Source organism: Mycobacterium sp. 852014-52144_SCH5372336 (assembly GCF_001665615.1).
Classification (GTDB): Bacteria; Actinomycetota; Actinomycetes; order Mycobacteriales; family Mycobacteriaceae; genus Mycobacterium; species Mycobacterium neumannii_A.
Genome location: NZ_LZSW01000033.1, coordinates 56763 through 111754 on the forward strand (window position 1 = coordinate 56763; position 54992 = coordinate 111754).

The 54992-nt window shown below is 66.7% G+C and carries 60 protein-coding genes and 2 pseudogenes (2 of these 62 cut by a window edge); 34 read left to right on the plus strand and 28 right to left on the minus strand.

The features are described from left to right. The 3 genes in view from A5759_RS06520 to A5759_RS06530 are tightly spaced (at most 10 nt apart) and all read left to right on the plus strand, a layout consistent with a single transcriptional unit that may run on beyond the window. Window positions 1-115, plus strand: the end of a protein-coding gene (locus A5759_RS06520) for a hypothetical protein (RefSeq protein WP_068195338.1). 173 nt of this gene lie to the left of the window's left edge; only the last 115 of its 288 coding nucleotides appear in the window; its start codon lies beyond the left edge, outside the window; its stop codon occupies window positions 113-115. Then, the gene (locus A5759_RS06525) at window positions 75-2111 is read left to right on the plus strand and encodes a thioredoxin domain-containing protein (RefSeq protein WP_369816170.1); all 2037 of its coding nucleotides are present in this window, start codon (window positions 75-77) and stop codon (window positions 2109-2111) included. Before A5759_RS06520 ends, A5759_RS06525 begins: the two co-directional genes overlap by 41 nt. 10 nt (window positions 2112-2121) lie before the next feature. Continuing rightward, the gene (locus A5759_RS06530) at window positions 2122-2493 is read left to right on the plus strand and encodes a nuclear transport factor 2 family protein (RefSeq protein ID WP_066847297.1); all 372 of its coding nucleotides are present in this window, start codon (window positions 2122-2124) and stop codon (window positions 2491-2493) included. Here A5759_RS06530 and A5759_RS06535 read toward each other — a convergent pair. Beyond that, on the minus strand, window positions 2490-3230 hold the full coding sequence (locus A5759_RS06535; protein WP_068195344.1) for a hemolysin III family protein: 741 nt from the start codon (window positions 3228-3230) through the stop codon (window positions 2490-2492). The two genes, A5759_RS06530 and A5759_RS06535, sit on opposite strands and share 4 nt — an antisense overlap. A gap of 55 nt (window positions 3231-3285) precedes the next feature. On the opposite strand from A5759_RS06535, the gene A5759_RS06540 reads away from it, so the two are divergent. The 4 genes from A5759_RS06540 to A5759_RS06555 all read left to right on the plus strand — a co-directional run bounded on the left by A5759_RS06540 (window position 3286) and on the right by A5759_RS06555 (window position 6499). Beyond that, window positions 3286-4077: a (2Z,6E)-farnesyl diphosphate synthase gene (locus A5759_RS06540; protein ID WP_068195347.1), complete on the plus strand. Its 792-nt coding sequence runs from the start codon at window positions 3286-3288 to the stop codon at window positions 4075-4077. 32 nt (window positions 4078-4109) lie between these two features. Next, window positions 4110-5462 (plus strand): hypothetical protein, encoded by a 1353-nt coding sequence (locus tag A5759_RS06545; RefSeq protein WP_068195350.1) that lies wholly within the window; start codon window positions 4110-4112, stop codon window positions 5460-5462. 114 nt (window positions 5463-5576) lie between these two features. Then, a complete protein-coding gene (locus A5759_RS06550) occupies window positions 5577-5999 on the plus strand; it encodes a hypothetical protein (protein ID WP_068195353.1) in 423 nt (140 codons plus the stop codon). A gap of 92 nt (window positions 6000-6091) precedes the next feature. Beyond that, window positions 6092-6499 carry a hypothetical protein gene (locus tag A5759_RS06555; protein ID WP_064420114.1) on the plus strand — a complete coding sequence of 136 codons (408 nt, stop codon included), beginning with the start codon at window positions 6092-6094 and terminating at the stop codon, window positions 6497-6499. Between the two features lie 4 nt (window positions 6500-6503). Here the strand turns inward: A5759_RS06555 and coaA are convergent, their stop codons facing one another. Beyond that, complete coding sequence (coaA, locus tag A5759_RS06560) at window positions 6504-7451, minus strand: type I pantothenate kinase (RefSeq protein WP_066847312.1); 948 nt, start codon at window positions 7449-7451, stop codon at window positions 6504-6506. A 30-nt stretch (window positions 7452-7481) separates the two neighbouring features. Between coaA and A5759_RS06565 the strand changes: the two genes are divergently transcribed. The 4 genes from A5759_RS06565 to A5759_RS06580 all read left to right on the plus strand — a co-directional run bounded on the left by A5759_RS06565 (window position 7482) and on the right by A5759_RS06580 (window position 12788). Beyond that, window positions 7482-8693: a DUF885 domain-containing protein gene (locus tag A5759_RS06565; RefSeq protein WP_068195356.1), complete on the plus strand. Its 1212-nt coding sequence runs from the start codon at window positions 7482-7484 to the stop codon at window positions 8691-8693. Between the two features lie 210 nt (window positions 8694-8903). Further along, on the plus strand, window positions 8904-10367 hold the full coding sequence (locus tag A5759_RS06570) for a glycine hydroxymethyltransferase (RefSeq protein WP_068195359.1): 1464 nt from the start codon (window positions 8904-8906) through the stop codon (window positions 10365-10367). Between the two features lie 59 nt (window positions 10368-10426). Continuing rightward, a complete protein-coding gene (locus A5759_RS06575; protein WP_068195362.1) occupies window positions 10427-11254 on the plus strand; it encodes an acyl-ACP desaturase in 828 nt (275 codons plus the stop codon). Window positions 11255-11474: 220 nt separating this feature from the next. After that, window positions 11475-12788 (plus strand): PhoH family protein, encoded by a 1314-nt coding sequence (locus tag A5759_RS06580; RefSeq protein WP_068195648.1) that lies wholly within the window; start codon window positions 11475-11477, stop codon window positions 12786-12788. A 6-nt stretch (window positions 12789-12794) separates the two neighbouring features. On the opposite strand, the gene A5759_RS06585 is transcribed toward A5759_RS06580, so the two are convergent. The 5 genes from A5759_RS06585 to glpX all read right to left on the minus strand — a co-directional run bounded on the left by A5759_RS06585 (window position 12795) and on the right by glpX (window position 21158). Beyond that, the gene (locus A5759_RS06585) at window positions 12795-13016 is read right to left on the minus strand and encodes a hypothetical protein (protein WP_068195364.1); all 222 of its coding nucleotides are present in this window, start codon (window positions 13014-13016) and stop codon (window positions 12795-12797) included. A gap of 77 nt (window positions 13017-13093) precedes the next feature. Beyond that, window positions 13094-15862, minus strand: coding sequence for a LuxR family transcriptional regulator (locus A5759_RS06590; protein ID WP_066807926.1), 2769 nt, complete (start codon window positions 15860-15862; stop codon window positions 13094-13096). 64 nt (window positions 15863-15926) lie between these two features. After that, window positions 15927-18659 (minus strand): AAA family ATPase, encoded by a 2733-nt coding sequence (locus tag A5759_RS06595; RefSeq protein WP_068195367.1) that lies wholly within the window; start codon window positions 18657-18659, stop codon window positions 15927-15929. A 22-nt stretch (window positions 18660-18681) separates the two neighbouring features. Beyond that, window positions 18682-20106, minus strand: a complete 1425-nt coding sequence (locus A5759_RS06600) for a class II fumarate hydratase (protein WP_064394969.1) — start codon at window positions 20104-20106, stop codon at window positions 18682-18684. A 23-nt stretch (window positions 20107-20129) separates the two neighbouring features. Then, on the minus strand, window positions 20130-21158 hold the full coding sequence (gene glpX, locus A5759_RS06605; RefSeq protein ID WP_064394970.1) for a class II fructose-bisphosphatase: 1029 nt from the start codon (window positions 21156-21158) through the stop codon (window positions 20130-20132). A gap of 54 nt (window positions 21159-21212) precedes the next feature. Between glpX and A5759_RS06610 the strand changes: the two genes are divergently transcribed. After that, window positions 21213-21854, plus strand: a complete 642-nt coding sequence (locus A5759_RS06610) for a DUF4245 domain-containing protein (protein ID WP_066807934.1) — start codon at window positions 21213-21215, stop codon at window positions 21852-21854. 105 nt (window positions 21855-21959) lie between these two features. After that, the gene (locus A5759_RS06615) at window positions 21960-22877 is read left to right on the plus strand and encodes a dienelactone hydrolase family protein (protein ID WP_082962019.1); all 918 of its coding nucleotides are present in this window, start codon (window positions 21960-21962) and stop codon (window positions 22875-22877) included. Here A5759_RS06615 and A5759_RS06620 read toward each other — a convergent pair. The 3 genes from A5759_RS06620 to A5759_RS06630 are packed head-to-tail and all read right to left on the minus strand — an operon-like array spanning window position 22858 to window position 25654. Then, the gene (locus A5759_RS06620; protein WP_064394973.1) at window positions 22858-24045 is read right to left on the minus strand and encodes an AI-2E family transporter; all 1188 of its coding nucleotides are present in this window, start codon (window positions 24043-24045) and stop codon (window positions 22858-22860) included. The genes A5759_RS06615 and A5759_RS06620 overlap by 20 nt on opposite strands. A gap of 11 nt (window positions 24046-24056) precedes the next feature. Then, window positions 24057-24881 (minus strand): SDR family oxidoreductase, encoded by an 825-nt coding sequence (locus A5759_RS06625; RefSeq protein WP_064395002.1) that lies wholly within the window; start codon window positions 24879-24881, stop codon window positions 24057-24059. Between the two features lie 2 nt (window positions 24882-24883). Then, complete coding sequence (locus A5759_RS06630) at window positions 24884-25654, minus strand: SDR family NAD(P)-dependent oxidoreductase (protein ID WP_068195369.1); 771 nt, start codon at window positions 25652-25654, stop codon at window positions 24884-24886. 76 nt (window positions 25655-25730) lie between these two features. On the opposite strand from A5759_RS06630, the gene A5759_RS06635 reads away from it, so the two are divergent. Continuing rightward, a complete protein-coding gene (locus A5759_RS06635; protein ID WP_197505979.1) occupies window positions 25731-26180 on the plus strand; it encodes an SRPBCC family protein in 450 nt (149 codons plus the stop codon). Window positions 26181-26271: 91 nt separating this feature from the next. Here the strand turns inward: A5759_RS06635 and A5759_RS06640 are convergent, their stop codons facing one another. The 4 genes from A5759_RS06640 to A5759_RS06655 all read right to left on the minus strand — a co-directional run bounded on the left by A5759_RS06640 (window position 26272) and on the right by A5759_RS06655 (window position 30478). After that, the gene (locus tag A5759_RS06640) at window positions 26272-27147 is read right to left on the minus strand and encodes a formylglycine-generating enzyme family protein (protein ID WP_064420126.1); all 876 of its coding nucleotides are present in this window, start codon (window positions 27145-27147) and stop codon (window positions 26272-26274) included. 76 nt (window positions 27148-27223) lie between these two features. Then, window positions 27224-28102 (minus strand): HAD family phosphatase, encoded by an 879-nt coding sequence (locus tag A5759_RS06645; protein ID WP_064420127.1) that lies wholly within the window; start codon window positions 28100-28102, stop codon window positions 27224-27226. Window positions 28103-28106: 4 nt separating this feature from the next. Further along, window positions 28107-29651 (minus strand): arylsulfatase, encoded by a 1545-nt coding sequence (locus A5759_RS06650; protein ID WP_064420128.1) that lies wholly within the window; start codon window positions 29649-29651, stop codon window positions 28107-28109. A 107-nt stretch (window positions 29652-29758) separates the two neighbouring features. Further along, complete coding sequence (locus A5759_RS06655) at window positions 29759-30478, minus strand: alpha/beta fold hydrolase (protein ID WP_068195650.1); 720 nt, start codon at window positions 30476-30478, stop codon at window positions 29759-29761. A 95-nt stretch (window positions 30479-30573) separates the two neighbouring features. Here A5759_RS06655 and A5759_RS06660 point away from each other — a divergent pair, with 95 nt between their 5' ends. Continuing rightward, on the plus strand, window positions 30574-30852 hold the full coding sequence (locus A5759_RS06660; RefSeq protein ID WP_064395004.1) for a dsRBD fold-containing protein: 279 nt from the start codon (window positions 30574-30576) through the stop codon (window positions 30850-30852). A gap of 15 nt (window positions 30853-30867) precedes the next feature. Here A5759_RS06660 and A5759_RS06665 read toward each other — a convergent pair whose 3' ends face one another. From A5759_RS06665 to A5759_RS06680, 4 genes are all read right to left on the minus strand, one after another. Further along, window positions 30868-31980, minus strand: coding sequence for an NAD-dependent epimerase/dehydratase family protein (locus tag A5759_RS06665; protein WP_068195375.1), 1113 nt, complete (start codon window positions 31978-31980; stop codon window positions 30868-30870). Window positions 31981-32043: 63 nt separating this feature from the next. After that, complete coding sequence (locus A5759_RS06670) at window positions 32044-32256, minus strand: exodeoxyribonuclease VII small subunit (protein WP_068195378.1); 213 nt, start codon at window positions 32254-32256, stop codon at window positions 32044-32046. Next, window positions 32243-33490, minus strand: coding sequence for an exodeoxyribonuclease VII large subunit (gene xseA, locus A5759_RS06675; RefSeq protein ID WP_068195382.1), 1248 nt, complete (start codon window positions 33488-33490; stop codon window positions 32243-32245). The genes A5759_RS06670 and xseA overlap by 14 nt, the downstream gene beginning before the upstream one ends. Window positions 33491-33512: 22 nt before the next feature. Beyond that, window positions 33513-34082, minus strand: a complete 570-nt coding sequence (locus A5759_RS06680; RefSeq protein ID WP_068195385.1) for a lipid droplet-associated protein — start codon at window positions 34080-34082, stop codon at window positions 33513-33515. Window positions 34083-34155: 73 nt separating this feature from the next. On the opposite strand from A5759_RS06680, the gene A5759_RS06685 reads away from it, so the two are divergent. After that, entirely contained in the window at window positions 34156-35157 is a 1002-nt protein-coding gene (locus tag A5759_RS06685) for a 4-hydroxy-3-methylbut-2-enyl diphosphate reductase (RefSeq protein WP_068195652.1), read from the plus strand. Window positions 35158-35179: 22 nt separating this feature from the next. Here A5759_RS06685 and A5759_RS06690 read toward each other — a convergent pair whose 3' ends face one another. Further along, window positions 35180-36307: a DUF6542 domain-containing protein gene (locus A5759_RS06690; RefSeq protein ID WP_068195388.1), complete on the minus strand. Its 1128-nt coding sequence runs from the start codon at window positions 36305-36307 to the stop codon at window positions 35180-35182. An 84-nt stretch (window positions 36308-36391) separates the two neighbouring features. Between A5759_RS06690 and ychF the strand changes: the two genes are divergently transcribed. The 4 genes from ychF (at window position 36392) to A5759_RS06710 (ending at window position 39073) form a co-directional block, all read left to right on the plus strand. Beyond that, a complete protein-coding gene (gene ychF / locus A5759_RS06695) occupies window positions 36392-37486 on the plus strand; it encodes a redox-regulated ATPase YchF (protein WP_068195391.1) in 1095 nt (364 codons plus the stop codon). A 68-nt stretch (window positions 37487-37554) separates the two neighbouring features. Next, the gene (locus A5759_RS06700) at window positions 37555-37944 is read left to right on the plus strand and encodes a nuclear transport factor 2 family protein (RefSeq protein WP_068195395.1); all 390 of its coding nucleotides are present in this window, start codon (window positions 37555-37557) and stop codon (window positions 37942-37944) included. A 136-nt stretch (window positions 37945-38080) separates the two neighbouring features. Next, complete coding sequence (locus A5759_RS06705) at window positions 38081-38446, plus strand: hypothetical protein (protein ID WP_068195399.1); 366 nt, start codon at window positions 38081-38083, stop codon at window positions 38444-38446. Between the two features lie 117 nt (window positions 38447-38563). Further along, entirely contained in the window at window positions 38564-39073 is a 510-nt protein-coding gene (locus A5759_RS06710; protein ID WP_068195402.1) for a nitroreductase family deazaflavin-dependent oxidoreductase, read from the plus strand. Window positions 39074-39159: 86 nt separating this feature from the next. Here the strand turns inward: A5759_RS06710 and A5759_RS06715 are convergent. The 5 genes and pseudogenes from A5759_RS06715 to A5759_RS06735 all read right to left on the minus strand — a co-directional run. After that, a pseudogene (locus A5759_RS06715) lies at window positions 39160-39594 on the minus strand (arsenate reductase ArsC); the annotation flags it as partial. Between the two features lie 55 nt (window positions 39595-39649). After that, window positions 39650-40706 (minus strand): annotated as a pseudogene (gene arsB / locus A5759_RS06720) (ACR3 family arsenite efflux transporter); the annotation flags it as partial. After that, a complete protein-coding gene (locus tag A5759_RS06725) occupies window positions 40703-41074 on the minus strand; it encodes a metalloregulator ArsR/SmtB family transcription factor (protein WP_068195407.1) in 372 nt (123 codons plus the stop codon). The gene A5759_RS06725 and the pseudogene arsB, both read right to left, overlap by 4 nt. Window positions 41075-41137: 63 nt before the next feature. Beyond that, window positions 41138-41680 carry a DinB family protein gene (locus A5759_RS06730; protein WP_068195412.1) on the minus strand — a complete coding sequence of 181 codons (543 nt, stop codon included), beginning with the start codon at window positions 41678-41680 and terminating at the stop codon, window positions 41138-41140. A gap of 61 nt (window positions 41681-41741) precedes the next feature. Next, a complete protein-coding gene (locus tag A5759_RS06735) occupies window positions 41742-42224 on the minus strand; it encodes an ArsI/CadI family heavy metal resistance metalloenzyme (protein WP_068195414.1) in 483 nt (160 codons plus the stop codon). A gap of 101 nt (window positions 42225-42325) precedes the next feature. On the opposite strand from A5759_RS06735, the gene A5759_RS06740 reads away from it, so the two are divergent. Genes A5759_RS06740 through A5759_RS06755 form a run of 4 tightly spaced genes read left to right on the plus strand, consistent with a single transcriptional unit; the run spans window position 42326 to window position 44199 of the window. Continuing rightward, a complete protein-coding gene (locus A5759_RS06740; protein WP_068195417.1) occupies window positions 42326-42685 on the plus strand; it encodes an Rv2640c family ArsR-like transcriptional regulator in 360 nt (119 codons plus the stop codon). Window positions 42686-42725: 40 nt separating this feature from the next. Beyond that, complete coding sequence (locus A5759_RS06745; protein ID WP_068195422.1) at window positions 42726-43091, plus strand: DUF1801 domain-containing protein; 366 nt, start codon at window positions 42726-42728, stop codon at window positions 43089-43091. After that, window positions 43088-43624: a GNAT family N-acetyltransferase gene (locus tag A5759_RS06750; protein ID WP_068195425.1), complete on the plus strand. Its 537-nt coding sequence runs from the start codon at window positions 43088-43090 to the stop codon at window positions 43622-43624. The genes A5759_RS06745 and A5759_RS06750 overlap by 4 nt, the downstream gene beginning before the upstream one ends. A gap of 23 nt (window positions 43625-43647) precedes the next feature. After that, window positions 43648-44199 (plus strand): VOC family protein, encoded by a 552-nt coding sequence (locus A5759_RS06755; RefSeq protein WP_068195428.1) that lies wholly within the window; start codon window positions 43648-43650, stop codon window positions 44197-44199. A 7-nt stretch (window positions 44200-44206) separates the two neighbouring features. On the opposite strand, the gene A5759_RS06760 is transcribed toward A5759_RS06755, so the two are convergent. Next, window positions 44207-44473, minus strand: coding sequence for a hypothetical protein (locus A5759_RS06760; RefSeq protein WP_068195431.1), 267 nt, complete (start codon window positions 44471-44473; stop codon window positions 44207-44209). A 124-nt stretch (window positions 44474-44597) separates the two neighbouring features. Between A5759_RS06760 and A5759_RS06765 the strand changes: the two genes are divergently transcribed. From A5759_RS06765 to A5759_RS06775, 3 genes are all read left to right on the plus strand, one after another. Next, window positions 44598-45083, plus strand: coding sequence for an SRPBCC family protein (locus A5759_RS06765; RefSeq protein ID WP_068195655.1), 486 nt, complete (start codon window positions 44598-44600; stop codon window positions 45081-45083). 155 nt (window positions 45084-45238) lie between these two features. Continuing rightward, window positions 45239-45514, plus strand: a complete 276-nt coding sequence (locus A5759_RS06770) for a WGxxGxxG family protein (RefSeq protein WP_066807980.1) — start codon at window positions 45239-45241, stop codon at window positions 45512-45514. An 80-nt stretch (window positions 45515-45594) separates the two neighbouring features. Next, window positions 45595-46635: a DUF2993 domain-containing protein gene (locus tag A5759_RS06775; RefSeq protein ID WP_231984571.1), complete on the plus strand. Its 1041-nt coding sequence runs from the start codon at window positions 45595-45597 to the stop codon at window positions 46633-46635. 196 nt (window positions 46636-46831) lie between these two features. Here A5759_RS06775 and A5759_RS06780 read toward each other — a convergent pair whose 3' ends face one another. Beyond that, entirely contained in the window at window positions 46832-47509 is a 678-nt protein-coding gene (locus A5759_RS06780; protein WP_068195658.1) for a guanylate cyclase, read from the minus strand. 42 nt (window positions 47510-47551) lie between these two features. Here A5759_RS06780 and A5759_RS25885 point away from each other — a divergent pair, with 42 nt between their 5' ends. Next, window positions 47552-47728 carry a hypothetical protein gene (locus A5759_RS25885; protein WP_094288903.1) on the plus strand — a complete coding sequence of 59 codons (177 nt, stop codon included), beginning with the start codon at window positions 47552-47554 and terminating at the stop codon, window positions 47726-47728. Here the strand turns inward: A5759_RS25885 and A5759_RS06785 are convergent. Further along, window positions 47710-48495, minus strand: coding sequence for an adenylate/guanylate cyclase domain-containing protein (locus A5759_RS06785; protein WP_068195437.1), 786 nt, complete (start codon window positions 48493-48495; stop codon window positions 47710-47712). The genes A5759_RS25885 and A5759_RS06785 overlap by 19 nt on opposite strands. A 25-nt stretch (window positions 48496-48520) precedes the next feature. On the opposite strand from A5759_RS06785, the gene A5759_RS06790 reads away from it, so the two are divergent. Further along, on the plus strand, window positions 48521-49477 hold the full coding sequence (locus tag A5759_RS06790; RefSeq protein WP_068195440.1) for a hypothetical protein: 957 nt from the start codon (window positions 48521-48523) through the stop codon (window positions 49475-49477). A gap of 94 nt (window positions 49478-49571) precedes the next feature. Here A5759_RS06790 and A5759_RS06795 read toward each other — a convergent pair whose 3' ends face one another. After that, window positions 49572-50429, minus strand: a complete 858-nt coding sequence (locus tag A5759_RS06795) for an alpha/beta fold hydrolase (protein WP_068195661.1) — start codon at window positions 50427-50429, stop codon at window positions 49572-49574. Between the two features lie 99 nt (window positions 50430-50528). Here A5759_RS06795 and A5759_RS06800 point away from each other — a divergent pair, with 99 nt between their 5' ends. The 5 genes from A5759_RS06800 to A5759_RS06820 form a co-directional block, all read left to right on the plus strand. Beyond that, complete coding sequence (locus tag A5759_RS06800; RefSeq protein ID WP_231984572.1) at window positions 50529-51143, plus strand: TetR/AcrR family transcriptional regulator; 615 nt, start codon at window positions 50529-50531, stop codon at window positions 51141-51143. Between the two features lie 257 nt (window positions 51144-51400). Continuing rightward, window positions 51401-52168 carry an ABC transporter permease gene (locus tag A5759_RS06805; protein WP_064397605.1) on the plus strand — a complete coding sequence of 256 codons (768 nt, stop codon included), beginning with the start codon at window positions 51401-51403 and terminating at the stop codon, window positions 52166-52168. Beyond that, window positions 52165-53019, plus strand: coding sequence for an ABC transporter permease (locus tag A5759_RS06810; protein ID WP_064397607.1), 855 nt, complete (start codon window positions 52165-52167; stop codon window positions 53017-53019). The genes A5759_RS06805 and A5759_RS06810 overlap by 4 nt, the downstream gene beginning before the upstream one ends. A 2-nt stretch (window positions 53020-53021) precedes the next feature. Beyond that, complete coding sequence (locus A5759_RS06815) at window positions 53022-54482, plus strand: MCE family protein (RefSeq protein WP_068195443.1); 1461 nt, start codon at window positions 53022-53024, stop codon at window positions 54480-54482. A gap of 37 nt (window positions 54483-54519) precedes the next feature. Continuing rightward, window positions 54520-54992 carry the 5' portion of a virulence factor Mce family protein gene (locus A5759_RS06820; RefSeq protein WP_066847593.1) on the plus strand. 559 nt of this gene lie beyond the right edge of the window, so 473 of the gene's 1032 nt are visible here — the first part of the coding sequence; the start codon lies at window positions 54520-54522; the stop codon falls past the right edge of the window.

Sequence of the window (54992 nt, forward strand, 5' to 3'; positions counted from 1 at the left end):
GTTCGACCCGCCGGATGCGGAAGCCGACCAGATCGCCGAGCCGCCCGACGAGCCCCAGGCGCCGATCGAGTCCGATGCGCCGCCCGACGGGACGAAACGTGAGCCCGGGGGCTAACACACTCTCGCGGGCCACCAGCCCGTATCTGCGTCAGCACGCCGCCAACCCGGTGCACTGGCGCGAATGGACGCCGGAGGCGCTGGCCGAGGCTGCCGACCGCGATGTGCCGATCCTGCTGTCGATCGGCTACGCGGCTTGCCACTGGTGTCATGTCATGGCCCACGAGTCGTTCGACGACGACGAGGTCGCCGCGGTGATGAACGACGGCTTCGTCTGCATCAAGGTCGACCGCGAGGAGCGTCCCGACCTCGATGCGGTGTACATGAACGCGACCGTTGCGCTCACGGGGCAGGGTGGCTGGCCGATGACCTGCTTCCTCACTCCCGACGGCAGGCCGTTCTTCTGCGGGACGTACTACCCGAAGCCGACCTTCCTCCAGCTGCTGGCCGCGGTCATCGACACCTGGCACAACCGCCGCGGCGAAGTCGAGCAGGCGTCCGAGAAGATCACCGAGGAACTGCGGACGATGGCGGCCGGGTTGCCTGGCGGGGGACCGCCGTTGCAGCCCGCGCTGTGCGACCACGCCGTTGCCGCGGTGCTGCAGGACGAGGACGTCGCTCGCGGTGGATTCGCCACCAATCCCGCTGGCGCACCGAAGTTTCCACCATCGGCGTTGCTCGAGGGTCTGCTGCGCAGCCACGAACGCACGGGCGACATCATGCCCATCGAAACCGTCGAGCGGACCTGCACGGCGATGGCGCGCGGCGGAATCTACGATCAGTTGGCGGGCGGCTTCGCCCGCTACAGCGTCGACGCGGCCTGGGTGGTTCCGCACTTCGAGAAGATGCTGTATGACAACGCCCTACTGTTGCGGGCGTACGCCCATTGGGCGCGACGTACCGGAAACCCGTTGGCGCACAAGGTTACCGTTGAGACGGCCGCATTCATCGTCGACGAACTCGGCGCCGACGGCATGTTCACGTCGTCGCTGGATGCCGACGCGGACGGGGTGGAAGGCCTGACGTACGTCTTCACCCCCGCGCAATTGCGCGAGTTCCTCGGTGACGACGACGGGCAGTGGGCGGCAGAGCTTTTCGCCGTGACCGAGGCGGGCACATTTGAGCAGGGCGCGTCGGTGCTGCAGTTGCCACGCGACTCCGACGACCAGGACCGGTTTGCCAGGGTGCGTGCAGCGCTGCTGGCGGCCCGGCTCGCCCGGCCGCAACCCGGCCGCGACGACAAGGTCGTCACAGCGTGGAACGGGATGGCCATCACCGCGCTCGCCGAAGCCGCCGTCGCGCTCGAGCAGCCCGAATTGCTCACCGCCGCAACGAATTGTGCGCGCGGCGTGTGGGATCTGCACGTCGTCGACGGCAGACTGCGGCGGGCGAGCCTGGGAGGTTCGGTGGGCACGAGCGCCGGGATCCTCGAAGACCACGGCGCGTTGGCCACCGGCCTGCTGACCGTTCACCAGATGACGGGTGACCCGGACTGGCTGGAAGCCGCGATGACGCTGCTCGACATCGCGCTCGAGCACTTCGCCGACCCGGACCGGCCCGGCCGGTGGTTCGACACCGCCGACGACGCCGAGGCATTGATGGTGCGGCCAGCCGATCCGCTCGACGGCGCGACGCCGTCGGGTGCGTCGCTGATCGCCGAGGCGCTGCTCACCGCAGCGCACCTCGCCCCCGCCGCGCGGGCGGATCGCTACGGCGCGGCGGCCGAGGCCACTCTGGCGGCAGCCACGCCGATCCTGACCCGGTTACCGCGCTCGGGCGGACACTGGCTCGCCGTCGCAGAGGCGGCGGTGCGCGGGCCGATCCAGATCGCGGTGGCGTGCGATCCCGCCCGGTCGGAGTTGCTGTCGGCGGCGCGGCGTCTCGCGCCGGGCGGAGCGGTCGTCGTCGGCGGCGCGGTGAATTCGTCCGAACCGCTGATCGACCGCGACCGCGTCGGCGGTGCCGACGCCGCCTATGTGTGCCGTGGCAGAACATGCGACCTGCCGGTCACCACGGCGCCGGAACTCGCTGCCGCCCTGGGCGCGTCCGTGTAGCGTTCGGCGCATGCCGACGCCGGAAGACAACGCCAAGACCGTCACCCGTTACCTCGAACTGGCTGCGCAGGGTAAGGCCGATGACATCGCCGAGTTGTACGCCGACGACGGCACCGTCGAGGATCCGGTTGGCGGCGAGGTGCACATCGGCCGCAAGGCGATCCGCGGTTTCTACGACGCGCTCCCCACGACGGGCGCCCAGGCCGACGTCGTCACGCTGCGGGCGTTGGGCAACGAGGCGGCGTTCTTCTGGGCGCTGACCATCGACCTCGGCGAGAACAAGATGCGCATCGAGATCATCAGCGTGATGACCTTCAACGAGGAGGGCAAGATCGCGTCGATGAAGGCCTACTGGACCCCCGAAAACGTCACCCAGCTCTAGAAGACCGCGAACCACATCGCGATGTAGTGGCAGATCGCCGCCACCGCGGTGCACGCGTGAAAGAACTCGTGATGGCCGAACACCGTCGGCCACGGGTTGGGCCACTTGAGCGCGTAGAGCACACCGCCGACGCTGTAGAGCGCGCCCCCGACGATCAGCAGCACGAGCGCGGCCACTCCCGCACCGTGCGTGATCGGTCCGACGAACCACGCCGCCACCCAGCCCAGCAGGATGTAGAGCGGCACGCCGACCCACCGCGGCGCCGACGGCCAGAAGCACTTGAGCAGCACGCCCGCGATCGCACCACCCCACACGATCCAGAACAGCACCATGCCGTCGGTCTGTGGCAACGCCAGCAAGGCGAACGGCGTATAGCTGCCCGCGATGAACACGAAGATCATCGAGTGGTCGAGTCGCTTCATCCACTTGCGTGCGGTCGGTGACTTCCAGTCGACCCGGTGGTACGCGCCGCTGACCGCGAACATCGCCACGATGGTGAGCGTGTAGATCAGCGTCGCGACGCCCGCGCGCGTGGACTGGATCGACCACGACACCGACACCAGCGTGGCGCCGCAGATGGCTGCGATCCCCGCCGCGTACACGTGTATCCAGCCCCGTGCGCGCGGCTTACCGATGAAATTGGCGAGACCGTCGACAACGGCTTCCGGAAAGTCCTCCGCAGGGTTCTGCGGGTCGCGGGACTTATCGGAATCGGTGCTGTCGATGGATCGGGTCATGTCACCTCCACTAATGCCATGGGGGTTTTCGAACCTCACAGTAGTCTGGATCTTCGTGGAGCTCATTCCCCCGCGACTCAAAGAGCCGGCCTATCGGCTGTATGAGATGCGGCTGCGCCAGGAGCTGGCACGGTCCAAATCCCAACTGCCGCGCCATATTGCCGTTCTGTGCGACGGCAACCGCCGATGGGCACGTGACCTTGGACACGACGACGTCAGCGTCGGCTACCGGATGGGCGCCAGAAAGATCGCCGACATGCTGCGCTGGTGTCAGGAAACCGGCATCGAGATGGCGACGGTCTATCTGCTGTCCACCGAGAACCTGCAGCGTGCGCCCGACGAACTGTCCCCGCTGATCGACATCATCACCGACGTCGTGGAGGAGATCTGCGCGCCCGCCAACCACTGGAGTGTGCGCACCGTCGGCGATCTGGAGCTGATCGGCGAGGAGCCCGCGCGCCGGCTGCGTGACGCCGTCGGGTCCACCGACGCCGGTCCGGGCTGCTTTCATGTCAACCTCGCCGTCGGTTACGGCGGGCGCCAGGAGATCGTCGACGCTGTACGACAACTGCTGAGCAAGGAGCTGGCCAACGGCAGCGCCGGTGAACAGCTGATCGAGGCCGTCACCATCGACGCGATCTCGGAAAACCTCTACACCTCCGGACAACCGGACCCCGACCTGGTGATCCGCACCTCGGGGGAGCAGCGGCTGTCGGGCTTTCTGCTGTGGCAGAGCGCGTACTCCGAGATGTGGTTCACCGACGCCTACTGGCCGGCGTTTCGGCGGGTCGACTTCCTGCGCGCGCTGCGCGACTACACCGTGCGCCATCGCCGGTACGGAATGTGATGTGACGCCGTAGTTGATGGAACACTGAAGTCATGGCTGCGCTGTCGGCGGTGGTCTTCGCGCTCAGCTGGTGGTTGGGGCTGTACCTGCTGGCCCGCGACCCGCGTAAGCCCGTGCTTGTGCTGGCCGCGATCGGGTTGACGAGCTTCGCGGCGGTGGTCGCGCTGGACGCCGTGCGGACCGTCAGCGGCGCCGACGTGCTCAGCCGCATCGAGGTCTACCTCGTCGCCGTGCCGGGCATCGCCTGGTTCGCGGTGCTCCTCGAGCTGTCCCGGCCCCGTGACACCTGGCGTGGCCGTGCCGGTGAGCTCGGCATGGTCGCCGCGGTGGCCGCGACCGCGTTCGTCGGCGCCGCGATGGCCGGAAGCGTCGACGGCCCGTTGCGCCTTGGCCACTGGGTGATGTTCGCGGCGGTCTCGGTGCCCTCGCTTGGCGCCATGGTGTACGCGGTGCTGCGCCAGTCGCAGCCGGTCCCGGTGGTCGGTTTCGTGGTGGTCGCGACGTTGTTCTTCGCGTTGGGCAACGCGATCCTGATCATCCCGCTGGGGCTGGTGCCCAGCTGGTTGGCGCTCGCTTCGACGGGTTTCGACGTGGCGCTGCTCGGTGTCGCGGTCGCGATCGGGGATGCGTTCGACGAGGGGCAGGCGTTGCGCGCCGACATGCTGCGCTCGTTCGCGGCGACGACGGTGGTGGCGGTGCTGTTCGGCGGTCAGGCGTTGATCGGTCTGGCGGTCACCGGTCACGACACCGCGCTGACGGTGCTGCTGTTCACCAGCCTGGCGGTCGCGATCGCGATCAACGTCCTGGCCGACCCGCTGGCAGGTGTGCTCGACCGGTTGGCGTTCTCGCGCTCGCCCGCCCTGCGCGCCGACCGCGCCGCCCTGCGCAGCACCGAGGCTGCGCTGCCGCTGCGCAAGGACAATCCGCTCGACGGCATCGACGAGCAGACGTTCGTCCGCCTCACCCGCCGCGCGCTCGGGCACTACGGCGACCTGTCCAAGCTGATCGCCAGCCCGCTGACCAACCTGCCGATCATCGACCAGCGGTTGGCCTCGCGCGGCGCCTCCGGCCAGCCGCTGGAGCGGGCGACCGAACTCAAGGCGCTGCTGGCCGAGCGCATCGCCCGGCTCAAACCCCGCGACGGCGGCGAGTTCGGCACCACCGAGGAGTGGCGGCACTACAACTCGCTGTACTTCCCGTATGTCGCCGGGGTGCGGGCCTATGCGCAGAACGCCACCGCGGCGGGACTCGACCCCGTGGCCCGCCAGGCCTGGCAGTGGTTCGTCACCGAAGTGCCCCAGCGGTCGCTGCACAACTGGCAGAACGCCGCCGCGCGGCTGATCGCTGCCGATCTGCGCGGCAACCTGGTGGCCGCTCAGGACTGACGCGCATCCGCATCGGCGCCAGCGTTGGGCCCGATACCCACGTGACCTGCGGTTGGCAGTAGCTGGCAGCGTTCTGCGTCGATCTGGCAGCGGCATCTGAGCACTGTCGGTGACATGACCACCGCAACCACCCACCCGGTAAACACCACCGGCGACCTCGATGCGACCGACTCGCTGCTGCGCGTTGCGCTGCGTGCTGACGCGACGCTGTGCGGGGGTCTCGGCCTGGTCATCGCTATGGCCGCCGACCCGCTGTCCCGACTGAGCGGTCTGTCGGCCACCAGCGAATGGATCGCCGGCGCCGCGCTCGTCGGCTACGGCGCCGCACTGTTCCTGGCGGCCGGGATGGCCGACGTCCGCCGCGTCGGTGTCGGCGTGCTGGTCGGCAACATCGTCTTCGCGCTTGTCGTGACCGCGGTGCTGGCGACCGGCGTGCTGCCGCTGACCGAAGCCGGCGTTGCGGGCATCGCCGGGTTCACCGCCGTCACCCTCGCCTTCGCCTACGCCCAGTACCTCGGGGTGCGTCGCCTGACGTGACCCCCCTCATGGCTGGTCCGGAGCCGCCGTCGTCAGAGGTTGCGGCGTCGGCTCCGGAACGGTCCCTCACCCCCACAAGAAAGGAAACCATCATGACCGCACTCTCAGAACGGCTGAACGAGTCGACGGACGCCCTACTGCGTTTCGCGATGCGTGCCGACGCGATCCTCACCGGCCTCGCCGGTATCGCGGCCCTTCCGCTCGCGGGCTGGCTGGCCGACACGTCGGGCACCACCGTCGCCTTCGAGTACGGAATGGCGGCGTTCTTCATCGCCTACGGGGCAGCGGTGCTGGGTTTGGCGGCGCTGCAGTCGCTGAAGGCGGCTGGCATGGCGGTGATTGTGGCCAACGTCCTCTACGCCGTTGCAGCGGTGGTGCTCGTGATCTCGAATGTGTTCCCGCTCACCACGATCGGCGTGGTCCTGACGCTGGCCACCGGCGTGTACACGCTGGCGTTCGCCGAACTGCAGTACCAGGGCTGGCGCCGGATCAACCGGTAGCCGGTTACAGCTTGCGCAAGCGCAGCCGGTTGATCGAGTGGTCGGCGTCCTTGCGCAAGACCAGCGTCGCCCGCGGCCGGGTCGGCAGGATGTTCTCGATCAGGTTCGGCCGGTTGATCGAATGCCAGATGTCGCTCGCGGCGAACACGGCCTGCTCGTCGGTGAGCGTGGCGTAGTGGTGAAAGTGCGAGGCCGGGTCGGCGAACGCCGTCGTGCGCAAGCCGAGGAACCGATCGATGTACCACTTCTCGATGTCGTCGATGCGAGCGTCGACGTAGACCGAGAAGTCGAACAGGTCGGACACCATCAACGTCGGCCCGGTCTGCAGCACGTTGAGGCCCTCGAGGATCAGAATGTCCGGATGCCGGACGATCTGCTTCTCACCGGGCACGATGTCATAGAGCAGATGCGAGTACACCGGCGCGCACGCGTACTCCGCGCCGGACTTGACCGTCGTCACGAACCGCATCAGCGCACGACGGTCGTAGCTTTCCGGGAAACCCTTGCGGCCCATCAGGTTTCGTCGTACCAGTTCGGCGTTGGGGTAGAGGAACCCGTCGGTGGTCACCAGGTCCACGCGCGGGTGGTGCTCCCATCGCGCCAGAAGTGCCTGCAGCACACGGGCCGTCGTGGACTTGCCGACCGCGACGCTGCCCGCGACGCCTATCACGAACGGCACCGGCCGGTCGGGCTGAGAGTCGCTGTCTGAGTCGCCGCCCAGGAACTCGGCGGTCGTCGCGAACAACCGCTGGCGCGCGGCGACCTGGAGGTGGATCAGCCGGGCCAGTGGCAGATAGACCTCTTCGACTTCGAGCAGGTCGATCTTCTCGCCGATACCGCGCAGCTTCTTCAGCTCGTCCTCGGTGAGTTTCAGCGGCGTCGACATACGCAGGTTCCGCCACTGACTCCGGTCGAACTCCACATATGGGCTGGGTTCACTCAGCCGCGCCATGCGCCCAGTCTTGCATTTACGGTTGAGATCATGGACGCCAGCACCTCAGATTCGTTGGTCCGCGAGTATCTGCTGCTCGGGCTGCGCTTCGACCGGGTGGAGGAGGGTTACGTCGACTCGTTCACCGGCGACCCGGCGCTGCGCCGTGCCGTCGCCGCCGAACCACAGCCCGTTCCCGCGGACCTGGCCAGGCAGGCCGACCGGTTGCTGGGGCAATTGACCTCGGTCGACGGGCTGGAGCGAGCGCGTATGGACTACATCGGCGCCCACCTGCGGGCGCTGGCGTGCGCGGGCCGCAAATTCGCCGGTGAAGACGTCGGCTTCGTCGACGAGGTTGAGGCGTACTTCGACGTGCGCATCACCAAAGGGGACCCCGAGCGGTACCGGCAGGCCCATCGCCAGCTCGACGAAGTGCTGAGCGGGTCCGGACCGCTCGCCGACCGGATGCAGGCCTACCGCGCGGCCGAGGAGATTCCGCCTGCGCGCCTCGAAGAGTGCATCCACGCATTCTCCAGCGCGCTGCGTGACCGCGTGCGCGCCGAGTATCCGCTGCCCGACGCGGAGACCATCACCTATGAGGTGGTTTCCGACAAGCCGTGGTCGGGCTTCAACTACTACCACGGGGATTACAAGTCCACGGTGGCCGTCAACGCCGACCTCAAGCAGCAGATGTCGAACCTGCCCCGGCTGGTCGCGCACGAGTCGTATCCGGGACACCACACCGAGCACTGCCGCAAGGAGGCCGGGCTGGTCGAGGGCAGGGGACAGGCTGAGCAGACCATTTTTCTGGTCAACACCCCGCAGTGCCTGATGGCCGAGGGCTTGGCCGACCTCGCGCTGTACGCGGCGATCGGGCCCGAATGGGGTGTGTGGGCCGGCGAGATCTACGCCGACCTGGGGCTGCGGTTCGACGGGGAGCGCGCCCAGGCGGTGTCGGAGGCGACGGCGGCGCTGGCCGAGGTGCGCCAGGACGCGGCGCTGATGCTGCACGACGAGCACCGCGACGTCGACGATGTCGTCGTCTTCCTCAAGCGGTGGCTGCTGGTCAACGACCAACGCGCCCGCCAGATGCTGCGGTTCCTGTCGTCGCCGCTGTGGCGCGCCTACACCAGCACCTACGTCGAGGGGTACCGGTTGCTGCGGGGCTGGCTGGATGAACGCCCCGAAGAGGTCAGCCTGACCCAGCGGTTCGGCACGTTGCTCGACGAGCCGTTGATCCCGTCCTCGCTGCGGGCCGCCTGAGCCTGAGCCGCCGCCTGAGCCGCCGCCTGAGCCTGAGGCGCCGCCGAACCGCCGCCGAACGTGGGTTACCGTCACGCCGACGGCGGGTGTGGCGTGTGTCAATCCCACAGTCGGCGGCCCAGGTATGGGCATCGAGCGGCCCAGGTATGGGCATCGAGCGCCCCAGGTACGGGCATCGAGCGCCCCAGGTGCAGAAAGTAGGCTAACCCCATGACTGCAGACCCCGTGACCTCCAACGCTGCCGCTCCCGGTGCCGAGTACGCCGAGACCGCGAGTGCGGCCTACCGGGCCGCGTTGCAGGTGATCGAGTCGGTGGAGCCGCGCATCGCGGCGGCGACACGTAAAGAGCTTGCCGATCAACGGGACTCGCTCAAGCTCATCGCCAGCGAGAACTACGCCTCGCCCGCGGTGCTGCTGACGATGGGCTCCTGGTTCTCCGACAAGTACGCCGAGGGCACGATCGGGCACCGGTTCTACGCGGGCTGCCAGAACGTCGACACCGTCGAAAGTCTCGCCGCCGAACACGCCCGTGAGCTGTTCGGCGCGCCCTATGCCTACGTCCAGCCGCACTCCGGTATCGACGCCAACCTCGTTGCCTTCTGGGCGATCCTGGCCACCCGGGTCGAAGCGCCCGAACTGGCGGCCCTCGGCGCCAAGCACGTCAACGACCTGTCCGAGGCGGACTGGGAGAAGCTGCGCAACAAGCTCGGCAACCAGCGGCTACTGGGGATGTCGCTGGACGCGGGCGGCCACCTGACCCACGGTTTCCGGCCCAACATCTCCGGCAAGATGTTCCACCAGCGCAGCTACGGGACGGACCCGAACACCGGATTCCTCGACTACGGCGCGGTGGCCGAGGCCGCCCGCGAATTCAAGCCGTTGATCATCGTGGCCGGATACTCGGCCTATCCGCGTCGGGTCGACTTCGCCAAGATGCGCGAGATCGCCGACGAGGTCGGCGCCACGCTGATGGTCGACATGGCGCACTTCGCGGGTCTGGTCGCGGGCAAGGTGTTCACCGGTGACGAAGACCCGGTACCGCACGCCCACGTCACCACCACGACCACCCACAAGTCGCTGCGCGGACCGCGCGGCGGGATGGTGCTCGCCCAGCCCGAGTACTCCGACGCCGTCGACAAGGGCTGCCCGATGGTGCTGGGCGGTCCGCTCTCCCACGTCATGGCCGCCAAAGCGGTCGCGCTGGCCGAGGCCCGCCAACCGGCCTTCCAGGCTTACGCGCAGCGCGTCGCCGACAACGCCCAGGCGCTTGCCGACGGTTTCCTCAAGCGTGACGCCCAGCTCGTCACCGGCGGCACCGACAACCACATCGTGCTGCTCGACGTCACCTCGTTCGGGCTGACCGGGCGCCAGGCCGAGTCGGCCCTGCTCGACGCGGGCATCGTCACCAACCGCAATTCCGTGCCCGCAGACCCCAACGGCGCCTGGTACACCAGCGGCATCCGGCTGGGCACTCCCGCGCTGACCACCCGTGGATTCGGGGCCGACGACTTCGACCGTGTCGCTGACCTGATCGTGGACGTGCTGTCCAACACCGAACAGCAGGGCACTTCGAAGGCCAAGTACACGCTGGCCGACGGCACCGCCGAGCGCGTTCACGCCGCCTCTGCCGAGCTGCTGGAGGCCAACCCCCTGTATCCGGGGCTGACGCTGTAGCCCCCGCCACGCCGGTCGGGAATTTTACGATTCCCACAGAATTGAGTTACTGTAACCGCATGGCACAGAAACCTGTACCGAATGCGCTGATCCTCGAACTCGAGCCGGTCGTGCAGCAGGAGCTGCGTCGTCACATCGACAGCGAGGATCTCTGGTACGCACACGACTATGTGCCGTTCGACCAGGGCGAGAACTTCGCCTTTCTCGGCGGTAAGGACTGGGACCCGTCGCAGGTGACCCTGCCCAAGGACGTCACCGACGCGCTCGAGATCCTGCTCATCACCAAGGACAACCTGGCCAGCTTCCACCGCGAGTTCGTCTTCAGCTTCATCCTCGAGGAGAAGTGGGGCCGTTGGATCGGCCGGTGGACCGCCGAGGAGCACCTGCACGCGATCGCGTTGCGCAACTACCTCGTCGTCACCCGGGAGATCGACCCGGCCGCCAACGAGGACGTCCGCGTCGAACACGTGATGAAGGGCTACCGTGCCGACACCTACAGCCAGGTCGAGCGGCTGGTGTTCATGGCCTTCTTCGAACGTGCCCACGCCGTCTTCTGCCGCAACCTCGAAGCCCAGATCACCGAGCCGGTGCTGGCGAACCTCATCGGCCGCATCGCCAAGGACGAGGAGCGGCACGAGGAGTTCTTCGCCAACCTGGTCGCCCACCTGCTGTCGACGAGCCGTGACGAAACCGTCGACGCCATCGCGCGACGCGCGGCCGAACTCGACGTCGTCGGCGGTGACATCGACGCGTACGCCGACAAGGTGCGCAACGTCGCCGAAGCCGGAATCTTCGGACCGGATCAGCTGCGTCAGGTGATCGCCGACCGGATCGCCGCGTGGGGGCTGACCGACGAGCCGAAGATGCGCGAGTTCACCTCCGCGTAACCGCGCGCTCATCGCCGCGGACGAGCAGCGGCGATCACTACGGCGCGCCTGCACGGCGCATGTGCCGCAACGGGAGTAGCGTCGTTTGCGATGGCTAGCGACGTGCTTTGCTGTCCGGGCGGTACCCGATCGTTGCGATCACGAGAGGGCCGGCCCCGGCCCTGGTGCCGCAGTGTCCGCCGACGGTTCGCGGGGGACCCGCGGATACCAGGAGCGCTACGTGATCGATTCGCCTCTCCGGACCTACGTGCTCGACACTTCTGTGCTGTTGTCAGATCCCTGGGCCTGCACGCGCTTTGCCGAGCATGAGGTCGTGGTCCCGCTGGTGGTCATCAGCGAACTCGAAGCCAAGCGGCACCATCATGAGCTGGGCTGGTTCGCGCGTCAGGCCCTGCGACTCTTCGACGATCTGCGGCTCGAACACGGTCGGCTCGATCAGCCGATTCCCGTTGGCACACAAGGCGGTACGCTGCACGTCGAGCTGAATCACAGCGACCCTTCGGTGCTGCCCGCCGGCTTCCGCACCGACAGCAACGATGCGCGGATCCTGACGGTCGCGGCCAACCTCGCCGCCGAGGGCAAGCACGTCACGTTGGTCAGCAAGGACATCCCGCTACGCGTGAAAGCCGGTGCGGTCGGGTTGTCGGCCGACGAGTACCACGCCCAGGACGTCATCACCTCCGGGTGGGCGGGTATGGCCGAGGTCGAGGTCGTCTCCGATGAGATCGACGTGCTGTTCGCCGAAGGCGAGATCGATCTGGAGTCGGCCCGAGATCTGCCGTGCCACACCGGCATTCGCCTGCTCGGTGGTACGTCGCACGCGCTCGGCCGGGTGACGCCGGAGAAGCGGGTGCAGTTGGTGCGCGGTGACCGGGAGGCGTTCGGGTTGCGCGGCCGCTCCGCCGAACAGCGGGTGGCACTGGATCTGTTGCTCGACGAGTCGGTCGGCATCGTTTCGCTCGGCGGTAAGGCCGGCACCGGCAAGTCGGCGCTGGCACTGTGCGCGGGACTGGAAGCCGTGCTGGAGCGCCGCACGCAACGCAAGGTCGTGGTGTTCCGTCCGCTCTACGCGGTCGGCGGGCAGGACCTGGGCTACCTGCCGGGCAGCGAGAGCGACAAGATGGGGCCCTGGGCGCAGGCGGTCTTCGACACGCTGGAAGGACTGGCCAGCCCGGCGGTGCTCGAGGAGGTGCTCTCGCGCGGCATGCTCGAGGTGCTGCCGCTGACCCACATCCGGGGGCGCTCGCTGCACGACTCGTTCGTGATCGTTGACGAGGCGCAGTCGCTAGAGCGCAACGTGCTGCTGACCGTGCTGTCGCGTCTCGGCGCCGGTTCCCGTGTGGTGTTGACCCACGATGTGGCACAGCGGGATAACCTGCGAGTCGGCAGGCATGACGGCGTCGCGGCCGTGATCGAGAAACTCAAGGGCCACCCCTTGTTCGCTCACATCACGCTGTTGCGCAGCGAGCGCTCACCGATCGCGGCGCTGGTGACCGAGATGCTCGAGGAGATCAGCCCCGGCGCGCTGCCGTGAACTCCGCTAGAGGCGGAGACGATTGCGACGGGCCAGGTACCAACCGGCGGCCGCCGCACCGCTGAGCGCCACCACCCGGTCCGCGCGATCGCCACGCGGCAGGTCCAGTAGCGAAACCAGGCCCAGCACCGCGAACCCGGTGTCCAGGGCCGGCTTGCTGGTGGCGGTCGTGACCAGGGTGTTGTCGCCGTGGTCGGTCAGCGTTGCGGGAGATTCGTCGAGACGCACCGGTTCTCCAGTCGATGGTGGCGGACAGCGTTACGACGGTAAGTCCTGTGACCCGACCGGAGGAATAGGGTGTTTCCCTATGTGTGGTCCCCTTTTTGGGGCCCGCTCGGCCGCCCGACATGTCGACCCAGTTCAGCCCGCGACTTGATTCCCAGCTTGCGGTAGATGCGCGCGAGGTTGGCTTCGACGGTCTTGGGGCTGATGAACAGCGCGGCCGCGACGTCCCGGTTCTTCATTCCGCTCGCCACGAGTTCTGCAACCCGTTGTTCGGACGGTGTCAGTTGCCCGCTGCGCTGAGGTCCGGCGCTCGCCCGCGAGAACTCCGCGCGGGACTTTGCCGCCCAGAGCGGGATGTTGAGATGCTCGAAGACCTCGAGGGCCTCCTGAAGATGTGCCGACGCCGATTCCTTCTTGCGTTGCCTGCGTTCAATCTGACCGAGGGTCAGCAGGGTCCGTGCGCGCTCGAACGGCATCGGCAGACGGCGATGGGTGGCCATCGCCCGCTGCGCAGCGTCGTGGGCGGCGTCGAGGTCGCCGCGCGCTGCCAGCAGCACGGCGCGCGATCGCGCACCGACCGCGAGCATCCAGTCCCGGTTCGTCCTGCGCCCGTTGTTCTCCAGCGCGGCGGTGAGCCGTTCCGCCTCATCGAGGCGGTCGAGATGGATCAGCGCCTCGATCGCGTCGGGCAGGTAGGCGGCATTGGGCAGTTCGGTCGGAGTGCTGTCGGGGTCGAACTGGAAGAGCATCGATTGCAGCGCGGCTGCCGCGGCTTCGTAGTCTCCCAGCGAGACCTCGAGAAACCCGAGGGTCGCCCGGACCCGGTCGGCCATGCGCAATGTGCCGGTCTGCCTTGCACATTCGAGGGCATCCTCGATCGCCCTGCGGGCGGTTTCCTCGTGGCCGGCGAACGCGGCCAGCTGGGCCCGCAAGCTCTGGGTCAGGAACTGCGAGGTGTTGCCCCCGAGTTGTCGGGCCTTCTCCACGGCGTCCTCGGCGACCAGGTTGGCCGTGACGAAGTCACCGCGCGCGATCGCGTTCGTCACCACGTGCTGGGAGACGAAGACGTGCTCGCCCTCCTCGCCCTTCTCCAGGCACCGCGCACAGATCTTGTCCACGACACCGCGCGCTTCGTCGAGCCGGCCGGTCCACTCCAGCAGCAGGGCTTGTTGCATGGTGGGCCGGAAGACCAGCGGTGTGTACGCCTCGGGGTCCTCGAGCTGCAGCGCGCGCTGCAAGGTCTCCTCGTCGTAACCGTGGCCGGCGGCGAACCGCAGTATGACCAGCATCCCCAGCGCGATGCTGAGCAGGTGCGGCTGGTCGAGGGGCTCGGCGTTCGCGACGGCCTGCGCGGCGGTGTCCAGGCCCTGCTGCAATTGGTTGGCGTGAAAAAGCGTGTACGACAACGTGATCAAGGTCTGAACGCGCAGCGCGTGGTTGTCGTGCGCCTCGTCGAGGGCCTCGCGAAGCAGCCGAGCGCTCTCGATGAATCCGTCCCCGTACAGGCGCACCACCGCCAGTCGGCTCAACGCTTCGGCGCGCAGCGCACCGGTGGGCAGCTGTTCGATGGCTTCGGCGAGGACGGCCGCCGCGCGTTCCTGTTCTCCGGCGTCGAAGTGGTGCAGTGCCGAGCGAAGCCGCCGCTCCGCGGTATCGCCGCCGAGGCTGATGGCCAGGTCCATCAGTTCGGCCGCCGCCGCGGGCGCACCGCGCATCCGCGCCGATTCTGCCGCCCTGTCGAGGGCATCCAGCGTGACCTCGTCGCCTTTGGTGGCCGCCAGCGCCAGATGTCGGGCCCGAAGTTCGGGTTCGTCGACGATCTCGGCGAGCCGACGGTGCATCGACCGGCGGCGGCCGGGGGACGCCTCGGTGTAGACCCCGCTGGCCAGCAACGGATGTGCGAACCGGATCCGGTTGCCGTCGATAGCGATGATGCCCTTGCTCTCGGCGATCTCGAGCAGTTCGACCAGCCGGTCCTCGTCGTTCGTCGTCGCCTTCGATACGAGCTCGACCGTCGGTGCGGCAAGGCACGAGGCGGCCAGCAGGGCGTCGTGGACATCGGTGTCGAGGCTGCCGAGCCTCGTGCGCACCACCTCGGTCAGGGTGCGAGGCAGCGACGCGTCGATGCCCGGGGCCCGTTCATCGAGGGAACGGGCCAATTCGATTGCGTAGAACGGGTTCCCGCCCGACACCTGGTGGATCCGGCCGATGGTGGGGCGTGAGAAGGGTCGTCGCAGCCGTGTGGAGACCGCCCGATGCAGATCCTGGACGTTCAACGGGCGCAGCCGGATTCGATTCACCGCGTCGGGGCGCGATAACTGCAGCCAGTCGTCTACCGCACGGTCGTCGGATTCGGTACGCAGGCTGGCCAGTAGACCGGTACGCCCCGTGAGTCTGCGCACCGCGAAGGCGAACACGTGCTTGCTCGACGGGTCGAGCCACTGCAAATCGTCGATGGCCAGCAGGACGGGGCGGTCCTCGCTGAGCCGTTCGACCACCGAAAGGAACGCGGCGGCCACGGCACGCTGATCGGTCACCGCGTCGTTGTCCGCGCGCAGCAGCACCTGGTCGACCGCGAGGAGTTGCGGCGTCGGCAGGTCGGCCCACGCGCGCGTGTCGGCCTCCTCGAGCAGGTCGGCCAGCGCTGTGTAGGCGAGCACCGACTCCGCGGCCGCCGGTCGGGTCGACAGGACGTGAAATCCGCGCTGTTGCGCCTGCTCGACCGCGGCCAGCCACAGCGTGGTCTTGCCGATCCCGGGTTCACCGTCGATCAGTAGGGCCGACGGGCCCAGCGCCATCGCGTCCAGGAAGGCAGCGACGGCGTGCTGATGTGTCGACTGGCCGATCACGGTATCCCCTGGGTCCCCTCGCGTCTCCCAAGAATTGCAGCTGAGCCGGAAACGGGCGACACCTCTATACCCCTCGGCGGCCGGACTGACCCATAACCCGGGTTAGTTCGGCCCGGGACCGGATGTCGAGCTTGCGGTACACCCGCGCAAGGGTGGCCTCGACGGTCTTTGCGCTGAGAAAGAGTTCACCGGCCACGTCGCGATTCGTCAGGCCGACGGCGGCCAGCTCGGCGATGCGCAACTCGGCGGCGGTCAACGCGTCCGGCCTCGACGCGGCGGAACGGAGTTCGTCTCGCGAGGATTTCGCACGCTCCGCCCATACCGGCGTGCCGATGGCCTCGAACGTCACCAGCGCCTCGTTCAGCGTCGAAGCGGCCTGCCGGTCGCGCAGTCTGGCCTGCAACTGCCCGAGCAGCAGCTGGGTACGAGCGCGTTCGAACGGCATCGCCAACCGGTGATGGTCCTCGAGCGCGCGGCGCGCACAGCTCGCGGCGTCGCGCAGATCGCCCTCGGCCGCGTGAAGCATGGCGCGGCACCGCCCGCCCACCGCCAGCATCCACGCCCGGTCGAGGCGACGGCCGTTGCGTTCCAGTGCGGCCACCAGCGGTTCCGCTTCGGTCGCGCGGCCCAGCTCGACCAGTGCCTCCACCGCATCGGGTATGAACTCCGCGGCTTGAATCTCGGTGGACTCCGGTGCGAATCGCGACACCAGCGGGTCGAGGAACTCCATTGCCGCACCGTAGTTTCCGAGTGATACCTCGAGAAATCCGAGCGCCGACAGCGCCCAGTCCTCGTGCCACGCGGTGCCGCTGCGTCGGCAGGCATCGATCGCGTCCGCCGCGGCCAGGCGGGCCTTGCTCTCTGCGCCGTCGTAGGCGGCCAGCCAGGCCTGTAGCACCAGGCTGAGCATCGCGGGGAACTCGCCACCGAGTTGCCTTGCGAGAGCAGAAACTTCGTGGGCCACCCGCTTGGCCTCGGGGAAGTCCGCGCGCCAGATCCGGGTCAACGCGACGTAGAAGTCGACGAAGACGACTTCGCCTTCCTCGCCGCGGTCGGTGCAGCGGCGCGAGATCTCCCGCATGCGCTCATAGGCGGTGTCGAGGTCACCGGTGCAGGCCAGCATCAAAGCGTCTTCGACGCTCGGCCGCAGCATGATCGGCGTGAAGGTTTCGGTGTCTTCGAGTTCGAGGGCGCGGCGCATGCTCGCATCGTCCACGCCGCCGCCGAGGAAGAACTGGATCGTCGCCCGGACCCCGAGTGCGAGGCTGAGCAGGCCGGGGATACCGACCTGTTCGGTGTAGGCCACCGACTCCTCGGCCCGGAGCCAGGCCGACGCATGGTCACCGGTCATGTAGAGGCCGTACGCCAACGTGGTCAGCATGACCGCCTTCGCCGGGCCCTCGGTCGCGTCCTCGAGCGCCGTCGTGAGCAGTTCGACCGCTTCGGTGTAGCCGTCGTCGACGAACCGCACGACCGCGAGCATGTGCCGCGCTTCAGCGCGTATCGGTCCCGGCGCCAGATCGCCGACCACCCCCTCCAGCAGCGCGCGTGCCCTGGACGGATCCCCGCCGTCAAAGCAGTACGCCGCCAACCGCATTCGTCGCTCGGCGGTATCACCGCCAAGTGCGATGGCGAGCTCGATCAACTCCGCGGCGGCGACGGGCGCACCTCGCGCGTGAGCGGAGGTCGCCGCCCGCTCGAGCGCGCTGACAGTGGCGTCGTCACCGACGGTCGCGGCGAGCGCCAGGTGGCGTGCCTGCAATTCGGGCTCGTCGACGAAGCCGGCGAGCCTGTGGTGCATCCGCCTGCGGTCCTCGGCGGCGACGCCGGTATACACACCGGTGGCCAGTAGCGGGTGGGTGAACCGGATCCGGCTGCCCTCGATGACGACGACGCCGCGCTGTTCGGCGGTCTCGAGCAACTCGACCGCCCGCTCGTGTTCGGTGCCGACTGCGGCGGCCACCAGATCGACCGAGGGGTTGGCCACCGAGGCGGCGGCCAGGAGTGCGTCCATCGTCTCGGGATTCAGTCCGCTGAGCCGGGCTTCCACCACGGCGGCCAGCGTGTCCGGCAGCGGAACTTCCGGCCTGCCGTCGGCGACCTTGGCCAGTTCGATCGCATAGAAGGGATTGCCACCGGAGATCTGGTGGATGCGGGCCAGCTTCGCACGCGGCAGCGGATGCTCGAGGTGTTGTGTGACCACGGCGTGGAGCATGCGGGACGTCAACGGCTGCAGTGAGATTCGTTGGGTGGCATCCGGGCGCCGCAGCTGCAGCCAGGTGTAGCCCTCTGTGCCGTCGGTGCGCAGGGTGCCCAGCACGCCCACCGGCCCGGAGAGCCGACGTGCGGTGTAGGACAACACATGCGAGCTGGACGGGTCGACGCACTGCACGTCGTCGATCGCCAGCAGCAGCGGTCGTCGGGAAGCGAGGCCCTCGACGACCGACAGGAATGCCGCCGCGACGGCGCGCCGGTCGGTGGGTGCGGCATCGGCGCCGTCGTCGCGGCGGATCCGTTCGATGGCGCTGCGCTGGGCGGCGGGCAGGTCACCGAACTCGGCGGCGTCGACGTCGGCGAGCAGTTCGGTCAACGTCGCGTAGGCGAGCACCGATTCGGTGCTCGGGTTCCTGGCCGACAGCACACGGAAACCACGGCTGCGGGCGCGCTCGGACGTCGCCTGCCACAGCGTGGTCTTACCGATCCCGGGCTCGCCCTCGATCAACAGAGCCGACGGCGCATGCGAAGCGGACTGGAGGAAGTCCGCTACCGCCTTCTCCTCTTCCGGTCGGTCCGCCAGGTACGACGGAGAACGAAAGCCCTTAGCGCTCGTCGTCTTTCACCTTGGCCATCGCCAACACGTCGAGGCGCTTGTCCAGTTCCTCCTCGGACAGCTTGTCGCCGATCAGGCCTCGATCGATGACGGTCTGACGGATGGTCTTCTTCTCCTTGAGCGCCTGCTTGGCGACCGCGGCGGCCTCTTCGTAGCCGATCGCCGAGTTCAGCGGCGTGACGATCGACGGTGACGACTCGGCCAGCTCGCGGAGCCGCTCCTCGTTGGCCACCAGGCCGTCGATGCAGCGCTCGGCGAACAACTTCGACGAGTTGGTCAGGATCTTGAACGACTCGAGGATGTTGCGGGCCATCATCGGGATGTACACGTTCAGCTCGAAGGCGCCGTTGCCGCCGCCCCACGCGATCGCGGCGTCGTTACCGATCACCTGCGCGGCCACCTGCGTGATGGCCTCGGGAATGACCGGGTTCACCTTGCCCGGCATGATCGAGCTGCCCGGCTGAAGATCGGGCAACTGAAGCTCGCCGAGCCCGGTCAGCGGTCCCGAGCCCATCCACCGGATGTCGTTGGCGATCTTGGTCAGCGACACGGCGATGGTGCGCAGCGCGCCCGAGGCCTCGACCAGCCCGTCGCGGGCCGCCTGAGCCTCGAAATGGTTGGCGGCAACCTGTAATTCGGCCAGGCCGGTCTGCTCGCGCAGCACGGCGACGACACGCTCGTCGAAGTCGTCAGGCGCGTTGAGGCCGGTGCCCACCGCGGTGCCGCCGATGGCCAGTTCGCCGAGCCTCGGGAGCGTGGCCTTCACCCGCTCTATGCCGGCTTCGACCTGGCGGGCATAGCCGCTGAACTCCTGGCCCAGCGTCACCGGCACGGCGTCCATCAGGTGGGTGCGCCCGGACTTGACGACGGTACGCCACTGCCGCGCCTTGGTGGCCAGCGACTCGTGCAGTACCTCGAGTGCCGGGATCAGGTGGCGCACAGCGGCTTCGGTCGCAGCGATGTGGGTTGCGGTCGGGAAGGTGTCGTTCGACGACTGCGACATGTTGACATCGTCGTTGGGGTGCACGGTCACGCCGTTGCGCCCCGCGATGCCGGCGATCACCTCGTTGGTGTTCATGTTCGAGCTGGTGCCCGAACCGGTTTGGAACACGTCGATGGGGAATTGGTCGTCGTGCTGACCGTCGGCGATCTCACCGGCCGCGGCGATGATCGCGTCGGCCTTGTCCGCCGCGAGCAGGCCGAGGTCCTTGTTGACCTGTGCGCAGGCACCTTTCAGCAATCCCAGCGCCCGGATCTGGGTGCGCTCGAGGCCGCGGCCGGAGATCGGGAAGTTCTCCACCGCGCGCTGAGTCTGCGCGCGCCACAGCGCGTTGACCGGCACCCGGACCTCGCCCATGGTGTCGTGCTCGATGCGGTACTCGGTCTCGGCTGCGCTGTCGGAGTCGACGCTCATGAATGTCCTTACTTCTCTTGTGATTACGGCAGCGGGTAGACGGCGTTGGTGTCGCCGGTGAAGTCGATCGCGGAGTACTCGCTGAGTTTGGACAGCCGGTGGTACGCCTCGATCATCCGAACGGTGCCCGATTTCGAGCGCATCACGATCGACTGCGTGGTGCACCCGCCGCTGTAGAAGTGCACGCCCTTGAGCAGGTCACCGTCGGTGACGCCGGTGGCGCAGAAAAAGACGTTGTCGCCGGAGACCAGATCCTCGGTGGTCAGCACGCGGTCGAGGTCGTGGCCGCGGTCGATGGCCTTCTGCCGTTCCTCGTCGTCCTTGGGCGCCAACTGGCCCTGGATGGCGCCGCCCATGCACCGGATCGCGGCCGCGGCGATGATCCCTTCCGGCGTGCCGCCGATACCGGCCAACATGTCGGTGCTGGTGTTGGGGCGGCACGCCGAGATCGCGCCTGCGACGTCGCCGTCGGTGATCAGCCGGCACCGCGCGCCGGCCTCCCGCACATCGGCGATCAACTGCTGATGGCGCGGCCGGTCCAGGATGCACACGGTCAGATCGGAGACCGACACGTTCTTCGCCTTGGCCACCCGGCGGATGTTCTCCCCGATCGGGGCGGTGATGTCGATCGCGTCGACGGCCTCGGGTCCGACCGCGATCTTGCTCATGTAGAACACCGCCGACGGGTCGAACATGGTGCCGCGCTCGGAGACCGCCAGCACCGAGATGGCGTTGGAAAGGCCTTTACTCATCAGCGTGGTGCCGTCGATGGGGTCCACGGCGAAGTCGCATTCCGGTCCGTCCCCGTTGCCGACCTCTTCGCCGTTGTAGAGCATCGGCGCGTTGTCCTTCTCGCCCTCGCCGATCACCACCACGCCGCGCATCGACACCGAGTTGACCAGCTCGCGCATGGCGTCGACGGCCGCCCCGTCGCCGCCCTCCTTGTCACCGCGGCCCACCCAGCGGCCTGCGGCCATGGCGCCTGCCTCGGTTACTCGGACGAGCTCGAGCGCGAGATTTCGATCTGGGGCTTCACCACGGGTCGGACTCATGGCCCAGATTGTCCCATTAGCCGGTCCGCGTTCGGGAGCTGGGATACTGGCGGAGTGACCTCGCAACCGGCTCCTGCACCCAAGCCCGCCAAGTCGAGGCTGTTGCATGACGGCCGGGACATGTTCTGGTCGATGGCCCCGTTGGTGCTCGCCTGCATCGTGCTGGCCGGGATGCTGGGGATGTGCTCGTTCCAGGGCGCGGGGCCCGGCGCCGGTCCGGTCCCGTCCTTCGACGCCCCCGCGGCGTTACGTGCCGATGCCGAGGCGCTGAAGATCCCGATCCGGATCCCGCAACTGCCCGAGGGCTGGCAGTCGAACTCGGGTAGCCGCAACGGCATCGAGGCCGGTCGCACGGACCCCACGGGGCAGACCCTGCGTGCCGTCAGCTCCACCGTCGGTTATCTCGCACCCAGCGGGATGTATGTGAGCCTGACCCAGAGCAATGCCGACGAGGAGAAGCTGGTCTCCTCGCTCGACTCCGATGTCGTGCCCACCGGGGTTCAGGACGTCGACGGTGTGATTTGGGTGGTCTACGGCGGCGACGACGACGGCAAGCCCGCCGAACCGGTGTGGACGACGCGTCTGGCCGGCCCCACCGGGCCGGCGCAGATAGCGCTGACCGGCGCCGCGGATACCGGCGACTTTCGTACGCTTGCGGCGGCGACGCAGACCGCGGCGCCCCTGCCGGTCCCGTAGGAGCACGATTGACTCGTTCGACGAGATTGCACCCACGCAGACCGCGTCCCGCACTTTCTCTGCATGGTTTCAATCTCGCGTAACGAGCGAACTGGAGAAGCGCCCATGACCGCACCGGACCCCGATGTCGCCGCCGGGGCGGCTCCGGAAGCCGATGTCGCCGCCGGGGCGGCTCCGGACCCTGATGTCGCCGCCGGGGCGGCTCCGGACCCTGATGTCGCCGCCGGGGCGGCTCCGGAAGCCGACCTCACCGGGTGGGCCCCCGCGCCCTTCACCGCGGCCGGTTACACCCACGACGTCTACCGCAAGGGCGAGGGCCCCGGTGTGGTGCTCATCCCCGAGATGCCCGGCGTGCACCCCGGCGTCCTTGCGCTCGGCAATCACCTCGTGGAGTCCGGGTTCACCGTCGCGATTCCGTCGTTGTTCGGCACGCCCGGTGCGCCGCCGATGCGCCCGGGCATGGTGCCGGTCATGCTGCGCGGGTGCGTGGCCAAGGAATTCGCCGCATTCGCCACCAACGCCGACCGCCCCGTCGCGCACTACCTGCGCGCACTGGCCCGCGACCTCAACGCGCAGACGCCGGGCAAGGGGGTCGGAGTCATCGGCCAGTGCTTCACCGGCGGCTTCGCCCTGGCCGCCGCCGTCGACGACAGCGTTCTCGCGCCGGTGCTGAGCCAGCCGTCGCTGCCGTTGCCGCTGACACCGAAGCAGCGCAGAGACCCTGGCCTGTCCGAGGCCGAGCTGAAGGTCGTCGAGCGCCGCGCCGCCGACGAAGGGTTGTGCGCGCTGGGTTTGCGTTTCAGCAAGGATCCGCTGGTGCCTGCGGAGCGCTTCAAAACGCTCAAGGACCGGCTCGGCGACGCGTTCGAGGTGATCGAGATCGACTCGGGCAAGGGCAACGAACACGGCTTCGGCGCGATGGCTCACTCGGTGTTGACGTTGGAACTGCGTCACCAGGAAGGGCATCCGACCGACGCGGCCCTCAAGCGCGTGGTCGCGTTCCTCAGGGAGCGGCTGGTTTAGGTTTCGGGTCGGCTGGGGTTTTGGCCCGCGCCTCCTTGATGCGACGGCCCAACCACCAGAACGGGTTTCGGCGTTTGGGTTTCTCGTCGGCCGAGTCGGGCCTGCGCATCGGCACGCCCTTGTACTCCTCGAGGTAGACGCTGATCGTGGTGACGATGACGATCATCAGCACCGGTCCGATCACGATGCCCCACGCGCCGAACATGCTGATTCCGGCGAACACGGCGAGCAGCATCAGCGCGGCGTCCAGACGGGCCTCGCGCGGCACCAGGATGGGCCGCAGGAAGTTGTCGATGTTGGTGACCACGATCAGGTGGAACAGGATCACGAACGCGCCGCCGAAGATGTTGCCGAACAGGATCATTCCGATACCGAACGGGATCGTGACGATACCGCTGCCCAACGGGATGACCGACAGCGCCGACAGCAGCACCGCGAACAAGAAGAAACCCTGATGGAAGCCCGCCAGGTAGATCGACGCGGCCCCCGCGACGCCCTGGCACACCGCGATGACGAACTGGCCCATCACGGTGCCCTTCACCATCGCGCCCATCTTCTCCATGTAGACGTCGGTGATCCCCTCGCCGAGGGGGTTGAGCTGGCGGATTATCGCCACCACGCGTTCGCGGTTCGTCAGTAGCGACACGAACACGTACACGAACAGGATCATGGCGGTGACGGCGCCGAACAGGCCGCCGGCGGCGCCCTGCAGCAGGCCGAGCAACCACTGGCCGGCCTCCTGAGCGACCCGAGCCATCGAACTCTGCAGCGACTCCGGGGTGACCGTGGTGTCGATGTAAGGCACGCGGCGCAACAGGTCGTTGACGAACTGGAGCGCCCGATCGCCGAGCGCGGACAGGTCGGTGCGGCCGACCCACTCGGCCACCCGCTCCACCATGGTCGAGATCTGCACGACCGCGAGCGTGACGAACAGGCTCAGCGGCACGATCACCGCGGCGAATGCGGCGAGCAAGGTCAGCGTCGCCGACAGCCCCCGGCCCATCTTCTTGTTGAGCCACGCGTACAGCGGTGAGAACAGGTAGGCGCCCACCGCTGCCACCACTATGAGGATGAAGAAGCCGCGCAGGAAGTACGCGCCGAACGCGACCGCGATGACCGTCGCAACTGCCAGCGCACGACGTTGCGGCAGCGAGAACTCGGTACTCATTGCCGCTATGTCTACAGCGTGTCGGACCTGGCTTGCGCTTGTTTGGCGCGTTGGTCGGCGATGAACCGCATCGACACCCGGTTCATCAGGGTCGGCGCGAGACGCGCAAACATCCACTGGGCATGCGCGACGCGAGGTTTGACCAGGATCGGCTTGTTCTTCTCGACCGCGCGCAGCACGTCGCGGGCCAACCGGTCCGCGTCATAGGGCTTGCCGCCCTGGGCCTGCAGGAAGTAATCGCGGCCGACGAAACCGCCGACCGAACCCTTGTCGAGGATCGGCGTCTCGACGGCAGCGGGGCACACCGCGAGCACCCCGACGCCGCGTGCGGCAGCCTCCGAGCGCAGCGCCAGGCTGAGCCCTACGACCGCGTGCTTGGTCATCACGTAGCTGGTGACCTGCCCGGCCGCCGTCAGCCCCGCCATCGACGCGGTGTTGACGATGTGGCCGTGCCCCTGGCGCACCATCAACGGATAGGCCGCCGCCACCCCGTGCACCACGCCGCGGATGTTGACGTCGATGATCGCGTTCCACTGGTCCAGGGTCAGCAGTTCGGTGTCGCCGCCCCAGACGATCCCGGCGTTGTTGAACATCAGGTCTAAACGTCCGGCCCGGTTCACCACATCGTCGACGGCGGCCTGTACCGCCGCGGAGTCGGTCACGTCGAGGCGGGCGGCGCGGGCCCTACCGCCGAAACCGGCCGCGGTGCGTTCGGCCGCGTCGCCGTCGACGTCGGTGCACACCACCTCGGCGCCCGCGTCGACCAGTGCTCGGCACAGTGCGGCGCCGATACCGGAACCGCCGCCGGTGACCAGGGCCTGTTTGCCACTGAACATCTTCACGTCGCGAGCCTCATGACGTGCCCCATCACATCGGGATAGCGCTTCATGTGTGCACCGCCGTTGAGGTCGAGCACCTCGCCGGTCAGCCACGACGCCTTCGGCGAGCACAGAAACAGCACCGCTTCGGCGATGTCCTCGGGCGTGCCCGCGCGGCCCAGCGCGGTGTTCTCGACGTACTCCTCGACGACGCCGGGGACGGCCGCCGCCGGCGCGGTCAACGGCGTGTGCACGAAGCCGGGTGCGACGGCGTTCACGCGGATGCCGCGTGGCCCCCACTCGAGCGCGGCGACCTGGGTGAGCATCGACAGCCCCGCCTTGGCGGCGCAGTAGGCGCTCATCCCCGCGGCGGGCTGGCGCCCGTTGAGCGAGCTGATCGACACCAGAGCGCCGCCCTCGCGCAGCACCCGGCCTGCGTGCTTGGCGACGATGAACGCCCCGTTGAGGCAGACGTCGATGACCGCTCGGAAGTCCTCCACGGCGAGGTCGGTGATCATCCCGACGTTGCTGAACCCCGCGCAGTTGACGACGACGTCCAGCGGCCCGGTTTGGTCGAACAGCGCATGCACGGAGGCCTCGTCGGTGACCTCGACGTGCGCGGCGGTGTGCGGGTCGCCCAGTTCGGCAGCGTGTTGGCGGGCGCCGTCGACGTCGCGGTCGGCAAGCGTGACGCGGTCGCCTTCCGCGGCCAGTGCGCGCGCCGTCGCCAATCCGATGCCCGACGCCGCGCCGATCACCACCGTTTCCCTGGCAGACGGCCCGTTGCTCATACAGTTGCCCTTTCGACGGAGTAGAACGTGTTTCAACTTAGCGCTTTGACACACTCGACCGGTGAGCGATCTGAAGATGAGCGAGTCGATTCACGTGGCCGCAGACCCGCACCGGTTGTATGAAATGGTGTCGGACGTGACGCGGATAGGCGAGTGGAGTCCGATCTGCCGCGCCTGCTGGTGGGACGAGGGCGACGGTCCGCGGGTCGGCGCATGGTTCACCGGCCGCAACGAGACACCCGAACGCACATGGGAGACCCGCTCGCAGGTCGTCGCGGCCGAACCCGGGCGCGAGTTCGCGTGGGAGGTCAACGACGGCTGGGTGTACTGGGGCTACCGCTTCGAGCCGGTCGACGGCGGAACACGGCTCACCGAATCCTGGGAGCTTCTTCCCAAGGGCGTCAATGGGTTTCGTGAGCGGTTCGGGGCGACGGCCGACGCGGAGATCGACAAGCGCCGCGAAGCCGCCCGCACCGGGATTCCTGCGACGCTGGCGGCGATCAAGGCCGCAGCCGAAACCGGTTGATTCGCCCGGGGGATGCTTCCGCGTCGACTTCTGCAGCAGGGTTGTCTACGCGGCGATTTCACAACCCTCACGCAGAAATGGATGGAGCCAGTCAGCGTTTGACGCAGCGAAACCCGATGTGGCTCATCCCCGTGTCGACGGGCTGGGGCCGGCGCGCCGCAGGGCGGTAGCGGCGGCAGTAGGAGTCGGCGCATAGGAAGGAACCGCCCTTCACCACTCGGCGCGGCACACGGAATTGTGGCTGCTGCGGGTCGTAACTGTCCTCTGCGCAACAAGCTGATTGTGACGGGTCCTCGGCATACCAGTCGGTCGTCCATTCCCAGACATTGCCCGCCATGTCGAACAGACCGTAGCCGTTGGGCGGGAACGTACCCACGGATGTCGTTCGGCCATAGCCTTTTTCCGGCCGCCACGGAAAGTCGCCGTGCCAGTAGTTGGCCAGCGGTCGTCCGGGTTGTTCGGGCTCGTCACCCCAGGTGAACTCCGCGCCGTGCAGTCCGCCCCGTGCTGCCGTCTCCCATTCGGTCTCGGTCGGCAGCGCCATTTCCGCCCACTCCGCGTACGCCTCGGCGTCCTCGTAGGCCACATGTGCGACGGGGTGGTCGGAGCGTCTACCGATGGACGACAGCGGTCCGACAGGATGACGCCACGAGGCGCCCGGTGTCCACGTCCACCACTGACCGAGGTGACGTAGGTCGACCGGACCCGGTGTACGGGTGAAGACCATTGATCCCGGCTCGAGATTCTCCCGCGGGGCGCCCGGATAATCGGCGGGGTTCAACGGACGTTCCGCAACCGTGAGATACCCGGTGGCGGAGACGAACTCGGTGAACTGGTCGTTGGTGACCTGACGCGCCATCATCCAGAACCCCTCGACATCGACCTGACGTACCGGTGCCTCCTCCGGGTAATGGCAGTCGGAGCCGAGCACGGCGGTCTGCGCCGGGATCCATACGAGCTCGGTCATCACCCCTCCGGCTTCTGTTGTGCAACCAGATCGCGAACTAGCGGCTGGACAGCGGCGAGCGCGATCTGGACGCACACTAGGCGAAGACCCTGGTCCAGTCGTTGCGCATACTGACGACGATCCAGCCGTCGCTGTCGGCCCGCGCGAGGGCCTTCTCAGCACCGGCGGTGTAGGCGAACTCGCGATCGGGGTCGTCGTGCAGGACGAGCAATCGAAGCCCGCGGGCGAACTCGAGCATCTCGATGTCGCCGTTGGAGTTCCCGGCGGCAAGAATCGGTCGGCGGCCCGTACGCCCCCAGATTCGTACCGGTTTCACCGGCCCGTCGTCCAGAAATTCCGGCCGACTCGTGGTGCGCAGATCGCCATCGGAGAAGTCGAGACCCACCGAGCTGCCGATGACCCGCTCCGGTGGTATGCCGTAGAGCGCTTCGGTCACCGGCCGCATGAAGTCGCGACCACCGCCCGAGGCGATATAGGTGGTGAATTCCTTGTCCTCCAGGTACCGCAACAGCTCGATCATCGGGGTGTACCCGCATGCCGTGTACGGCCGACGCAGTGTCGGGTGTTCGGCGGTGGCGAAGAATGCCTTCACCCGATTCGCGTGCTCTTCGACCGTCAACCCCGCGAAGGCCGAGAGTATGCCGTCGGCAAGGTACTTCAGCTCTGAGTCGTCGCCGTTGTAGTGCCTGGTGACCGCGTCGCCGAACCATCCGAGGTCTCCGGCCGCGGCGGCACGGTACGGCTGCCGGTCGGCGAGTTCCGGGTCGGCGCGGGCTTGTTCGGCCAGGCGACGCACGAGGAAATCGAGTTGGATGTATGCCGGTTTCTCGCACCACAGCGTTCCGTCGTTGTCGAAGACCGCTACGCGTTCCTGGACGGGAACGACGTCGAGGGCGTGCTCGACGAAGTCGACGATCGCCGACTTGGCGGGCCCGTCGTTCCACGACTCGAGCATCGAGTCAGCGGCCGACCGACTCGAGGAAATCGTTGAGCTTCTCCACCGCGTCGCCGATAGTGAACGATGCGGGTTCGCGCCGCGGCGGGAACTCCTTGAACGTCTCCAGGAACTGGGTGACCACCGCATTGGCCATGAACGCGATGTAGTCGTGGTCGAAGAACCAGTCCCAGTAGGTATTGGACGTGACGTCGGCGTGTTCGAACGGATCGGTGCGCAGGTTGAAGATCTTCGGCGCGCGCAGCGGGGTGAAAGGTTCGAACCAGATCTGTAGCGTGCCTTGGCAACGCTGCTCCATGAAGACGATCTTCCAGTTTTCGATCCGGACGCCCAGGACATCGCAATCGTCGGAGAAGTAGACCAATCCGCGCCGCGGGCTCTTGTCCACCTCGCCGGTCAGGTAGGGCAGCAGGTTGAAGCCGTCGATGTGCACCCGATAGGTCTGGTCGCCGATTGCGTGGCCCTGTTTGAGTTTTTCGACGACGTCGGATTGACCGGCGGCGGCCAGGAAAGTCGGCAGCCAGTCGTGGTGCTGGATGATCTCGTTGGACACCATCCCGGCTGGAATCCTGCCCGGCCAGCGGATCATCTCCGGCACGCGGAAGGCACCCTCCCAGTTCGTGTTCTTCTCGCTGCGGAACGGTGTGGTGGCGCCGTCGGGCCAGGTGTTGGCGTGCGGGCCGTTGTCGGTCGAATAGATGACGATGGTGTCGTCGGTGATGCCCAGTTCATCGACTGCATCGAGCAGCTGCCCCACATTGCGGTCATGGTCGATCATCGTGTCGTGGTAGCCCGATTGCCAACGCCCGGCCTGCCCGAGGCTTTCCGGCTTCGTATGTGTGCGGAAATGCATATGGGTGGTGTTCATCCACGCGAAAAACGGCTTGCCCGCCTGGTGCTGGCGCTTGATGAAATCGATGCATGCCCCAACGGTCTCGTCGTCGACGGTCTCCATCCGTTTCTTGGTCAGCGGCCCGGTGTCCTCGATGCGCTGCTTACCCACTGGACCGAACCGCTCGTCGACTTCGTCGGAGGCCTCTTCGGTGGCCCACGACTTGATCACCCCGCGCGGCAGGAAGGCCTTGCGTAGCAGCGGCGCCTCCTCGACGGTCGGGTAGTCGGGGTGCTCGGGTTCCTCCTCGGCGTTGAGGTGGTACAGGTTGCCGAAGAACTCGTCGAACCCGTGCGCAGTCGGAAGGTACTTGTTCAGGTCGCCGAGGTGGTTCTTGCCGAACTGGCCGGTGGCGTAGCCCAGTGGTTTCAACAACGTGGCGATCGTCGGATCATCCGGTGACATCCCGACGTCCACCCCCGGCATACCGACCTTGCTCAACCCGGTGCGGTAAACGCTTTGTCCCGTAATGAAAGACGAGCGACCCGCCGTGCAGCTTTGCTCGCCATACGAATCGGTGAATCGCATACCCTCGTTCGCGATGCGGTCGATGTTGGGGGTGCGGTAACCCATCAGACCGTCGCTGTAGCAACTGAGGTTCGTGATCCCGATGTCGTCACCCCAGATGACCAGAATGTTCGGCTGCCCGTTCGGCATGGCGACTCCTTCACCACTGAGCCCCTAGTCGCACGATAGGACGGCGGTATCCGAGTCGTGGCGATTCGGCCAACGTCGACCGGCAAAATCTGCCAGGCGACGCTTGGTCAGCTCCCCTCGACGGTGGCGATGTGCGCGCGCACCAGCGCAGGATAACGCTCGCGGTCGGGACGGAAGATGTCGTGCGGTGAGTCGGCGAAGACATGCAGCGAAGCCTTGGGGAGCAGCTCCCGATAACGGTCCCAGGCGGCGTCGGAGATCAGCGGGCTGTTCGGGCTGCGTACCACCAGTAGGGGTGGCTGCCATCGCGCCAGCGGATCCCAGAACGACTGCTTGCGCGCAGCGCGGAAGATGGCCTCCCCGGCGGCTCGGTTCAGCCGTTCGTGCACCGGCGTGCCACGCCACCGGCCGTCGAGCAGGAACGTGGAGACCTCTTCGGGCAGCGTGATCTCCTCGGGAACGTAGTCGCCGATCGAGATGGAGCTGACCCGTCGGCGATGCGCGAGCGCCCAGGTCAGCGCGTAGGGGGTGCCTCGGGAGAACGTCATCAGGTGGACGGGACCGTCGGTGACCGCGTCGATCACGGCGCCGACGTCGCCGCCGAGAACGGTTGATTCATAACCGCTTTCGGGCGCACTGCTGCGTCCATGCCCGCGTAAGTCGACGACCACCGTCCGTCGGCCGAACAGCGGCAGCACCTCGACGTAGTCGTCGGCGACGTCGGTGAAGCCGGGTACGAAGACGACAGGCGCTCCGCGGTCGGGCCCTCCGGAGTCGAGGTAGTGCAGACGCGCGCCAGCGTTGGTTGTGAACCGTGACTCGACCATCACCACCACCATGCCCGGTCCTCGCTCCCAGCGCGGGCCAAACGCCTGCGAAGCGTCGACGGAAGGAGCACGCTGGTAGCTGGAAGGTGATCTGTATGTACGACAAAGTTCAAGACAACGCCTGGCGCATCGACATCGAGTTCAACGAGGACGAGACGCACACTCACGCGACGGTGTGTGCCACGCGCGACGACGGCGAAACGGTGACCGCCCAGGGCGACGCCTACCGCAACCCGAAGGATTCGGTGCAGCCGCTGGTCGGGGAGGAGATCGCCGCGGCCAGAGGGCTGATCGCGCTGGGCGCCGAACTGCTGCAGCGCGCGTCGTCACGAATCGAGCAGACCACGCATCAGCCGGTCCACCTCGTCCACTGACCTAGTGAGCGACCGTCAGCCCTCCGGCGGGGCGGACGCCGCGACGCTGACCGGCGGCTCCTTCGACGCGTTCTTCATCTGGTGGAAGAGGTCGACGTAATACGGTAGGCACTCGGCCATCGCCTGGTCCGTGGTGAACAGCGGCCGGTATCCCAGGTCGCGTTCGGCCTTGGCGATCGAGAAGTAGTTGTCGAGGTAAAGGCGTTCCACCCCAAGGGGTTCGATCATCGGTTTGGGTATTCCGAACCGGAAATGCAACCACTGCCATGCGGTCATCGCGAACCACACCAACCGGCCCGGCACGCGGATCTTCGGGTAGCGCTCGCCACACGCCTCTACGACGGGCCTCGAGAACTCGAACATGTTGATCGGGTCGCCGTCGTTGATGAAGTACGCCTGCCCGGGGGCGGTGCCGCCCGGGACGAGGTGCTCGGCGGCGAGGATAAAACCGTGAATCAGGTTGTGCACGTACGAATTGTCGAGCTTGACGTTCTTGCCGCCGACGAGAACCTTGACGTGTCCGGCCAGCACGCTCTCGAACACTTTGCGGAACATGGTCTGATCTCCGCGGCCCCAGATACCGCTGGGGCGGATCGAGCAAGTGAGCAGACCGTCGACTCCGTTGGCGGCCAGCACGAACTTCTCCGCGGCGACCTTCGTCTCGGTGTAGAGGTCGTTGAATCGCTCTGTGTAGGGCAGGGTCTCGTCGCCGCCGGAGATGCGTTTGCCACCCATGACGACGCTGTTCGACGCGGTGTAGACGAAGCGCTTGGCACCGGCGGCGCGGGCGGCGCGCACGAGGGTTTCGGTGCCTGTGACATTGATCGCGAAGCTGCGCTTGCGGTACTCGTCGGTGACCGACGCGCCGCCCATCAGATCGATGATCGCCGCGGTGTGGAACACGGTGTCGATGCCGGCGACCGCGGCCGCGACCTGGTCGGGGTCGCAGATGTCGCCTTCGACGGCCTCGAGGCCGGGTTGCGCAGGAAGCGGCGAGGGGGCCCGGTCGAAGGAGCGGACCTCGTGTCCGCGCTTGAGCAGTTCGGTCACCAGGTTGGCGCCGACGAATCCCGAGCCTCCCGTGACGAGGACCCGGCCCAGTTCGGTGGTCAGCGTTGAGTCACCCATGGCGAGCAGACTAACTGAAACGTGTTACAGTTTCGACCCCTCGGAGAAGAAAACGTTGCGCTGTCAACTTTCGTCGCCGTCGTTGGCGGCCAGTGCCTCCTCGATGCGCTTGCGGGCGCCAGCTAAGTGCTCTTCACAGCGTTTAGCCAGCTCCTCACCGCGTTCCCACAGTTTCAGCGACGTATCCAAGTCGAGGCCCCCCTGCTCGAGTTGCTGGACGACCGCGACCAACTCTTCACGCGCTTCCTCGTATCCCAGTTCACTAATAGGCTTCATCTTCTGCCCCTTCCGGCCCCTCGCTGATCGCGGTGATCGCCCCGTCCGCCACCCGGACCCGCAGCCGCACACCGCTGGCGGCGTCCGCAGTGGTGCGCAACACCTGGGCGTCGGGCATCGTCTGCACCACGGCATAGCCGCGCGCCAGGGTCGCCGCAGGGCCCAGTGTGCTCAGCCGTGCCGACAGATGCCCGATGCGATCGGTCTCGGTGGCCACCAGCCGGGTGACGTCGCGGCGTGCGGTCGCGCGCAGACGGTCGACCTCGTCGGCGCGCGCGGTGATCGCCGCCAGCGGCTGCGCGAGCACCGGCCTGCTGCGTAACTGATCGAGGGCATGTTCCTCACGGTGCACCCAGTTGCGCAGCGCGCGGCCACCTCGACGGCACAGATCGGTGATGTAGGCCTGTTCGGCGGCCGCGTCGGGAACGATGCGCTTGGCGGCGTCGGTCGGCGTCGCGGCGCGCAGATCGGCGACCAGGTCGCACAGCGGGTTGTCGGGTTCGTGTCCGATCGCGCTGACCACCGGTGTGGTGCACTTGACGATCTCGCGGCACAGCGTCTCGTCGTAGAAGGGCAGCAGGTCTTCGACGCTGCCACCGCCGCGGGCGATGACGATCACGTCGACGTCGGGGTCGGCGTCCAGTCCCCGCAGCGCCTCGACCACCTGCGGGACCGTGTTGGGGCCCTGCACGGCGGTGTTGCGGACTGCGAAGCGCACGGCGGGCCAGCGGCCGGTGGCCACCGAGATCACGTCGTGTTCGGCGTGGCTGCCGCGGCTGGTGATCAGCCCGATCGTGTTCGGCAGGAACGGAATCGGCCGCTTGAGCCGCGGGTCGAAGAGTCCCTCGGCGTGCAACAGCTGGCGCAGGCGTTCGATACGCGCCAACAGCTCGCCCACACCCACCGCGCGAATCTGGTTGACTCGCAACGAGAACGAGCCCCGACCGACGAAGAAGTTCGGCCGTCCCAGCATGACCACCCGGGTGCCCTCGGTGAGTTTCACCGGCGCGTTGAGCACCAGCTCGCGTGGGCAGGTGATCGACAGCGACATGTCGACCGACGGGTCGCGCAGCGTGATGTAGGCGGTGCTGGAGTTCGGCCGCGTCGAGAGCTGGGCGACCTGCCCTTCGACCCAGACCGTGCCCAGCCGTTCGATCCAGTCCTTGATCTTCATCGACACGGAGCGCACCGGAAACGGGTTCTCCGGCGACTGGCCCTGCTCGGCGTCGGTCATCTTCGGGGCCCCGCCGGCGTGCTCACTTGGCTGACGCGCGGGTGATCCTGTTGGCAAGCAGCGTCTGGAACGGGGCACGGCCCTTGGTGGCTTCCTCGTAGGCCAGCAGCGCCTCGAGGTCGGCCACGCGCAGCGTGTTCAGCCGCGCGCGCAGCTGAGCCAGCGTCAGCGACTCGTAGTCGAGTTCGGTGACGATCTCGGGGGCCTCGCCGATCGCCAGGCCGGCATCTTCGCCGTCTTGTTCGGGCGTCGACTGCGGCTCACCGTTGCTGAACAGCGCGAAGCGGCCCTCGGTCATGCGTTCGCCGTCGCTCGAGGCGGCCGAACTCGGCGCCTCGAAGTCGTCGTCGTCTTCGTCGAAGGTGGCCCACTCGGGCTGCTCGTCCTTGGGCGGGAAGATCGTCTCCAGCGTCTCGTCACCCTTGTTGACCAGGTCGGCGACGTCCTGCTGCACCTTCATCACCAGGTGCGCGAGGCTACTGACGACGGTCATCGGGTACATCAGGATGGTCTGGGGCAGCTTGCGGGTTTCCTCGATGGCGGTTACCGCCGCGCCAACCAGCAGACGGACCCCATACGGTGCGGTTGCCATGGTCACAGCCTACGGGCGGCTTCTCGGCTGGGACGAACGGCCTTGGAACGGCACTGTGCGTACCCTGGTAGCCATGCCGCCGACAATCAACATGGGGATTCCGGGCGCCTCGAGCTCGGTCGCCGGTGGCGTGACCGGGAAACGCGTACTGCTGGCCGAACCGCGCGGGTACTGCGCGGGAGTCGATCGCGCCGTCGAGACCGTCGAGCGTGCGCTGGAGAAGCACGGCGCCCCGGTCTACGTGCGCCACGAGATCGTGCACAACCGCCACGTCGTAGAAACGTTGGCCAAGGCCGGAGCCGTCTTCGTCGACGAGACCGACGAGGTGCCCGAGGGCGCGATCGTGGTGTTCTCCGCGCACGGCGTGGCCCCGACCGTGCACCAGACCGCCAAGGAGCGCGACCTCAAGGTCATCGATGCGACCTGCCCGCTGGTCACCAAGGTCCACAACGAGGCCAAGCGATTCGCCAGGGACGACTACGACATCCTGTTGATCGGCCACGAGGGCCACGAGGAGGTCATCGGGACCGCCGGCGAGGCGCCCGACCACGTCCAGCTCGTCGACGGACCGGATTCGGTCGACAACGTCACCGTGCGTGACGAGAGCAAGGTCATCTGGCTGTCGCAGACCACGCTGAGCGTGGACGAGACGATGGAGACGGTGCGTCGGCTGCGGGAGAAGTTCCCGACCCTGCAGGACCCACCCAGCGATGACATCTGTTACGCCACCCAGAACCGCCAGGTGGCCGTCAAGGCGATGGCCCCGGAGTGCGAGCTGGTGATCGTCGTCGGCTCGCGGAACTCGTCGAACTCGGTGCGCCTGGTCGAGGTGGCCTTGGGCGCCGGTTCGGACGCCGCTCACCTGGTCGACTACGCCGACGACATCGACCCCGCGTGGCTCGAGGGCGTGACGACGGTCGGCATCACGTCCGGCGCGTCGGTGCCGGAGATCCTGGTGCGCGGCGTCCTGGAGCGGCTGGCCGAGTACGGCTACGACATGGTGCAGCCGGTGACGACGGCCAACGAGACACTCGTGTTCGCGTTGCCTCGGGAGATCCGCCCCGCCCGCGCGTGACGCTCGTCGAGCGCGCCCGAGACTAGATGTCGTACTCCCAGGAGTCGGCCTCCGAGCCGCGGGGAGCGCGGCGGCGGGTGCGGTATTCCGCGCGGTCGTCGGCTTCCTCGCCGCGGTAGCGCACCCGGGAGATCGGATGGTGGGTCCCGTTGCCTGACCCGTTGTTGCTGCCGTTTCGGCCGTGCGGCTCGCGAGGCTGGTAGTCGTCGAAGCGACGGCGGCGCTCGGGCCGGTCCGCTGTCCGGTCCTGACTCCTGCGGTCGTAGCCGGCGCGGCGTTCGGACGGCGGAGGACCCGGCTGACGCGGGTTCGACGTGCGCGGTCTGCGCCGGGGCTCGGGCCCCGGCGGCGGCTCGGCGTGCCTGCCGGAGCGAGCGCGTCGAGGACGTTCGGCGATCGGCTCGATGATCTCGGTGGCAGGAGGGCGCACATGGCGCGACCGTGACGTCGTGCTGCGCCGGGCCGGCCGGCCGCTGCGATCTGCGTGCGCCCTGCTGGTTCGCGACGACGTACGGTCCGCGCGGGCGGTCCGGCTCGCGTTGTCGGGGCGCTTGCGGCGCGGCCGGGGGGCAACCTCGTCGTCCTCGTCACGTGGCGTGCGGGCGAACAGCGGCGAGATCTTGGCCGCCGCTGCCGTGACCGCTGCCGTGACGGCCGCGGCCAATGCGGGCTCTTTCGCCTCGCTGTCCTCGGAGGTGGCCGGAGATGTGCGGCGTGTTGACATCCCGATGTACCAGCGGCACAAACCGATCAGCAGCACGGCCGCCGACGTGAAGAACATCAGGGGGAAGCGCTCGATCAGCGGATAGCCGCAATTGATCGCCAGGTCCTTCACCCCGGTGAACTGGCCGCCGGTGAGCAGGAAGTAGGCGCCGGGCACGCTGACGAACAACAGCAGCGGCGGCTGGATGACGGCGGTGAACACGGCTTGCTGGCGGACCGCCAGCACGGCCGCGAGGCAGCCGAGGACGTAGAACGCCGCGAACACGGAGCTGAGTTCTCGGCTGCCCGATCCGGCGTCGAACGCGAACCCGACCGTCGTCAGGGTGACCGCGATCAGCACGCCGCCCCACCCGGGCACACCGGGAAAGTTGGGATGCGCGGAGCGGTGGTCGGCGCCGACGGCCGACCGCGCGCGCTGTGCTGACACAGGTAGACCGTACCGGCTCTGGCTCCGTGTGGCTGTCAGCGCGGTTCTGGCGTGCCCGTCGCGGTCTCCTAGACTCTGGACTCTGTGAGCTTGAACCTGGGAATCGTCGGCCTGCCGAACGTCGGGAAATCGACGCTGTTCAACGCGTTGACGCGCAACGACGTCCTCGCGGCCAACTACCCGTTCGCCACGATCGAACCCAACGAGGGTGTCGTTCCGCTGCCCGATCCGCGACTGGCCGAGCTCGCCAAGATGTTCGGGTCGGAAAAGATCGTTCATGCGCCGGTCACCTTCGTTGATATCGCCGGGATCGTCAAGGGCGCCTCCGAAGGCGCCGGGCTGGGCAACAAGTTCCTCGCCAACATCCGCGAGAGCGATGCGATCTGCCAGGTGGTGCGCGTGTTCAGCGACGACGATGTGGCGCATGTTGACGGCCGCATCGATCCCAAGTCCGACATCGAAGTGATCGAGACCGAGCTGATCCTGGCGGATATGCAGACGCTGGAGAAGGCGCTACCGCGGCTGGAAAAGGAGGCCAGGACGCATAAGGAACGCCGGCCCGCGTATGAGGCCGCCGTGGCTGCGCAGGAAGTCCTCAACGAAGGAACCACGTTGTTCGCCGCCGGAAGCGATGTCGCGCCGCTGCGGGAGCTGAATCTGCTGACCACCAAACCGTTCCTGTACGTGTTCAACGCCGACGAGGCCGTGCTGACCGACGAGGAGCGCAAGGCGGAGCTACGTGAACTGGTCGCACCCGCCGACGCGGTATTCCTGGACGCGAAGATCGAGGCCGAGCTGCAGGAGCTCGACGACGAGTCGGCCGCCGAGCTGTTGGAGTCCATTGGCCAGACCGAGCGGGGGCTGGATGCGTTGGCGCGCGCCGGTTTTCACACGCTGAAGTTGCAGACGTTTTTGACCGCCGGCCCGAAAGAGGCCCGCGCGTGGACGATTCACCAGGGCGATACCGCGCCGAAGGCGGCAGGTGTGATCCACACCGACTTCGAGAAGGGCTTCATCAAAGCCGAGATCGTCTCCTACGACGACCTGATCGAGGCCGGATCGATGGCCGCGGCCAAGGCCGCAGGCAAGGTGCGGATGGAAGGCAAGGACTACGTCATGGCCGACGGCGACGTGGTTGAGTTCCGTCACGGAGGAACGTCAGGGAGTGGCAAGAAGTAATCGATAGATTGTCGCCTTACTAGTCCAATCCGCGCCCACGCATTCCCGGGCATGCTTACGCTCGGAAAGTGCTGTATCGGTGGTTCGTCCGTAAACAGGCATACACGCTGTGGGACCGACTGTCCGATCAACGCATCGACGAAATCCCCATCGCGGACGACGTCCACTTCGTCTACCTCGGTGACCACCCGCTCGCGACGGAGCTTCATGGCGCCGCCGCGATGCGTGACTGGCTACGCAATGAACTCTTCCGTCGCCTTCCCGGCCTGCGATTCGAAGTAGAAGACATACTCATCGAGGGTGGGCCGTGGTCCACCAGGATGGCGACTCGTTACGCCGCGAAACGGAATGGAGAGTTGGTGTACCGCGGTGTGCAGTTCACCCGCATCGTGTGGGGCAAGCTGGTTGAGGAACGAGTCCTTCCTGATACCAGCGCACTTTCCGCTGCGCTTGAGTGATCGCAGCGTGCGGAACAGTGTCCACACTCGGCGACACCGACGGTGACGTGGTGGAATTCCGCCACGGACAAACGTCAGGCGGCAAAGCCGCCGCTCGCTGATTCCACAGCGATCGCGGCGGCGTTAGGGTTACCCGATGATCGGTAATGGAGATGCCGATGGTGGGGATGACTCCGATCGGCGCATCGCTGAGATGGATGAGCACGAGCAGGCCCTTGGACGGCGCGAATTTGAACAGTTGCGGCGGGAGCGAATCGCCGACGAACGCGACCGGACGGCCGATGAACGGGACCGTATCGCCGAGGATCGCGAGCAGGCGGCGGATGAGCGCGAGCGGCGTGCGGACGAGCGTGAAGGTGCCAGCGAAGAGCGTGAGCGCGATCGTCTGCAACGCGTCGCTGACAGGGAAAGTCGCTCCAAAGCAGCTGAGAAACGGGACGAGGCCGAGATTCGGCGTGCAGTGGCAGAGACCCGGCGGTCGATCGATGAGAGCCAGTCCTAGCGGTGCTGACGAACTGCGACGTGGTCGAGTTCCGGTTCAACGTCTAGGCGTCTGACGGCTGGACGCTCGTTGCCGCAGTTCTCCTAAGCTTCGGCTCGGCACCGTTACGATTTCGCCATGCCGATCCCGACGGTAGATCCGACGACTGATAGCAGAGGCTTCGTCAAGGGCGTTATTGGTCGGTTCGCCATGACGCCAATGGGGCAGTGGTATCTGAGGCACGTCTCTCCGCGAGTTGATCCCGCGCTCATGCGTCGCACGCGCGGTCGGGTGAGTTCGATAGGCGCTTGGCCGCGTTGCGTTCTGCTGATCCACAAGGGCGCCAAGTCGGGAACCGAGCGTGCCACGCCGCTGATCTATTTCTCAGACGACGACCGCGTGATTCTGGTCGCGTCGAACTACGGTGGCACCCGACATCCGGCGTGGTATCACAACGTTGTGGCCAATCCCACGGTAACGCTCTGCGGGGGAGGGTTCGAGGGACGATTCCTAGGTCAGGAAGTCACAGATGCTGACTATGACCGCCTGTGGGCGCTTGCCAAGCAATGGAACCCCGGTTACAACCAGTACGAAGCATCCTCCGGGGATCGAAAGATTCCGCTGTTGGCGTTCACGCCAATCGGCTAGACCGAGATTCGTTAGCCCACCGCGATGTGGTCGAGTTCCGGTTCAACGTCTAGACATTGAGTTCAGTGGCCCTTCCAGCATTGCCGCTACGCACGGGGCACGCGTCGAACGACGACGCCGAGAGCATCGAGTAGGCGGCGGACGCGCTCTTCGATGTCGTCACGGATCGATCGAACGGCGTCAACCGACTGGCCTGCGGGATCGGGCAACTCCCAATTCTCGTACCGCTTTCCGGGGAAGACGGGACACGTGTCTCCACAACCCATGGTGACGACGACATCTGCGGCTTGGACGATCTCGTCGGTCCAGGGCTTGGGGAACTCGTCGGTGATGTCGATGCCGACTTCTGCCATGGCCTCGATTGCGGAGGGGCTGATCTCATTGGCTGGTTCGGAGCCGCCGGACCAGCCAACGGCGTCATCCCCGGCCATGTGGACGAAGTAGCCCAGCGCCATCTGGGACCGTCCGGCGTTGTGGGTGCACAGGAACAACACGGTCGGCTTGCCGTCGGCCACCTTTCCTGTCATCGCGCGCTCCGATCGGACGTGACGGGTACTGGGGTCGATTCGTCGGTGAAACGGCGGCGAAGGGCGAGTGAGACGTAGACGAGGGCGACGAGCACGGGTACTTCGATGAGCGGGCCGACGACTCCGGCGAGTGCCTGGCCCGAGGTGGCGCCATATGTGGCGATGGCTACGGCGATGGCGAGTTCGAAGTTATTGCCCGCCGCGGTGAACGCAAGGGTGGTGGTGCGCTGGTAGCCCAGCCCCAGCAGGGCTCCGAGGAGGTAGCCGCCGCCCCACATCACGGCGAAGTAAGCCAGCAGCGGCAAGGCGATGCGGACAACGTCCAGGGGACGGCTCATGATCTGTTCGCCTTGCAACGCAAAGAGATTCACGATGGTGAACACCAGGCCGTACAGCGCCCAAGGGCCGACTTTGGGCAGGAACGTCGATTCGTACCAGGCGCGGTCCTTGGCCCGCTCTCCGAGCCGCCGGGACAGGTATCCCGCGAGCAGTGGAATGCCCAGGAAAATCAGCACGGATTTGGCGATGTCCCAGGGCGAGGTGCTGATGGTCGTCTGTTCCAGGCCGAGCCAGCCGGGTAGCACCGACAGGTAGAACCAACCGAGCACCGCGAACATGATGACCTGGAAGATCGAGTTGAGCGCGACCAGAACGGCGGCGGCTTCGCGGTCGCCACAGGCGAGGTCATTCCAGATAATCACCATGGCAATGCATCTCGCGAGACCCACGATGATAAGGCCGGTGCGGTATTCGGGCAGGTCGGACAGCAGCAGCCAGGCCAGCGCGAACATCAGCGCCGGGCCGAGCACCCAGTTGAGTACCAACGAGCTGATGAGCAACTTGCGGTCGGCGGCGACGGTGTCGAGTCGGTCGTATCGGACCTTTGCCAGCACCGGATACATCATGATCAGCAAGCCGAGCGCGATCGGCAACGAGATGCCATCGATCTCAACGTGATTCAAGGCAGTGTTCAGGCCTGGAACGAGTCGTCCGAGAAACAGTCCGGCGGCCATCGCGATACCGATCCACACCGGCAGGAAGCGGTCGAGCAGCGACAGTCTCTCCACAACGGCGGGATGCGTGTCCGCGGTGACGGGACCCGTCACGCCGGTGCCGCCTCGTCGGCGACCGTGCTCAGTAGCGACGAGAGGGTCATCAAAGTCTCAGTACGGACGGAGTAGTACACCCAGGACCCACGACGCTCGGAGGCGAGAAGCCCGGCGTCTTTGAGGACCTTGAGGTGGTGAGAGATTGTCGGTTGGGTGACGTCGAAGTCGCTGGAAATGTCACAGACACAGGCCTCTCCACCGGCGTGACTGGCGACCAGGCTGAACAGGCGCAGGCGCACTGGGTCGGACAGGGCCTTGAGTTTGGCTGCGATGTCGGCAGCGGCAGCGACCGACAACGGTTCGCGGATCACGGGAGCGTAGGCGCAGGCCGTCCCGTCGTCCAGCGGGTGACGTGACTTAGACATCCATCGATATTGACAGGTATCGATCCAGGGCACAAATGAACTTCGAGTGGACCGGAGCTGCCCTCAGATTTTCCGGGTGAGGGTGAGCTGGCGGGAGTGGAAGTCGAAGTGCCGCCCTGGGTATCGGTAGAGATCCTCCAGCGTCATGTAGTCGCTGAAGAAGGGGTCCCAGCCCGTCGGGAAATGCATACCCCGGAGGAAGGCGCTGTCGGGTTTGTTGGCCATCCGCTGTTGGAGCGAACTGATCACCCGGTCGAGCTTTGCCCCCATCCGGCGGCGGTTGTACACGAGCGCGGCGGCTCGCGACCCGTAGTAATTGATCAGGTGGAAGGGGTGGGTCGATGCGTTGAGGATGCAAGCGAACGCGGCGCTCGCCGCGCGCGGAAGCCGCCCGAAGACCGCTATCAGCACCACCAGCCGTTGAACGACCATGTATCCGAAAACTATGTGGAACAACAACTCTTCATTGGTCCATCGGGTGCCGTCGGTCGGCCTTGTCCAGTCCGAGGGTTCGGCACTGTCGAGCAGTCGGTGGAAGTCGATGCGGGCACGTTCGAGGTCGGCGTTGATCGCGGCTCGATCGACGCTCGTACCGCCCGCCTCCATACTTCGATGATGCGCCCGCCGCGACCAGATCTCCACGAGGTCGCGGCGGGACGCATCGCATCTAGCAGCAGGAAGACGTTGCCGCCACCTTGTCATCGCTGTCCGCGGCCGTACCGCCGCAGCAGACGCCGCCTTCAGCGTGCCCGTCACCGGGGTGCTGCGGGCTCGTGCCGAAGGTGTCGGAGTCTTCGAGCACCGTGTACACCTCCCACTTCTCGCCCGCTGGGCCCGTCACCCAGACCTTGTCCTGCTTGGCGAAACAACAGGTGGTGCCGATCTCTTCGTCCGTGAACAGCCCTTCGTCGCTCAGGCGGGCGATTTCGGCGTGGACGGTCTCGCTCGTCGCAACCTCGACTCCGAGGTGGTTGATCGTGCCGCCCTTACCGGGATTCTCCAGCAGGACCAGCTTCAGGGGTGGTTCCGTGACGGCGAAGTTCGCGTAGCCCGCCTTGGTCTTGGCGGGCGGAGTGTTGAACAGCTTCGAGTAGAAGGTGATTGCTTCGTCGAGATCGTCGACGTTTAGGGCGAGCTGAACGCGGGACATGATGTTCCTCCATACTTGTGAGACATATATCGAAGTAGCCGGCTGTCCACCACCCTCCTCACCTTTTTGATATATGTCAAGACCCGTGGCAGACTTGCTTCATGCCCAAGTCGTTGCCCGTGATCGATATGTCCGCGCCGGTGTGCTGTGCGCCGGTTGCCGCCGGTCCGATGAGTGACGACGACGCGCTCCACGTCGCGCTTCGACTCAAGGCGCTCGCTGACCCGGCCAGGGTGAAGATCATGTCGATGTTGTTCAGTTCGTCGGCGGGCGAGCAGAACAGCGGCGAACTCGCGACGGCACTTGGGTTGACCGAATCGACTGTCAGCCATCACCTGAACCAGCTTCGACGCGCTGGGCTGGTCGAATCCGACCGGCGCGGAATGAACGTGTACCACCGGCCGCACCGCGATGCGCTCGGTGCGTTATGCGCCGTCTTGGACCCAAACTGCTGCACGTAGTCTCGCCGGGGTCGTAGCGGCGAGGCGTTACATTCGAGGTATGACTGACGACTGGCGCGTCGACCGGGTTGAGGAGATTCGGTCACTGATCAAACAAGCCGAGCCCGACGTCGTCGAGGAGATCAAATGGCGCAAGCCATCGAATCCCGATGGTGTGCCTGCGTTCTCGTTGGACGGCCTCATCTGCACGCTGGAGATGTATAAAGGCAAGGTCAAGGTGAATTTCGCCAAGGGCTCGTCCATCGAGGACCCCGATGAACTCTTCAACGCGAGTCTGCAGGCACCCGTCGGGCGGTCGATCGATCTACGCGAAGACGACGAACTGGACCCAGAGGCGTTCAAGGCCCTGATCAACCGAGCCGTCGAGGTCAACCGCAGCAACAAGGCGTCGAAGCGCCGCAAGTGAGGATCGCCGACCGGCTTCCCCGCGGCGAAGGCAACGTGACGGTCCGGCGGCTGCGACACGGCGACGCGCACGCCTTCGCGGCGGGCACTGACGACGACGCGGTGCGACGGTTCGCACATCTACCGCTGCGGGAGTACTCGGCAGAGATCGTGCGCGAGCAGATCGACGGCGTCATCGCACGCGGTCTGGCCGACGACACGCTCGCCGTGCTGGCCATCGCGGACGCGTGGTCCGACGGCTTCCTCGGCAGCATTGTCCTTTTCGACATCCATGAATCCGATGCGGAGGTCGGGTTCTGGTTGGCTCCGCAGGGACGCGGTCGCGGCGCGGCCCGTCAGGGTCTGTCGGCAGTCGTTGGTCTGGCCACCGAAGCCGGATTGACGCGGTTGACGGCACGGACCGCTCCGAAGAACGACGGATCTCGTCGGGTATTGGAAAGCGTCGGCTTCGTGCTGGCGGACGGTCCCCGGGACGAGGTCACGCCATCTGGAGAAACGATGACCGTCGTGACATACGAATACTACACTCCGTAGTAAACAATGGGCGGGAGGTCGCGATGCGGTGGCGCGGGGTCAGTCACGTGGAGTTTGCGGTGCTGGACTACGACGACTCGATCGCCTTCTACGACGCGTTGTTCGGCTGGCTCGGATACAGCAGCTTCTCGTCGATGGACATGGAGTACCAGTCGATCTACTACATGACGCGCTACGTCAACCCGCACAGCTACATCGGCATTCAACCTGCCCACACCGGGGCGAAGCTGACCCACGCCGACCAGGCCGTCGGCATCAACCACATCGCCCTGTGGGCGCGTAGCCGCAAAGAAGTCGATTGCTTCCACCGCGAGTTCCTGGTCGCGCGCGATGTCCCGGTCACCGACCCACCGAGGGAGTATCCGCAGTACTGGCCCGGCTACTACGCGGTCTTCTTTGACGATCCGATCAACGGCATCCACTGGGAGTTGGCGTGGGTGCCGAAAGTTCCGACGCCCCGGCATGTTTGGTCGTTCTACCGAGCGTTGCGGGCATTCGCCAAAGCCAGGCCGGACCTGGCGAACACCGTGGCGGGAGTCACGTGGCAGGCGAGAAGGACCCTGCCGCGCCAGTAGACCGAAGTCAGGGGAGGGCTACCCGCACCGAGCCGTCACACGCCTGGACTGTAGGGCTGGCGACGCGCACCGAGCCGTCGCACAAGCGCGATTGCGGATGGCTGGCGCGCACCGAACCGTCGCCGGGGGCAGCGACATCGGAGTATTCGATCCTCAGCTCCGGATGCGGTGACGGGGTCGCATGGGCGGCACCCGCGGTGAGTGCTGCGGCGAGGGCCGCACCCCCCAACAGCGTCGCCCCGATCAACGACTTCTTCGCGCCGTGTGTGTTCATGTCTGCCTGGTTCCTTTTCTCGAGGCTTCGCGTCGTGTCGCGTCGCCGGTGCGATGAGTAGAAGGCGCCGGAGGCGCTACCGATCCCAAGAATTGCGATCGCCGAATCGGGTTCAATGTTGGTGATGACACGCACGGATAGCGCATCGCGGGTGGTCAAGGCGCCGTTGAGCCGCGTCTTCGAGGCGCTCGTAGACCCTGAGGCGCTGGTCGAGTGGCTTCCGCCGTCGGGGATGACCGGCCGATTCGAACACTTCGACCCCCAGCCTGGTGGCTCCTACCGAATGGTCCTGACCTACAGCCACCCGCCCGCGCAGGGCGGCAAAAGCAACGCTGACTCCGATGTCGTCGAGGGACGCTTCGTCGAGATAGAGCCCGATGAACGCATGGTTCAAACCGTCGACTTCGCCTCTGCCGACGCGATTTTCGGCGGAACGATGACGATGACGTGGTCGGTGACGAGGGTCGACGGCGGGACCCGGGTCGAACTGCGCGCGGACGACGTGCCGGTCGGGATCTCGGCCGCCGACCACGCGGACGGAATGAATTCTTCGCTGCAGAACCTCGCGGACTACCTCGCCAGGCGACAGGCCGTGTTTCGCGCCGAGTGATCGGCCCACCAAGCGACGCACGCGCGATGCATTGTGAGATCTCGCCGGCATCAGGTTTGAACGGGTTCTTCTGCGTGAACACCTGCTCCCGAGCTAGGGGGGGTGGGCTTGGAGTCCATGGGTCGTCTAGCTCCGACACAAAAAGGAGCAACACAATGCATAAATCACTGGCGGTTGGCGCCGTGACTCTCGGTCTGCTGTTCGGCGGCGCTGGTGTCGCCAATGCGACTGATCTGACCGTGCCCGCAACGACCACCACGACGGTGGCGCAGGAAGTCGAGCACGAGCAGGAAAGCGACAACACCGGTCTGTGGGGGCTTGCAGGGCTCCTGGGCCTGCTGGGCTTGCTCGGACTGAAGAAGCGCAGGGACGCCGACTACCCGGCCGTTCGCAACACCGGGACGACGAACCCGCCGCCGCCGCGGGCGTAGTACCGCACTCGATCTACGAGCCCCCGCCAGGCCCGCCCTGGCGGGGGCTTCTCGAGTACTGATAGGGCAGAATCGCGCACGTGACGCAGCCGCCGCACCGCCCGGGTCCGCCTGACTGGCGGGGCCGTGGCTCGCCGCCACCGCACCCGGGTCAGCGGCGACCTCCGCCCCGGCCACCGGAGCCGCCCCGGCAACCGGCCCCGCCGCCGCACGAGCGGCCGACCGAGCAACTCCGCACCCCAAGGGGGCCGGCGAGCGCCGGTCCGACACAACGCTTCCCGCGACCACCGTCACCGGCCGACGTGCAGCCGACCCAGCAGATCCATCGACGAGAACCGATCCCACCGCCGCCACCACCAACGTTCGGGGCGCCGGGCGGCGACGAGAAGCCGCGCCGCAGACACGGTTTCAACAAAACGTCGATCGTGCTGGTCGCCGTCATCGTGCTCGCCCTGCTGGCGGGTGGCCTGGCCGCCGGCGAGCTCTATGCGCGGCAGCGCGCGGACAGCATCTTGACCGAGGTCGCCGAGTGCGTGACCGAAGACGGCGTCAAGATTTCCTTCGGAGTGAACCCCCCGTTCCTGTGGCAGCACATGACGGGGCATTACACCAATATCTCGGTCACCACCGACGGAAACCGGGTGCAGAGCGCCGACGGTATGACCGCGCAGGTCACCCTCGCCGATGTGCGGTTGCAGGACACCGGAGATTCCAAGGGCACCATCGGGTCGCTCGACGCGACGCTGAGCTGGAAGTCGGCCGGTATCAAAGACACCGTTGCCGCGAACCTGCCCGGCGTCGGCAATCTGGTCACGGGCGTGCGTACCGACCCCGCGGCGGGGACGGTGATCCTGGAGGCCGGCGACAACAGTGTCAGCGCCAAACCCGTCGTCACCGACGGTGACCTCAACCTGCAGGTCCTCGACGTCACCGGGCCACTGCCCAAGGACGCTGTGCAGACCGCGCTCAACGACCTGACCAAGAAGCTCAACGACAACTACCCGCTCGGGATCCAAGCCGACAGCGTCGAGGTCACCGACTCCGGCGTGGTCGGCACATTCTCGAGTCGAGACGCCGCCATCCCCAAGGAGGACGCCAACCCCTGCTTCGCGCGCCTTTAGCGCTACAGAATCGGGACCGTACTGATGACTGTGCCGGTGGCAAAGACGCACCCGGACAACAGCATCGTGAGTGCGGCGAGCAGGAGTGTCACGGTTAATTTCATCCACGTCAACATGCCAATGACGGTATGGCGGCCGGAACGAAAAAGAAGCAGGGGTTTCCCTTGCCTTGCAAGCCTCGTTTCCGGGGCCTCGATCAGTCCAGCGTCACGGCGATTTCGGGGCTGAGTTGGTAGCCGGGCGCGAGCGGCAGTGTGTCGCCGCTCCAGAACGAGCCCGGGTCGAACCAGTTGTAGTGCTTCTCCGAGGTCAGCAAACCCATCTCCTCGTAGGTGATTGCGACGGTCTCGGCGCAGTACGCGGTCTGCAGCCCCACTTGGAGCTTCTCCTGTTTTCTGCGTAGCGTCGCATCGCGAACCTTCTTGTGTACGAACGGAATTCCGCGGGTGAAGTCGGTGACGGCCAGGCGCCCGCGAAACCACCGGCCGGTCAGCCGCGCGGTGCTCGGGAACGGTGTGCCGTCCATGCGGGCGACCACCTTCAACGCGCGGTCCTCCTGCTCGCGGCTGGCGTACGGCGTGAGTTGGCGCAGCCAGCAGCGCTGGTGATAGTTGGTGATCCACCGCTCCACCACCAGGCGTGCGTCGTTGAGTTGCACGCCTCGTTGGTTGCGCCCGGTCCACATGTCGGTCAGCTTGTCGCCGAGTTCGGCGTGCCAGATCAGCGGCGGCAGGTCTTCGATCGCGATCGTCATCCCGACGTGGTTGACCGGGCTGTTGGTCAACGACTGAATCGCCCGGTCCGGCCCCGACCGTCCGCGAAACAGCCACAGATCGCCGGTGCGGGTCGCCTCGAGCGCCTGCTCCAACGACACGGTGGTTGGTTTCACATCCGCAGCTTAGGCAGACTGAGCGTCATGCGCGGTATCTGGAAGTGGGTCGGGCTGGCGAGTGTGGCGGGTGTGGTGGCAGGCGGGGCGCTGGTCGCGCGCGATCAGCGGCGCCGCAATTCGTACACACCCGATGACATCAGGGCGCGGCTACACCAGCGGGTGGCCGAGACCAACGCCGACGGTCAGGACGCGACGGCATAGAGCCGGTGTGATCCGTTGAACCCCTTGAGTTCGGCGTCGCGGCCGTCGTCGAACTCGATGTCCTCGACGTCGGCTAGCGCGTCGCGCACCACCTCGCTCACCAGCACCTCGCCGCCGTTGGCTTCGTTCGCCACGCGGGCGGCCATCGCGACATTGCGCCCGAACAGGTCGTCACCGCGGCGCACCGACTTACCCATGTGAATGCCCATCCGGACGCGAATACTGTTGGCCGGACGACGAAGTGACTGCTGCACCTCGATGCTGCAGCGCACCGCTTCCTCCGGTTGGGCGAAGGCCACCATGAACCCGTCGCCCTGACTCTTGACCACGTAGCCCGAGTGTTTCTTCACGTGGCGGCGCACCATCTTGTCGTGGCGGCCCAGCAGTCGGACCCAGGCGCGGTCACCGATGCGTTCGTTGAGCGCGGTCGACTCCTCGATGTCGGAGAACAGGATCACCATCTTGCCGCTCGGCGAGAGCCGGGCCAGGTCCGGCCGTTCGACCTCGGCCCAGTCCGCAAGGTCCTCGATCGAGGATCGCACCGCCGCGCCGAGGCCGTCCTTGCGCAGGATGTTCGCGGTCTGCCACACCTGCTTCACCGCCTCGCGACCGCCGCTGAACAGCATGTTCCTGGTGTCCAGACGCCGGTGGGCTTCGTCGAGTTCCGCACGCTGGCGGGTGTAGCGGATCCACAGCACGGCCAGCGCGACGGCTTCGGCCGCCGCCACAATCGCCAATACGTAGGCCACGATCTGGGCACCGGTCACCCCCCAAGTATTGGATGCTGAACCGGTGACGTCTGCGGAGCCCCCGTATTACGAGAGTCGCTACATCCGCGCCAACCACCCTGACCTGCCTCAGGCGCTGTGGCTCCGGGAGACGCTGCTGCTCCCCACGGCGGGGGAGGCGGTCGCAGACGTGTGGGTGATGGTCTTCGACCCGGACGGCGCAGGCAACCGCGCGCTCAAGGAGCCGTACCCGATCGAGTCGGCCGACTACGGCTATGAGGACTGGACCGCGCGCATCGCCGCGACCGTCCTCGACGACCGGTCGGCCGAGGGGGTGGTCACCGGTGGGCGCCGCTCGGCGCGGTGGGACCTGCGCATCACCCCGGGCGACGAAGCACCGGTCCGGCTGCTCACCGACCGTGCCTACGCGGCGCGGTTTCCGACCGCCAAGACGACGGTGCGCCATCCCCTCGCGCGCTTCGACGGATTGCTCGAACTCGACGATGTCCGCCTCGTTCTCGACGGCTGGACCGGCAGCGTCAACCACAACTGGGGCACCCGGCACACACCGTCATACGCATATGGGCAGGTCTGCGGATTCGACGACGCACCGGATACGACGCTCGAGATCGTCACTGCCCGAGCGGCGTTCGGGCCGGTGCTGTTGCCAGGTGTGACGTTGTTCGTGTTCCGGCATGCCGGTCAGGAGTTCGCCGTGCGCTCGATCCGCGGCAGCCTGCAGACCCACGGCCACTACCAGCCGTTCACATGGACGTTCGGCGGGCGGGTCGCCGACCAGATGATCGAGGGCGAGATCGTGACGCAACCGTCCGACGTGATTGGGCTGACGTACACCGACACGGACGGCGCAAGGAAATACTGCTACAACTCCGCGATCGCCAGCTGCCGAATCCAGGTGGCGGGCAAGGCGTTCGAGCGCGCCGAGTTGACGGCCAACCGGCGCGCGATGTTCGAGATCCTGACCAATGACCGCCACGAGGCAGTGTCGCTGCTCGCCTGACGGCGACTCGAAACTGAACTTCTGCACGAATTCTCGCAACATTTTCGCGCAAAACCTCAGTTTCGGCGCGTGCAGCGACCGTGGCGGTCGTGAGTCACCGGCTGACGAATTGCACCACGACTTCGGAGAACGCGTCGTTGTCGTCGCCGGCGGCGGTGTGCCCGGCCTCGGAGAGCTCGACGAACTCGGCCCGAGGCACCTTCTCCAGGAAGTCCTTGACCCCCGCGGTGCTGACCACGTCGGAGAGTTTCCCGCGGATCAACAGGATCGGCATGGTCAAGCTCATCACCGCGTGCTCGAGCTTCTCCTCGCGGACGAACCGGTCGTCGATCGGCGCGGTGAGAAACGCCGGATCCCAATGCCAGAACCAGCGTCCGTCGCGAAATCGCAGGTTCTTCTTCAGGCCTTCGGGGTTGCGCGGCCGCTTCCGGTACGGCAGATACGCGGCGACCGCGTCGGCCGCCTCGTCGAGGGTCTCGAATCCTTCTATGCCGCTTGACATGAACTCGCGGATGCGCGCGCTGCCGTCCTTTTCGTACCGCGGCACCACGTCGACGAGCACGAGCTTGGTGACCTTTTCGGGTCCCGCAGCGGCGGAAGCCAGCATGCCCGTCATCCCGCCCATGCTCGCGCCGATCAAGGCGACCGGACGCCCGATCTGCTCGATGACCGCGAGCGTGTCAGCACTCAACGCGTCGACGGTGTAGTTGGCGCCCGGCGCCCGGTCGCTGTCGCCGTGTCCCCGGCTGTCCAGCGCGACCACGTGCAGACCCAGAGCGGCCAGAACGTGTCCGGTCTGCTTCCACGAGTAACGGTTCTGGCCGCCCCCGTGCAGCAGCAGGACGGAGGGCTGCTGCGTCTGCGCACCACGGTTCCACTCGTCGGCCACCAAGGTGATGTCCTCCGACCCGCGGAACTTAACGGTCTGCGGTTCGCTGTCAGTCGCGCTCACGGCCGTCCTCTCCGGCTCGCCCCGGTGGCTCACGTTACCTACCGGGAATTTCCGTCGATCCCGGTGTCCGTGATGAGAGCGTCAATATACTTTGCGCTCGTGCAGCCCGAGTTTGCCGCCCATGACCGTGAGCGCATCATCGAGGCTGCTTACGCCTGTTTGTCGCAACCACACTCGGGACCCGTTCCGATCGCTGCGATTCTGCAGCGGGCGGAAGTCTCGACCCGCGCTTTCTACCGTCACTTCGAATCCAAGGACGAGTTGTTCCTCGCCATGCTGCGCGAGGAGACCGACGCGTTGGCGCGGCGCCTCGACCGCGTCCTCGAGGAGAAGTCGGGTGCTCCCTCCGAGCAACTCGAAGCCTGGATCGAGGCGATGTTCGGGCTGATCCACGACGAGGAGATGCGGATGCACTTCACCGTCATCGACTCCGACGAGGTCCGCGCGGCCAAGGGCTATCGCGAGACGCGCGAGAAGGCACACGCCGATCGTGAGCGCTCACTGGTGGAGATCCTGCGGCGCGGCCGCGACCACGGCTCGTTTCCGCTGGCCGACCCCGAGCAGGATGCGGTAGCCATCAACGCGATCATCAGTCGCGTGTTGATCAGCCAGACCTTCGACGACCACGAGGGTCTGCGCCTGGCCAAGGCCCGCATGCTCGACTTCGCGCTCCGCGCGCTGGGCGCCAGGCAGGTCGTCGCCGAAGAGCGATGATTTCCGAGACCGCGCCGGTCCTGCCTGCTGGTTCGCGGTGCGCGAAAGTTAGCCGGTGGCCTTTGTAATGGGGAAACTGCCCTGACTGACGTCGGTGGTTGCGCAACCGCAAAATCCCGATATACGGTTCCCGGACGTCCGGCCGTGTGTACCCTTGCGCCACAGCCATCACGGGCGCGGGTTGTTGGTGTCAGGGAAGGTCGGCGGGCTATGGCAGTGCAGATGGCAGTGCGAAGCGCGCGGGTGGGAGCCGACTGATGGTCGCTGTCAATGCAATTGCAAAGCCCGTGCGCGCGTTCGGCGGCTTCTACTCCATGGCGCTCGACACCTTCGTGTGGATGTTTCGGCCACCTTTCGCGTGGCGTGAGTTCATCTCTCAGTCGTGGTTCGTCGCACGCGTGTCAATACTGCCGACCCTGATGCTGACCATTCCGTATACGGTGTTGCTGACCTTCACGTTCAATATTCTGTTGGTGGAGTTCGGCGCCGCCGACTTCTCCGGAACGGGCGCGGCGCTCGGAACCGTACGCCAGATCGGGCCGATCGTGACAGTGCTGGTGGTCGCGGGCGCAGGCGCCACCGCAATGTGCGCGGACCTCGGCGCGCGCACCATCCGCGAAGAACTCGATGCGCTGCGGGTGATGGGTGTGAATCCCATTCAGGCGCTGGTCGTTCCACGCGTGGCGGCCGCGACCCTGGTGTCGCTCGCGTTGTCGGCGACCGTGATCCTCGTCGGGCTGGCCGGCGCATACTTCTTCGTGGTCTACATTCAGAATGTCTCACCGGGTGCGTTCGCCGCCGGTCTGACGTTGCTCATCGGGACCACCGACGTCATCATCGCGTTGCTCAAGGCCGCGCTGTTCGGCTTGTCCGCAGGCATGATCGCTTGCTACAAGGGCATTTCCGTCGGGGGAGGGCCTGCCGGCGTCGGCAACGCGGTCAACGAAACCGTGGTCTTCACGTTCATGGCGTTGTTCGCGATCAACATCGTCGCGACTGCGGTCGCGGTAAAGGTGACGATGTGACTGTTTCACGGCCGCATTCCCAGTTCCCCTGGCTGAAAGCCAGGTTCAAGAGCGTCGCCGATCCGTGGAACCGAGTCGGGATGCAAGCCAAGTTCTTCGGCCGCACCCTGACGTCGATCCGCTACACCGTCGTGCACTACCAGGTCGAGTTGATCCGGATCATCGCCCAGATGGGCCTTGGGGCCGGGGCGCTCATCATCATCGGCGGCACGGTGGCCATCGTCGGCTTCCTCACCGTGACGACGGGCGCCCTGGTGGCGGTGCAGGGCTACACCGACTTCTCCGAGATCGGCGTCGAGGCACTGACCGGTTTCGCCTCGGCGTTCTTCAACGTGCGGCTGATCGCGCCGGCGACGACGGCGGTGGCGTTGTCGGCCACCATCGGCGCGGGCGCCACCGCGCAACTGGGTGCCATGCGGATCAACGAGGAGGTCGACGCGCTGGAAGTGATGGGCATCCGAAGCATCGCCTACCTCGCATCGACGCGGGTCGTCGCCGGCTTCCTGGTCGTGATCCCGCTGTACTGCGTCGGCGTGATCGCCGCGTTCTGGGCGGCACGCTTCGGCACCACCGTGATCTACGGTCAGTCGACGGGCGTGTACGACCACTACTTCAGGACGTTCCTCAACCCCACGGATCTGATGTGGTCGTTCGGTCAAACCATCGCGCTCTCAGTGATGATCATGCTCGTACACACCTACTACGGCTACACCGCGCGAGGTGGACCCGCCGGCGTCGGTGAGGCCGTCGGGCGGGCAGTGCGCACCTCGCTCATCGTCTCGGCCTTCGTGCTGGTGATGCTGTCGCTCGCTGTCTACGGTCAATCCGGCAACTTCAACCTGGCCGGTTGATCATGGACATCGAAGACGAAGGCCTGCACCCCGCGTGGTGGACGTTGATCCTCGTGGTCATCCTCGCCGCCGCCATCTGGCTGACGTACGCCCTGTTCGTCGGCGCCTTCAGGGCGACCGAGACGGTCACGCTGACATCCGACCGCTCGGGTCTGGTGATGGAAACCGACGCCAAGGTCAAGTTGCGCGGCGTGCAGGTCGGTCGGGTCTCCGCAATCCAGGGCGGCAGCCAGCCGGTGGCGTTGAAGCTGGAGATCGACAAGGACAAGCTCCAGTTCATCCCGTCCAACGTCGAGGCGCAGATCCGGGCGACGACGGTGTTCGGGGCCAAGTTCGTCGATTTGATCTATCCGAACGATCCGAGTTCACAGCACCTGGCCGCCGGTCAGGTGATCGAGTCGCGCAACGTCACCGTCGAAGCCAACACGGTGTTTCAAAACATCGTCGACGTGCTCGAACAGATCGACCCGGCCAAGCTCAACAGCACGCTGTACGCGCTCGCCGAGGGGGTCCGGGGTCAGGGCGAGCTGATCGGTCAGGCCACCACCGACGCGAATCAGGTTCTGCTCGAAGTCAATCCGCGCTACGAGACGGTGACCGCCGACTTGCGCGCGCTGCGGGATTTCAACGACACGTACAGCGCTGCGGCACAGGACATTCTGAGCACCCTGGACGCGCTCAGCACGACGAGCACCACGATCACCGCCCAGGCCAGCCAATTGGACGCGCTGCTGATGGCCACCATCGGGCTCTCCAACAGCGGAATCAACCTGCTGGCGCCGAACCAGGCCAACCTGATCAAGTCCATCAACGTGCTCGAGCCGACGACGAACCTGCTGTACAAGTACAGCCCGGAGTACACCTGCCTGCTGACCGGTGCGAAGACCCTGCTGGACACCGGCGGGTACGACGGGCCGGGCGGTAACGGCCGAACACTGGTGCTGGACGTGGCCCTGGGCGTCGGCGACGACCCGTACCGGTACCCCAATCACCTGCCGATCGTCGGCGCCAAGGGCGGGCCGGGCGGTAAGCCCAGTTGCGGCTCGCTGCCCGACGTCGCGCAGAACTGGCCGGTGCGCAACCTCGTCACCAACACCGGGTTCGGCACCGGAATCGACTGGCGGCCCAACCCCGGCATCGGCTTCCCCGGATACGCCAACTATCTGCCGACCACCCGTGCGGTGCCCGAACCGCCGAGCGTGCGCAACCTGTTCGGCGGACCCGCGATAGGTCCGATCCCGTACCCGGGAGCCCCGGCTTACGGTGCCGATCTGTACGCCGACGACGGCACCCCACTGTGGCCGGGCCTGCCGGCCGCACCGCCGCCGATGGCGCCGCGGGATCCCGGTCCCACACCGGGTTCGGAGCCGTTCATCGTCCACTCGCCGGCCCAGGTGCAGCCCACGCCGCTGCGACCGACACCGCTGCCGACGCCGGCACGACCGGGCCCCCCGTTCGGATGATCGACGACGCCATGAGAGGTGACACGCCATGTCCAGCATGAACGCCAGGGTTCGCCGAGACGCGGTGCGTCTCGGCGTGTTCCTGGCTGTCTGCCTGCTCGGCGTGTTCGGACTGTTCGCGGTCTTCGGCGAGATGCGCTTCGGGGAGGCCACCAACAGCTATGTCGCCGAGTTCACCAATGTCACCGGCCTGGAGAACGGGGACTTCGTGCGCATCGCCGGCGTCGAGGTCGGCAGCGTGGAAAAGGTTGCCATTCAACCGGATACCACCGCACGGGTCGAGTTCAACGCGGACCAGTCGGTGGTGCTGACCGAAGGCAGCAGGGCCGTCATCCGATACGACGACCTCATCGGCGGCCGTTACCTGGCACTCGAGGAGGGCGTGGGCGGAGTCAAGAAGCTCGAGCCCGGCGGCACGATTCCGTTCGCCCGCACGTCTCCGGCGCTCGACCTCGACGCGCTGATCGGCGGCTTCCGCCCGCTGTTCCGTGCACTGGATCCAGATCAGGT

Bases quoted from the DNA above. Each gene is read 5' to 3' on its own strand.
- A5759_RS06815 (WP_068195443.1), top strand. From the start codon at position 53,022: ATGGACATCGAAGACGAAGGCCTGCACCCCGCGTGGTGGACGTTGATC.
- glpX (WP_064394970.1), bottom strand. From the start codon at position 21,158: ATGAGTCCGACCCGTGGTGAAGCCCCAGATCGAAATCTCGCGCTCGAG.
- A5759_RS06740 (WP_068195417.1), top strand. From the start codon at position 42,326: ATGCCCAAGTCGTTGCCCGTGATCGATATGTCCGCGCCGGTGTGCTGT.
- A5759_RS06765 (WP_068195655.1), top strand. From the start codon at position 44,598: ATGACACGCACGGATAGCGCATCGCGGGTGGTCAAGGCGCCGTTGAGC.
- A5759_RS06760 (WP_068195431.1), bottom strand. From the start codon at position 44,473: ATGAACACACACGGCGCGAAGAAGTCGTTGATCGGGGCGACGCTGTTG.
- A5759_RS06705 (WP_068195399.1), top strand. From the start codon at position 38,081: ATGATCGGTAATGGAGATGCCGATGGTGGGGATGACTCCGATCGGCGC.
- A5759_RS06680 (WP_068195385.1), bottom strand. From the start codon at position 34,082: ATGGCAACCGCACCGTATGGGGTCCGTCTGCTGGTTGGCGCGGCGGTA.
- A5759_RS06710 (WP_068195402.1), top strand. From the start codon at position 38,564: ATGCCGATCCCGACGGTAGATCCGACGACTGATAGCAGAGGCTTCGTC.
- A5759_RS06725 (WP_068195407.1), bottom strand. From the start codon at position 41,074: ATGTCTAAGTCACGTCACCCGCTGGACGACGGGACGGCCTGCGCCTAC.
- A5759_RS06685 (WP_068195652.1), top strand. From the start codon at position 34,156: ATGCCGCCGACAATCAACATGGGGATTCCGGGCGCCTCGAGCTCGGTC.
- A5759_RS06730 (WP_068195412.1), bottom strand. From the start codon at position 41,680: ATGGAGGCGGGCGGTACGAGCGTCGATCGAGCCGCGATCAACGCCGAC.
- A5759_RS06555 (WP_064420114.1), top strand. From the start codon at position 6,092: ATGACCGCACTCTCAGAACGGCTGAACGAGTCGACGGACGCCCTACTG.
- A5759_RS06735 (WP_068195414.1), bottom strand. From the start codon at position 42,224: ATGTCCCGCGTTCAGCTCGCCCTAAACGTCGACGATCTCGACGAAGCA.
- A5759_RS06535 (WP_068195344.1), bottom strand. From the start codon at position 3,230: ATGACCCGATCCATCGACAGCACCGATTCCGATAAGTCCCGCGACCCG.
- A5759_RS25885 (WP_094288903.1), top strand. From the start codon at position 47,552: ATGCGCGGTATCTGGAAGTGGGTCGGGCTGGCGAGTGTGGCGGGTGTG.
- xseA (WP_068195382.1), bottom strand. From the start codon at position 33,490: ATGACCGACGCCGAGCAGGGCCAGTCGCCGGAGAACCCGTTTCCGGTG.
- A5759_RS06600 (WP_064394969.1), bottom strand. From the start codon at position 20,106: ATGAGCGTCGACTCCGACAGCGCAGCCGAGACCGAGTACCGCATCGAG.
- A5759_RS06575 (WP_068195362.1), top strand. From the start codon at position 10,427: ATGGCACAGAAACCTGTACCGAATGCGCTGATCCTCGAACTCGAGCCG.
- A5759_RS06630 (WP_068195369.1), bottom strand. From the start codon at position 25,654: ATGAGCAACGGGCCGTCTGCCAGGGAAACGGTGGTGATCGGCGCGGCG.
- A5759_RS06530 (WP_066847297.1), top strand. From the start codon at position 2,122: ATGCCGACGCCGGAAGACAACGCCAAGACCGTCACCCGTTACCTCGAA.
- A5759_RS06635 (WP_197505979.1), top strand. From the start codon at position 25,731: ATGAGCGAGTCGATTCACGTGGCCGCAGACCCGCACCGGTTGTATGAA.
- A5759_RS06670 (WP_068195378.1), bottom strand. From the start codon at position 32,256: ATGAAGCCTATTAGTGAACTGGGATACGAGGAAGCGCGTGAAGAGTTG.
- A5759_RS06665 (WP_068195375.1), bottom strand. From the start codon at position 31,980: ATGGGTGACTCAACGCTGACCACCGAACTGGGCCGGGTCCTCGTCACG.
- coaA (WP_066847312.1), bottom strand. From the start codon at position 7,451: ATGGCGCGGCTGAGTGAACCCAGCCCATATGTGGAGTTCGACCGGAGT.
- A5759_RS06625 (WP_064395002.1), bottom strand. From the start codon at position 24,881: ATGTTCAGTGGCAAACAGGCCCTGGTCACCGGCGGCGGTTCCGGTATC.
- A5759_RS06645 (WP_064420127.1), bottom strand. From the start codon at position 28,102: ATGCTCGAGTCGTGGAACGACGGGCCCGCCAAGTCGGCGATCGTCGAC.
- A5759_RS06615 (WP_082962019.1), top strand. From the start codon at position 21,960: ATGACCGCACCGGACCCCGATGTCGCCGCCGGGGCGGCTCCGGAAGCC.
- A5759_RS06550 (WP_068195353.1), top strand. From the start codon at position 5,577: ATGACCACCGCAACCACCCACCCGGTAAACACCACCGGCGACCTCGAT.
- A5759_RS06565 (WP_068195356.1), top strand. From the start codon at position 7,482: ATGGACGCCAGCACCTCAGATTCGTTGGTCCGCGAGTATCTGCTGCTC.
- A5759_RS06525 (WP_369816170.1), top strand. From the start codon at position 75: ATGCGCCGCCCGACGGGACGAAACGTGAGCCCGGGGGCTAACACACTC.
- A5759_RS06650 (WP_064420128.1), bottom strand. From the start codon at position 29,651: ATGCCGAACGGGCAGCCGAACATTCTGGTCATCTGGGGTGACGACATC.
- A5759_RS06755 (WP_068195428.1), top strand. From the start codon at position 43,648: ATGCGGTGGCGCGGGGTCAGTCACGTGGAGTTTGCGGTGCTGGACTAC.
- A5759_RS06660 (WP_064395004.1), top strand. From the start codon at position 30,574: ATGTACGACAAAGTTCAAGACAACGCCTGGCGCATCGACATCGAGTTC.
- A5759_RS06640 (WP_064420126.1), bottom strand. From the start codon at position 27,147: ATGACCGAGCTCGTATGGATCCCGGCGCAGACCGCCGTGCTCGGCTCC.
- A5759_RS06545 (WP_068195350.1), top strand. From the start codon at position 4,110: ATGGCTGCGCTGTCGGCGGTGGTCTTCGCGCTCAGCTGGTGGTTGGGG.
- A5759_RS06570 (WP_068195359.1), top strand. From the start codon at position 8,904: ATGACTGCAGACCCCGTGACCTCCAACGCTGCCGCTCCCGGTGCCGAG.
- A5759_RS06805 (WP_064397605.1), top strand. From the start codon at position 51,401: ATGGTCGCTGTCAATGCAATTGCAAAGCCCGTGCGCGCGTTCGGCGGC.
- A5759_RS06655 (WP_068195650.1), bottom strand. From the start codon at position 30,478: ATGGTCGAGTCACGGTTCACAACCAACGCTGGCGCGCGTCTGCACTAC.
- A5759_RS06770 (WP_066807980.1), top strand. From the start codon at position 45,239: ATGCATAAATCACTGGCGGTTGGCGCCGTGACTCTCGGTCTGCTGTTC.
- A5759_RS06620 (WP_064394973.1), bottom strand. From the start codon at position 24,045: ATGAGTACCGAGTTCTCGCTGCCGCAACGTCGTGCGCTGGCAGTTGCG.
- A5759_RS06745 (WP_068195422.1), top strand. From the start codon at position 42,726: ATGACTGACGACTGGCGCGTCGACCGGGTTGAGGAGATTCGGTCACTG.